Origin of the sequence: Variovorax endophyticus, assembly GCF_025376855.1 — a bacterium.
Classification (GTDB): domain Bacteria; phylum Pseudomonadota; class Gammaproteobacteria; order Burkholderiales; family Burkholderiaceae_C; genus Variovorax.
This window is the reverse complement of record NZ_JAHUTH010000036.1, coordinates 56,322-96,846: the sequence shown is the minus strand read 5'-3', so window position 1 is coordinate 96,846 and position 40,525 is coordinate 56,322. Positions and strand designations below refer to the sequence as shown.

General features: G+C 69.6%; 45 protein-coding genes (1 of these 45 running past the window's edge). 26 read left to right on the top strand and 19 right to left on the bottom strand.

Going from position 1 to position 40,525, the window contains the following annotated elements; genetic code table 11:
- Positions 1-95: 95 nt before the first annotated feature.
- Complete coding sequence (locus KV106_RS34330; protein ID WP_261216126.1) at positions 96-1,013, bottom strand: AEC family transporter; 918 nt, start codon at positions 1,011-1,013, stop codon at positions 96-98.
- Positions 1,014-1,114: 101 nt separating this feature from the next.
- Here KV106_RS34330 and KV106_RS34325 point away from each other — a divergent pair, with 101 nt between their 5' ends.
- Together KV106_RS34325 and xerD are read left to right on the top strand one after the other, a co-directional pair.
- On the top strand, positions 1,115-2,089 hold the full coding sequence (locus KV106_RS34325; RefSeq protein ID WP_057595916.1) for a tripartite tricarboxylate transporter substrate binding protein BugE: 975 nt from the start codon (positions 1,115-1,117) through the stop codon (positions 2,087-2,089).
- 73 nt (positions 2,090-2,162) lie between these two features.
- Positions 2,163-3,074, top strand: coding sequence for a site-specific tyrosine recombinase XerD (gene xerD, locus KV106_RS34320; RefSeq protein WP_057595917.1), 912 nt, complete (start codon positions 2,163-2,165; stop codon positions 3,072-3,074).
- 9 nt (positions 3,075-3,083) lie between these two features.
- Here xerD and KV106_RS34315 read toward each other — a convergent pair whose 3' ends face one another.
- The gene (locus tag KV106_RS34315; RefSeq protein ID WP_057595918.1) at positions 3,084-3,983 is read right to left on the bottom strand and encodes a LysR substrate-binding domain-containing protein; all 900 of its coding nucleotides are present in this window, start codon (positions 3,981-3,983) and stop codon (positions 3,084-3,086) included.
- Between the two features lie 225 nt (positions 3,984-4,208).
- Here KV106_RS34315 and phnD point away from each other — a divergent pair, with 225 nt between their 5' ends.
- From phnD to KV106_RS34275, 8 genes are all read left to right on the top strand, one after another.
- Positions 4,209-5,072: a phosphonate ABC transporter substrate-binding protein gene (gene phnD, locus KV106_RS34310; RefSeq protein WP_057595944.1), complete on the top strand. Its 864-nt coding sequence runs from the start codon at positions 4,209-4,211 to the stop codon at positions 5,070-5,072.
- Entirely contained in the window at positions 5,069-5,899 is an 831-nt protein-coding gene (gene phnC, locus KV106_RS34305; RefSeq protein ID WP_057595919.1) for a phosphonate ABC transporter ATP-binding protein, read from the top strand. The genes phnD and phnC overlap by 4 nt, the downstream gene beginning before the upstream one ends.
- Positions 5,896-6,717: a phosphonate ABC transporter, permease protein PhnE gene (gene phnE / locus KV106_RS34300; protein ID WP_261216115.1), complete on the top strand. Its 822-nt coding sequence runs from the start codon at positions 5,896-5,898 to the stop codon at positions 6,715-6,717. The genes phnC and phnE overlap by 4 nt, the downstream gene beginning before the upstream one ends.
- 95 nt (positions 6,718-6,812) lie before the next feature.
- The gene (locus KV106_RS34295) at positions 6,813-7,793 is read left to right on the top strand and encodes a Bug family tripartite tricarboxylate transporter substrate binding protein (protein WP_261216113.1); all 981 of its coding nucleotides are present in this window, start codon (positions 6,813-6,815) and stop codon (positions 7,791-7,793) included.
- A gap of 20 nt (positions 7,794-7,813) precedes the next feature.
- Positions 7,814-8,821 carry a Bug family tripartite tricarboxylate transporter substrate binding protein gene (locus KV106_RS34290; RefSeq protein WP_172705653.1) on the top strand — a complete coding sequence of 336 codons (1,008 nt, stop codon included), beginning with the start codon at positions 7,814-7,816 and terminating at the stop codon, positions 8,819-8,821.
- 75 nt (positions 8,822-8,896) lie between these two features.
- Positions 8,897-9,478, top strand: coding sequence for a TetR/AcrR family transcriptional regulator (locus tag KV106_RS34285; protein ID WP_261216109.1), 582 nt, complete (start codon positions 8,897-8,899; stop codon positions 9,476-9,478).
- A 90-nt stretch (positions 9,479-9,568) separates the two neighbouring features.
- Positions 9,569-10,702: a thiolase family protein gene (locus KV106_RS34280; RefSeq protein WP_261216107.1), complete on the top strand. Its 1,134-nt coding sequence runs from the start codon at positions 9,569-9,571 to the stop codon at positions 10,700-10,702.
- Between the two features lie 83 nt (positions 10,703-10,785).
- Positions 10,786-11,250: a MaoC family dehydratase gene (locus KV106_RS34275; RefSeq protein ID WP_261216105.1), complete on the top strand. Its 465-nt coding sequence runs from the start codon at positions 10,786-10,788 to the stop codon at positions 11,248-11,250.
- 3 nt (positions 11,251-11,253) lie between these two features.
- Here KV106_RS34275 and KV106_RS34270 read toward each other — a convergent pair whose 3' ends face one another.
- Entirely contained in the window at positions 11,254-12,066 is an 813-nt protein-coding gene (locus KV106_RS34270) for a ferritin-like domain-containing protein (protein WP_261216103.1), read from the bottom strand.
- A 50-nt stretch (positions 12,067-12,116) separates the two neighbouring features.
- On the opposite strand from KV106_RS34270, the gene KV106_RS34265 reads away from it, so the two are divergent.
- Both KV106_RS34265 and hslO read left to right on the top strand, forming a co-directional pair.
- A complete protein-coding gene (locus tag KV106_RS34265) occupies positions 12,117-12,641 on the top strand; it encodes a gamma carbonic anhydrase family protein (RefSeq protein WP_057595925.1) in 525 nt (174 codons plus the stop codon).
- A 37-nt stretch (positions 12,642-12,678) separates the two neighbouring features.
- On the top strand, positions 12,679-13,677 hold the full coding sequence (gene hslO, locus KV106_RS34260) for an Hsp33 family molecular chaperone HslO (protein ID WP_261216095.1): 999 nt from the start codon (positions 12,679-12,681) through the stop codon (positions 13,675-13,677).
- 15 nt (positions 13,678-13,692) lie between these two features.
- Here hslO and KV106_RS34255 read toward each other — a convergent pair whose 3' ends face one another.
- Positions 13,693-14,562, bottom strand: a complete 870-nt coding sequence (locus tag KV106_RS34255; protein ID WP_261216093.1) for an NAD(P)-dependent oxidoreductase — start codon at positions 14,560-14,562, stop codon at positions 13,693-13,695.
- A gap of 3 nt (positions 14,563-14,565) precedes the next feature.
- Positions 14,566-15,357: an SDR family oxidoreductase gene (locus KV106_RS34250; protein WP_261216092.1), complete on the bottom strand. Its 792-nt coding sequence runs from the start codon at positions 15,355-15,357 to the stop codon at positions 14,566-14,568.
- Positions 15,358-15,451: 94 nt separating this feature from the next.
- Here KV106_RS34250 and KV106_RS34245 point away from each other — a divergent pair, with 94 nt between their 5' ends.
- A complete protein-coding gene (locus KV106_RS34245) occupies positions 15,452-16,237 on the top strand; it encodes an AraC family transcriptional regulator (RefSeq protein ID WP_261216091.1) in 786 nt (261 codons plus the stop codon).
- A gap of 9 nt (positions 16,238-16,246) precedes the next feature.
- Here KV106_RS34245 and KV106_RS34240 read toward each other — a convergent pair whose 3' ends face one another.
- From KV106_RS34240 to KV106_RS34210, 7 genes are all read right to left on the bottom strand, one after another.
- On the bottom strand, positions 16,247-17,242 hold the full coding sequence (locus KV106_RS34240; protein WP_261216089.1) for a hypothetical protein: 996 nt from the start codon (positions 17,240-17,242) through the stop codon (positions 16,247-16,249).
- 121 nt (positions 17,243-17,363) lie between these two features.
- A complete protein-coding gene (locus tag KV106_RS34235) occupies positions 17,364-18,059 on the bottom strand; it encodes an AAA family ATPase (RefSeq protein ID WP_261216088.1) in 696 nt (231 codons plus the stop codon).
- The gene (gene pnuC / locus KV106_RS34230) at positions 18,056-18,676 is read right to left on the bottom strand and encodes a nicotinamide riboside transporter PnuC (RefSeq protein WP_057595948.1); all 621 of its coding nucleotides are present in this window, start codon (positions 18,674-18,676) and stop codon (positions 18,056-18,058) included. Before pnuC ends, KV106_RS34235 begins: the two co-directional genes overlap by 4 nt.
- Before the next feature lie 55 nt (positions 18,677-18,731).
- Positions 18,732-19,010, bottom strand: a complete 279-nt coding sequence (gene ftsB / locus KV106_RS34225; protein WP_057595933.1) for a cell division protein FtsB — start codon at positions 19,008-19,010, stop codon at positions 18,732-18,734.
- 116 nt (positions 19,011-19,126) lie between these two features.
- Positions 19,127-20,410, bottom strand: coding sequence for a phosphopyruvate hydratase (gene eno / locus KV106_RS34220; protein WP_057595934.1), 1,284 nt, complete (start codon positions 20,408-20,410; stop codon positions 19,127-19,129).
- 28 nt (positions 20,411-20,438) lie between these two features.
- Entirely contained in the window at positions 20,439-20,729 is a 291-nt protein-coding gene (locus KV106_RS34215; protein WP_261216087.1) for a DUF1330 domain-containing protein, read from the bottom strand.
- Positions 20,726-22,408, bottom strand: a complete 1,683-nt coding sequence (locus KV106_RS34210; RefSeq protein ID WP_057595936.1) for a CTP synthase — start codon at positions 22,406-22,408, stop codon at positions 20,726-20,728. Before KV106_RS34210 ends, KV106_RS34215 begins: the two co-directional genes overlap by 4 nt.
- A gap of 179 nt (positions 22,409-22,587) precedes the next feature.
- On the opposite strand from KV106_RS34210, the gene coaBC reads away from it, so the two are divergent.
- The 4 genes from coaBC (at position 22,588) to KV106_RS34190 (ending at position 25,424) form a co-directional block, all read left to right on the top strand.
- Complete coding sequence (coaBC, locus tag KV106_RS34205) at positions 22,588-23,811, top strand: bifunctional phosphopantothenoylcysteine decarboxylase/phosphopantothenate--cysteine ligase CoaBC (protein WP_261216085.1); 1,224 nt, start codon at positions 22,588-22,590, stop codon at positions 23,809-23,811.
- Complete coding sequence (locus tag KV106_RS34200; protein ID WP_057595938.1) at positions 23,811-24,275, top strand: hypothetical protein; 465 nt, start codon at positions 23,811-23,813, stop codon at positions 24,273-24,275. The genes coaBC and KV106_RS34200 overlap by 1 nt, the downstream gene beginning before the upstream one ends.
- On the top strand, positions 24,272-24,718 hold the full coding sequence (gene dut, locus KV106_RS34195) for a dUTP diphosphatase (RefSeq protein WP_057595939.1): 447 nt from the start codon (positions 24,272-24,274) through the stop codon (positions 24,716-24,718). Before KV106_RS34200 ends, dut begins: the two co-directional genes overlap by 4 nt.
- A gap of 205 nt (positions 24,719-24,923) precedes the next feature.
- Positions 24,924-25,424, top strand: a complete 501-nt coding sequence (locus KV106_RS34190) for an outer membrane lipoprotein (protein ID WP_057595940.1) — start codon at positions 24,924-24,926, stop codon at positions 25,422-25,424.
- 75 nt (positions 25,425-25,499) lie between these two features.
- Here the strand turns inward: KV106_RS34190 and KV106_RS34185 are convergent, their stop codons facing one another.
- Positions 25,500-26,024 (bottom strand): FKBP-type peptidyl-prolyl cis-trans isomerase, encoded by a 525-nt coding sequence (locus tag KV106_RS34185; RefSeq protein WP_261216082.1) that lies wholly within the window; start codon positions 26,022-26,024, stop codon positions 25,500-25,502.
- A gap of 14 nt (positions 26,025-26,038) precedes the next feature.
- On the opposite strand from KV106_RS34185, the gene KV106_RS34180 reads away from it, so the two are divergent.
- The 3 genes from KV106_RS34180 to KV106_RS34170 all read left to right on the top strand — a co-directional run bounded on the left by KV106_RS34180 (position 26,039) and on the right by KV106_RS34170 (position 28,053).
- Positions 26,039-27,181, top strand: coding sequence for a cupin domain-containing protein (locus KV106_RS34180; protein ID WP_261216080.1), 1,143 nt, complete (start codon positions 26,039-26,041; stop codon positions 27,179-27,181).
- Positions 27,171-27,686: a hypothetical protein gene (locus tag KV106_RS34175; RefSeq protein ID WP_261216078.1), complete on the top strand. Its 516-nt coding sequence runs from the start codon at positions 27,171-27,173 to the stop codon at positions 27,684-27,686. The genes KV106_RS34180 and KV106_RS34175 overlap by 11 nt, the downstream gene beginning before the upstream one ends.
- A gap of 100 nt (positions 27,687-27,786) precedes the next feature.
- A complete protein-coding gene (locus KV106_RS34170; RefSeq protein WP_208513330.1) occupies positions 27,787-28,053 on the top strand; it encodes a hypothetical protein in 267 nt (88 codons plus the stop codon).
- A 72-nt stretch (positions 28,054-28,125) separates the two neighbouring features.
- On the opposite strand, the gene KV106_RS34165 is transcribed toward KV106_RS34170, so the two are convergent.
- The 6 genes from KV106_RS34165 to KV106_RS34140 all read right to left on the bottom strand — a co-directional run bounded on the left by KV106_RS34165 (position 28,126) and on the right by KV106_RS34140 (position 33,147).
- A complete protein-coding gene (locus KV106_RS34165; RefSeq protein ID WP_057595396.1) occupies positions 28,126-28,902 on the bottom strand; it encodes an MBL fold metallo-hydrolase in 777 nt (258 codons plus the stop codon).
- A 5-nt stretch (positions 28,903-28,907) separates the two neighbouring features.
- On the bottom strand, positions 28,908-29,990 hold the full coding sequence (bamC, locus tag KV106_RS34160) for an outer membrane protein assembly factor BamC (RefSeq protein ID WP_057595395.1): 1,083 nt from the start codon (positions 29,988-29,990) through the stop codon (positions 28,908-28,910).
- A gap of 158 nt (positions 29,991-30,148) precedes the next feature.
- Positions 30,149-31,039, bottom strand: coding sequence for a 4-hydroxy-tetrahydrodipicolinate synthase (gene dapA / locus KV106_RS34155; protein WP_082322177.1), 891 nt, complete (start codon positions 31,037-31,039; stop codon positions 30,149-30,151).
- 91 nt (positions 31,040-31,130) lie between these two features.
- Positions 31,131-31,712, bottom strand: coding sequence for a class I SAM-dependent methyltransferase (locus KV106_RS34150; RefSeq protein WP_261216072.1), 582 nt, complete (start codon positions 31,710-31,712; stop codon positions 31,131-31,133).
- 31 nt (positions 31,713-31,743) lie between these two features.
- Positions 31,744-31,884 carry a hypothetical protein gene (locus KV106_RS34145; protein ID WP_261216071.1) on the bottom strand — a complete coding sequence of 47 codons (141 nt, stop codon included), beginning with the start codon at positions 31,882-31,884 and terminating at the stop codon, positions 31,744-31,746.
- Between the two features lie 33 nt (positions 31,885-31,917).
- Positions 31,918-33,147, bottom strand: coding sequence for an MFS transporter (locus tag KV106_RS34140; RefSeq protein WP_057595393.1), 1,230 nt, complete (start codon positions 33,145-33,147; stop codon positions 31,918-31,920).
- A gap of 190 nt (positions 33,148-33,337) precedes the next feature.
- Here KV106_RS34140 and KV106_RS34135 point away from each other — a divergent pair, with 190 nt between their 5' ends.
- From KV106_RS34135 to parC, 6 genes are all read left to right on the top strand, one after another.
- Positions 33,338-33,757, top strand: coding sequence for a hypothetical protein (locus tag KV106_RS34135; protein ID WP_057595392.1), 420 nt, complete (start codon positions 33,338-33,340; stop codon positions 33,755-33,757).
- The gene (locus KV106_RS34130) at positions 33,754-34,206 is read left to right on the top strand and encodes a DUF2846 domain-containing protein (RefSeq protein ID WP_057595391.1); all 453 of its coding nucleotides are present in this window, start codon (positions 33,754-33,756) and stop codon (positions 34,204-34,206) included. Before KV106_RS34135 ends, KV106_RS34130 begins: the two co-directional genes overlap by 4 nt.
- 146 nt (positions 34,207-34,352) lie before the next feature.
- On the top strand, positions 34,353-36,347 hold the full coding sequence (locus KV106_RS34125) for a DNA topoisomerase IV subunit B (RefSeq protein WP_057595390.1): 1,995 nt from the start codon (positions 34,353-34,355) through the stop codon (positions 36,345-36,347).
- A gap of 11 nt (positions 36,348-36,358) precedes the next feature.
- A complete protein-coding gene (locus KV106_RS34120) occupies positions 36,359-37,273 on the top strand; it encodes a lytic transglycosylase domain-containing protein (protein WP_057595389.1) in 915 nt (304 codons plus the stop codon).
- Between the two features lie 64 nt (positions 37,274-37,337).
- Positions 37,338-38,456, top strand: a complete 1,119-nt coding sequence (locus KV106_RS34115) for a Kelch repeat-containing protein (protein ID WP_057595388.1) — start codon at positions 37,338-37,340, stop codon at positions 38,454-38,456.
- Between the two features lie 47 nt (positions 38,457-38,503).
- Positions 38,504-40,525, top strand: the 5' portion of a protein-coding gene (gene parC, locus KV106_RS34110) for a DNA topoisomerase IV subunit A (protein WP_261216068.1). Its footprint extends 378 nt past the window's final position; only the first 2,022 of its 2,400 coding nucleotides appear in the window; it begins with the start codon at positions 38,504-38,506; the stop codon falls past the right edge of the window.

The following is a 40,525-nucleotide window of genomic DNA, read 5'->3' as shown; positions in this document are numbered from 1 at the left end:
GAGACAAGAGAAAGTGACTCGCCCGCCGGGGCGAGACCCGGCCAACGGCCTCAGCAGGACCAACAAAAAAATCAAGCAGACAGCGCTGGAAGGATTCAACGAGGCAGCGCCAAAGCAAACGGCAAACTAACCACCCCCAACACCGTAGACATAGTCACCAACCCCGCCACAAACGCCCCGTTGTACCCCATCCTCTGCGCCAGCACATACGCACTCGAAGCCGTAGGAACCGCAGAAAAAGCCATCAACACCGAAGCCTGCGCCGCATCCAGCCGCAACCACCGAGCCAGCCCCCAGGCCACCAGCGGCAAGATGAAGTGCCGAATGGAAAGCACCGAGACAGCCAGCACCTTCCCCCGCCCCAACGTAGCGAACTGCATCCCCGCCCCCGCAGCCAGCAGCCCGAGCGCCAACGAAGCCGCCCCGATGCGAGACAAGGTCGGCGTGAGCCAGCCAGGCACCGTGAACCCCAGCACGTTCGCCAGCAACCCCGCCACCGTCGCCACGATCAGCGGATTGCGCACCAGCTGCCGCGCGAACCCGGTCTGCGCATGCCGCGTCATCGGCCACACCGCCGCGATGTTCATCATCGGCACGCACACCCCGATCAGCACCGCGATCAGCAGCAGGCCTTCGGGCCCCGCGAGCCGCTCGGCCATCGCGAGGCAGATGAAGGAGTTGAAGCGGAACGCGACCTGCACGCTCGCCGCGTGATCGCGCCGGTCGAGGTGCGAGCCGAGGCCCGGCACCCAGGGCAGGGCATAGGCCAGCGCCACGCCGCACAGGCTCACGCCCACGCCCGCCATCAGCAGGCTCGAGGTCGCACCAAAATCGAGCGGGCTGCGCACGATCGAATGGAACAGCAGCGTGGGAAAAAGAAAGTAGTAGACGAGGCTCTCGACCTGGTCCCAGACCTTGCGGTCCAGCGCGGTGTAGCGGCACAGGAGCCAGCCGATGGCGATCAGGGAGAAGTCGGGGAAAAGCAGCTGCGCGTAGTTCACCGCGCCGAGCATAAACCGCCCAAACCATGGGTATTCCAGGGCTCGGGCCGAGGCGGCGAGCCGCTAGCATCGCTGCTTTCGCAATTTCGTCCCCATCGTTCAAGGAGTAATCGATGCAACGTCGCCAATGGAGTGCCTTCGTCGGTGCCGCCGCGCTGGTCGCGGTCGCGGGCCCGGCCTTCGCCCAGGGCTATCCCAACAAGCCGGTCGAACTGAGCGTTCCCTTCGCCCCGGGCGGCACGACGGACATCGTGGCGCGCGTGGTGGCCGATCCGCTGGGCAAGGTGCTGGGCCAGCCGGTGGTGGTGATCAACCGCGCCGGCGGCGGCGGCATCGTGGGCGCGGCCGAGACGGCGCGCTCGGCGCCCGACGGCTACAAGCTCGGCGTGGCCACGGTGTCGAGCACGGCGGCCAACCCGGCCATCAACCCGAAGACGCCGTACGACCCGATCAACGACTTCACGCCGATCATCAACATCGCGGCCACGCCGAACATCATCGCGGTCAACCCGAGCTTCCCGGCGAAGAACTACGCCGAGTTCGTGGCCGAGCTCAAGAAGAACCCCGGCAAGTACTCGTACGCCTCGTCGGGCACGGGCGGCATCGGCCACCTGCTGATGGAGCTCTACAAGAGCCTCACCAACACCTTCGTCACGCACATCCCGTACCGCGGCGCGGGCCCGGCGCTCAACGACGTGGTGGCCGGTCAGGTGCCGATCATGTTCGACAACATCCCCTCGGCCATGCCCTTCATCCAGAGCGGCCGCCTGGTCCCGATCGTGGTGTCGGCGCCGCAGCGTCTGGCCGCGCTGCCGAACGTGCCGACCTTCAAGGAAGTCGGCCTCGAGCCGGTGAACCGCATGGCCTACTACGGCATCCTCGGCCCGAAGGGCCTGCCGAAGGAAGTGGTCGACAAGATCAGCGCCGGCGTGAAGAAGGCGGTGGAAGACCCGGCCGTGAAGAAGCGCATCGAGGACACCGGCTCGCTGATCGTGGCCAACACGCCCGAGCAGTTCTCGGCCCAGATCAAGGCCGAGTACGAGGTCTACAAGGACGTGGTGGCCAAGCAGAAGCTCAAGCTCGACTGATTTCGCGCCAGCCGGAAGAAGGGCCGTCCCCCGTCGCGGGGAGCGGCCCTTTTTTTTGCTATCTTGCCCACCCATGACCGAGGCCGCCGCCGCACCCACCCCCGACATCGACGAGTTCATCGACGCCCTCTGGCTCGAGGACGGCCTGTCGAAGAACACGCTCGCCGCCTACCGGCGCGACCTCGCGCTGTTCGCGCACTGGCTCGACCAGCAGCGCGGCGGCATGAAGCTCGGCGCCGCGCAGGAGGCCGACCTGCAGGCCTACATGGGCGTGCGGCTGTCGGCCAAGGGCAAGGCCACCTCGGCCAACCGGCGGCTCACGGTGTTCAAGCGCTACTACCGCTGGGCGCTGCGCGAGCGCCGCATCGTGGCCGACCCGAGCCTGCGGCTGATGCCCGCGCGCCAGATGCCGCGCGCGATCAAGCTGCTGTCGGAGAAGCAGGTCGACGACCTGCTCGGCGCGCCCGACGTCGACACACCGCTGGGCCTGCGCGACCGCGCGATGCTCGAGCTGATGTATGCGAGCGGGCTGCGCGTGAGCGAGCTGGTCTCGCTCAAGGTGATCGACATCAGCCTCAACGACGGCGTGCTGCGCGTGCTCGGCAAGGGCAGCAAGGAGCGCCTGGTGCCCTTCGGCGGCGAGGCGCGGCGCTGGATCGAGCGCTACATCGAGGAGTCGCGCCCCGTGATCCTCGACGGCCAGCAGACGCCCGACCTGTTCGTGACCGCGCGCGGCGCGGGCATGACGCGCGTGATGTTCTGGGTCATCGTGAAGAAGCAGGCGGCCGCGGCCGGCATCCACGTGCCGCTGTCGCCGCACACGCTGCGCCATGCCTTCGCGACCCACCTGCTGAACCACGGCGCCGACCTGCGCGCGGTGCAGATGCTGCTGGGCCACGCCGACATCTCGACCACCACCATCTACACGCACGTGGCGCGCGAGCGGCTCAAGCAGCTGCACGCGCAGCACCATCCGCGCGGCTGAGGCCCGCGCTCAGTGGCTCCTGCGCCGCCGGCCCTCGGGCGCGGCCGAGAGCGCGGGGGAGAGGGTGTCGAAGAAGGCGCTGACCATGCGCATGTCGCGCCGCTCGGCCAGGCACAGCGCATGGGCCGAGGTGAAGATCTCGGTGTCGCTGATCGCCACGCGATGCAGGTCGGGCGCGGGCACGTACTCGACCTCCGACACCGCGGCGATGCCCAGGCCCTGCAGCACGGCTTCGCGGATTACCTCGCGGCTGCCGATCTCCATCACCACGTCGGCGCGGATGCGTGCCTTGTCGAGCGCGAGCTCGAGCGCCTTGCGCGTGGTCGAGCCCTGCTCGCGCATGATCAGCCGCTCGCCCTCGAGCTCGGCCAGCCGGATCGCGCGGCGGCGCGCGAAGCGGTGCGAGGAGGGCACGAAGATCACCACCGGCTGCTTCATGAAGGGCACCGCGAGGAAGCGCTCGTCGCGCACCATCTGCGCGAGCACGCCCACGTCGGCGCTGTAGTCGAGCAGCTGGTTCAGCACGTCCTGCGAGTTGCCGGTGCTCACCGTCACCTTGATGCCGGGATAGCGCTGGTTGAAGTCGACCAGCATCTTCGTCACGTGATAGGGCCCCACGGCCGCCACGCGCAGGTGGCCGGTGCGCAGCTCGCCCGCGTCGCCCAGCAGGTTCACCGCATCGGCCTCGAGGCTGAAGATCTGCTGCGCGAGCTGCATCAGCTGCTCGCCCATCACCGTGAGCTGCACGCGCCGGCCGCGGCGGTGGAACAGCTCGACCTTGTAGGCCTCCTCGAGAAAGCGCACCTGCGTCGTGATGGTGGGCTGGCTCACGTGCAGGCTCTCGGCGGCGCGCGTGAAACTGCCTTCGCGGGCCACCGCGAAGAAGGAACGAAGCTGGGTCAGGCGCATGCGGCGGCTCCGGAAAAAGCGGAAATTCTCGATGAACCCGACTATAGGTTCATTGAATACATCGACGAAAAAATTTGAATTGGATCGATGAATGGGCCGGTGATGTACTCGCCGCCAGGTGCTCCAGGTCGGCACGAAAAAAGACGACCGGAACGCCACGAATCCTCGGGCCGCCACGACGGCGGCGCGAGGGACCGGAACCGCAGAAGACTGGAGACACAGATGATGAAACGCAGAAGCTTGCTGTTCGGCACGGCCGCCGCCGTGGGCGCGGCCTTCCTTCCACCGGCGAGGGCGCAGCAGGCGCTCACGGTCGGGCTGATTCCTTCCGAGGATTCGCGCGCGATGATCGCCAACAGCCAGCGCATGATGGACATGCTGGCCCAGGGCCTCGGCATGCCGGTCAAGCCCTTCGTGGCGGCCGACTACAACGGCGTGATCGAGGCGCTGCGCTCGAAGCGGCTCGACGTGGCCTACCTCGGCCCGTTCTCGTACGTGCTGGGCACTACGGTGGCCGACATCGAGGCCTTCGCGGTCGCCGAGACCAAGAAGGCCGGCCGCACCTTCTATTACAGCCAGGTGGTGGCCCACAAGGACAGCGGCATCAAGAGCGTGAAGGACCTCAAGGGCCGCACCTTCGCCTTCGTCGATCCCAGTTCCACCTCGGGCCACCTGTTCCCCAAGGCGGGGCTGATGAAGGCCGGCTTCGATCCCGACAAGGACTTCGGCCGCGTGATCTTCTCGGGCTCGCACGACTCGAGCGCGATCGCGGTGCAGAACCGCAAGGTCGACGCGGCCGCCATCGCCGACCGCATCCTCGATGCCGCGGTGGCGAAGGGGCTGGTCAAGCGCGAGGATCTGGTCGAGGTCTGGCGCTCCGAGCCGATCCCCGAATCGCCCACGGTCTGGCGCAAGGACCTCGGCGCCGATCTCAAGCAGCGCGTGCAGGCGGCCTTCCTGCAGGTGAAGGACATCCCCTGGTCCGACCAGGGCCTGCTCAACGGCTTCCATCCGACCAACGACGCGGCCTACAACGTGATCCGCGACACGGCCAGGATCCTGAAGCTCGACCTGGGGAAGATGAAATGATCGAGATCCGCGGCCTTTGCAAGCGCTACGGCGACTTCACCGCGCTCCACCAGGTCGACCTCGCGGTCGGCAAGGGCGAGTTCGTCGTCATCCTCGGTGCCTCGGGCGCCGGCAAGTCGACGCTGCTTCGCTGCATCAACCAGCTCGCCGAGCCCACGCAGGGCGAGGTGCGGGTGGACGGCGAGCCGGTGCGGCGCGATCGCGCGGGGCTGCGCCGCGTGCGCCGCGACGTGGCGATGATCTTCCAGCACTACAACGTGGTGCCGCGCCTGTCGGTGCTGAAGAACGTGCTGACCGGGCGCCTGGGCTCGATGCCGGCGCTGGCCTCGTGGTTCCAGGTCTTTCCGGCGCGCGACATCGCGATCGCGCGCGAGTGCCTGCGCCGCGTCGAGCTCGACCACAAGGCCGAGCTGCGCACCGACACGCTCTCGGGCGGCCAGAAGCAGCGCGTGGGCATCGCGCGGGCGCTGGCGCAGCGGCCCAAGGTGATCCTGGCCGACGAGCCGGTGGCCAGCCTCGATCCGAAGACTTCGCGCAAGGTGCTGAACTATTTGCGGCAGGCCAGCCGCGAGGACGGCATCACCGTGATCTGCAACCTGCACCAGGTCGATTACGCGCGCGAGTTCGCGCAGCGCGTGATCGGCGTGGCGGGCGGACGCGTGGTGTTCGAGGGCCGGCCCGACGCGCTGACCGACGAGGTGCTGCAGCGCATCTATCCGGGCGGCCTCGAGCCCGACCCGGGGGAACCGAAGGAGGACGCGGCCCTGGCCGCGGCGCACGCGCCGGCGCTGCCGCCGGTCCAGCAACTCGCCCTGGAGCAGCCATGATCGCGATCGGACGCTACAACCTGCTGATCGCCCGCAGCGACGGCAACCCCGGCTGGTGGAAGTACCTGGTCGCCGCGGCGGCCGGGCTCGGCGTGCTCTGGTGGGCCGCGATCGGCGCGCAGGTGAGCTTCGGCGAGCTCGCCAAGGGCATGCCGTGGATCGCCGACTTCCTCGGCCGCATGCTGCCGCCCAACTGGGAGTTCATGGGCAAGCTGGTGAAGCCCGCCATCGAGACGGTGCAGATCGCGCTCTGGGGCACGCTGCTGGCGGTGGTGCTCGCGGTGCCGTTGTGCTTCTTCGCGGCGCGCAACATCTCGCCGAACCCGGCGGTGTTCCATGCGATGCGGCAGGTGCTCAACATCACGCGCGGCATCAACGAGATCATCCTCGCGCTGATCTTCGTGGCGGCGGTCGGCCTCGGGCCCTTTCCGGGCGTGCTGGCACTGGCGCTGCATGGCGCGGGCATGCTCGGCAAGTTCTTCGCCGAGTCGATCGAGGAGATCGACCACGGGCCGATCGAGGCGCTGCGCTCCACGGGCGCGGGCCCGATCCAGACCATCGTCTTCGGCGTGATCCCGCAGGTCGTGACGGCATGGATCGGCGTCATCGTCTACCGCTTCGAGACCAACCTGCGCCAGGCCACGGTGCTGGGCATGGTGGGCGCGGGCGGCATCGGCTTCGAACTGGTGGGCAGCATGAAGCTGTTCCAGTACCAGGACACGGCGACCTGCATCCTGGTCATCGTCGTCATGGTGATGACCGCCGACTACCTCTCGACCCGGCTGCGCGCCTGGATCCAGCAGGGCAGCCGTTCCTGAGGCCGCGGCCGGCCGCGCGCCCTGTCTCTCGTGCTTCGAGGCCGTGCCGCGGCTTGCCGCAGAATCGGCGGCTTTCGAACACGAGAGACATCGACATGAGGATCCACCGCGTCTTCCTGGCCGGCCTCGCGCTGGCCGCGACCGCCGCCACCATCGGCCCCGCCCTGGCCCAGGGCTACCCCTCCGCCAAGCCCATCCGCCTGATCGTCGGCTATCCGCCCGGCGGCGGCATCGACTTCGCGGCGCGCACGGTGCAGGTGCCGCTGCAGGAGGCGCTCAAGCAGCAGCTGGTGGTCGACTACAAGCCCGGCGCGAGCGGCATGATCGCGGCCACCGAACTCACGCGCCAGCCGGCCGACGGCTACACGCTGCTGCTGGCCAACACCGGGCCGTTCGCGATCGCGCCGTACCTGCAGAGCAAGCCGCCGTACGACCCCATCAAGCAGTTCACCTACATCGGCCAGATCAGCCAGGGCAGCTACATCGCGGTGACGCGGCCCGATCATCCGGCCAGGGACCTGAAGGAATTCGTGGCCTGGGCCAAGGGCCAGCCCGGCAAGGTCAACTTCGCCTCGGGCGGCAACGGCACCTCGACGCACCTCAACGGCGAGCTGATGAACCAGGTCACGGGCCTGGACATGACGCACGTGCCCTACAAGGGCAGCGCGCCCGCGGTGCAGGACCTGATCGGCGGGCAGACGCAGATCCTGATCGACGCGGGCAGCGTGCTGCTGCCGCAGGTGAAGGGCGGCAAGCTCAAGGCGCTGGCCGTGACCGGGCCGCAGCGCGATCCGCAGCTGCCCGACGTGCCGACCGTGAAGGAGCTGGGCCTCGCGGGCATGGAGTCGGTGGGCTTCCAGGGCCTGGTGGGACCGGCGGGCATGCCGAAGGAGGTGGTGGACCGTCTCGCGGGCGAACTCGCCAAGGCGCTCGCGCAGCCGGCGATCCGCGCCAAGTTCGCCGCGGCGGGCGCCGAGGTCCATTCGCTGGGCCCGACCGAGTTCGCGGCCTTCGTGAAGGCCGACAACGAGAAATGGTCGAAGCTGATCCGCGAGCGCAAGCTGCAGCTCGACTGATGGAGGCAGACTCGAGGGCCATGACGAATCCGATGCATTCCTTCTTCTTCCCGACGCGCCGCACCGCGGTGCTCGCCTCGCTGGCCGCGGCCGGCGCCTTCCTCTGCGGCACCGCGGCGGCCCAGACTCCGGCCGTGCCCAAGACCCTGCGGCTGATCGTGGCCTATCCGGCCGGCGGCGTCAGCGACGTGGTCGCGCGCGCGCTCGGCGACCGGCTCGCGGCGCAGCTCGGCACTACGGTGGTGGTCGAGAACCGCGCGGGCGCCAGCGGCGCGATCGGCATGGACGCGGTGGCCAAGGCCGCGCCCGACGGCGCGACCCTGGGCTTCTCGGCCATCAGCCCGCTGGTGCTGAGCCCGCACCTGGGCAAGCTGCCCTTCGATCCGCTGAAGGACGTGGCGCCGGTGGCCAGCGTGATGTATTCGCCGGTGCTGCTGATCGCCACGCCCGCGAGCAAGGCGAAGGACTTCCGCGCACTGCTCGACGACGCCAGGGCCCATCCGGGCGCGGTGCGCTGGGCCACCTCGGGGCCGGCCTCGCTGGGCCACATCGTGCTCGAGCAGCTGCGCTCGGCCGCCAACGTCGACATCACGCACGTGCCCTACAAGGGCGGCGGCCAGCAGCTCAACGATGCGCTGGGCGGGCAGTTCGAGATCCTCTCGACCAACGCCAGCCCCACGCTGGGCGCGCACATCCAGTCGGGCAAGCTGCGCCCGCTCGCGGTGGGCGCGCCGGCGCGGCTCGAGAGCCTGCCGCAGGTGCCCACGCTGGGCGAGCTGGGCTACAAGGCGGCCAACATCAACTCGCTGTTCGGCGTGTTCGCGCCGGCCGCCACGCCGCCGGCGCTGCTCGCGCGCTACAACGCCGAGATCAACAAGGCGCTGGCCAGCCCCGAGCTGCGCGCCAAGCTCACGGCCACCGACAACGTGCCCACGGGCGGGCCCGCGGCCGACTTCGCGAAGGAGATCGCCAGCGAGTTCGAGAGCAATGGCAGGATCGTGAAGGCAGCCGGGATCAAGGCGGATTGAGAACCCCGGCGGCGACGCGGGCTTGTCGCCCACGCGATAGGCCCACCTTTTCCCTACCTTATAGTAGGTAACGTAATGAGCAGCGTCTCCTCAGCGGCACTCGCCACCGGCAGCACGCGCGACCAGATCCTGGGCGCGGCGCGCGAGCTCATCACCACGCGCTCGTACCTGGGTTTCAGCTTCCAGGACGTGGCCGACGCGGTCGGCATCCGCAAGGCCAGCCTCTACCACCACTTCCCGTCCAAGGAAGCGCTGGGCGTGGCCGTGCTGCGCGACGCGATCCAGGGTTTCCGCCGCTGGGACGAGGCCAAGTCGCGCACGCCGCGCGAGTCGCTCGACGCCTATTTCCGCATGTACCGCAATGGCTTGAAGGCCGGTTCAGCCGTCTGTCCCGCGGGGGCGCTGGCGCCGGGCTGGGGCTGCACCAACGAGGAGCTGCGTCTCACGGTCCAGGAGCTGCGCGAGAAGCAGGTGCTGTGGCTGAGCGGCGTGCTCGGCGCGCTGGCGCCCGAGCGGCTCCAGGGCGGGGGCGCCGCGGCGCTCGCGGCCTATGTGTTCGCGGTCTGCCAGGGCGCGCTGATCGCGGCGCGCATGACCGGCCGCGTGGAGGATTTCGACGACGCGGTCGCGCAACTGAGGAGTTCGCTGCCCGCCTGACGCACCGGCATCCGCCCGAAGGCACGCCCCGCGTGCCTCTTTTTTGACCTGTCAGCCTACCGATTGGATGGTAGTTTTTAGGAGCACACCATGAAAGCCGTCATTTCCGCCTATGCCCGTTCGCCGTTCCATTTCGCGAAGAAGGGCGCGCTGGCCGAGGTGCGTCCCGACACGCTGGCCGCCGGCGTGGTCCGGGGCCTGCTGCAGCGCACCGACCTCGATCCCGCGCTGCTCGAGGACATCGTCCTGGGCTGCGCCTATCCCGAGGCCTCGCAGGGCAACAACCTCGCGCGCATCGTCGGCCTGCTGGCCGGCCTGCCGCACGAAGTGGGCGGCATGACGGTCAACCGCTTCTGCGGCTCGTCGATGCAGGCGGTGCACATCGCCGCCGCGCAGATCGAGGCCGGCATGGGCGAGGCTTTCCTCTGCGTGGGCGTGGAGTCGATGAGCATGGTGCCGCAGGGCGGCTTCAACTTCTCGCCGAGCCCGGAACTGCTGGCGAACACCGACGCCTACATCTCGATGGGCGAGACCGCCGAGAACGTGGCGCAGCGCTGGAACGTGAGCCGCGCCGACCAGGAGGCGCTGGCGGTCGAATCGCACCGCAAGGCCGCCGCCGCGCGCGAGCAGGGCCGCCTGGCCGGCGAGATCGTGCCGGTGCGCCTGGCCTCGGGCGAGCTGGTCGAGGCCGACGGCTGCATCCGTCCCACCACCTCGGCCGAGGCGCTGGCCAAGCTCAAGCCCGCCTTCCGTGCCGATGGCGTGGTGACGGCCGGCACCTCGTCGCCGCTGACCGACGGCGCGGCCGCGGTGCTGGTGACCAGCGATGCCTTCGCCGCGCGCCATGGGCTGAAGGCGCTGGCGCGCATCAAGTCCTTCGCCACCGTGGGCGTCGACCCGGCCATCATGGGCATCGGCCCGATCCCCGCCACGCGCAAGGCGCTGGCACGCGCGGGCCTGAGCGTGGCCGACCTCGACGTGGTCGAGATCAACGAGGCCTTCTCCTCGCAGGCGCTGGCCTGCATCCGCGACCTCGGGCTCGATCCGGCCACGGTCAATCTCGACGGCGGCGGCCTGTCGATCGGCCATCCGCTGGGCGCGACCGGCGCGCGCATCACGGGCAAGGCGGCCTCGCTGCTGGCGCGCGAGAACGGCCGCTATGCGCTGGCCACGCAGTGCATTGGCGGCGGGCAGGGCATCGCGACCATCCTCGAGCGCGTCTGAGCATCCGGGCGCCCGCGCGACACGACACGACCGGCACGGTGGCGACAATGCCGCCGTGCCATCTTGCGAAGGAGGAACGCACCATGAACGACACCACCCGCCCCAGGCTGTACCTCGACGACCTCGCCGTGGGCGACCGCTTCACCAGCGGCGAATACGCGCTCGACGCCGAGAAGATCAAGGCCTTCGCGCTGCAGTTCGATCCGCAGCCCTTCCACACCGACGAGGAGGCCGCCAAGCGCACCTTCTTCGGCGGCCTGGCCGCGAGCGGCTGGCACACGGCGGCCGTGACCATGCGCCTCCTGGTCGACAGCGGCATTCCGCTGGCCGACGGCATCATCGGTTCGGGCGGCGACGAGATCCGCTGGCCGCAGCCCACGCGGCCCGGCGACGTGCTGCACGTGGTCAGCGAGATCGTCGAGATCGTGCCCTCGCGTTCCAAGCCGGGCCGCGCCATGGTCCGCGTGCGCTGCGAGACGCGCAACCAGCGCGGCGAGGTGCTGCAGCACTTCTCGCCCAAGCTGGTGGTGATGAAGAAGCCGGATTGACTCCTAGGCGGCGCTGCTACCGCCCAGCGCCTTGAGCTCCTCGTCGCTGAAGCCCGCGCGCGTGCGCGCCTCGAGGTTGAACGGCGGCTTGAGCCGCGGCGCCTCGTAGCGCGCCACGAGCTCGGGGTAGGCGGCCTCGGCGTCGATGCCCGCGCGCTCGCAGAGCCAGCGGTACCAGTGGTTGCCGATCGCCACGTGGCCCACCTCGTCGCGCAGGATGATGTCGAGGATCTCGACCGCGCGCAGCGCATCGGGCGTGTTCACGCGCTTGAGCTTGGCCTGGATCAGCGGCGTGGCATCGAGCCCGCGCGCCTCGAGCGTGCGCGGCACCAGCGCCATGCGCGCGAGCACGTCGTCGCGCGTCTTCTCGCACATGCTCCACAGGCCGTCGTGGCCCGTGAAGTCGCCGTAGCGCCAGCCCATGGTCCGCAGGTGCGCATGCAGCAGCGTGAAGTGCTGCGCCTCCTCGTCGGCCACGCGCAGCCAGTCCTGGTAGTAGCGCGCGGGCATGCCGTCGTAGCGCCAGGCGGCGTCGAGCGCGAGGTTGATGGCGTTGAACTCGATGTGGCAGATCGAATGGACCAGCGCCGCGCGGCCCTCGGTGTTGAACGGCGAGCGCTTGCCCACCGCCATGGCCGACACGCGCAGCGGGCGCTCGGGACGGCCCGGCACGCCGAACTCGTCGCCGGGCACGCGCACGGGTTCGTCTGCTATGGTTTCGCTAGCGATGTGCGTTGCCAGCGCGCGGGTTGCCGCCACTTTTTCGTCGGGGTCGGTGAGGCGCAGCGCGGCCAGGGCGCTCAATCGGGGGTGCATCCCTACAATTCTAGGTTTCACCCCTCTTTCCCTTTCCGGAGACTCCCACGATGGCCCTCTATGAACTCGACGGCGTGGCGCCGCAACTCGGCGACGGCGCATGGGTCGCCGACAGCGCCGAGGTGATGGGGCGCGTGACGCTGGCCGAGAACGCGAACGTCTGGTTCGGCGCCGTGCTGCGCGGCGACACCGAAGCCATGACCATCGGGCGCAACAGCAACATCCAGGACCTGTCGGTGCTCCATTGCGACATCGGCTGCCCGCTGACGGTGGGCGAGAACGTCACGGTGGGCCACCAGGTCATGCTGCACGGCTGCACCATCGGCGACAACACGCTGATCGGCATGCAGGCGGTGGTCTTGAATAACGCGAAGATCGGCCGCAACTCGATCGTCGGCGCCGGTGCGCTCGTGACCGAGGGCTCGGAATTCCCCGACAACTCGATGATCCTGGGATCGCCCGCCAAGGTGGTGCGCACGCTCGACGAAGCGGCCGCCGCCAAGCTGCGCCAGGGCGCGGAGCACTACGTCAAGAACGCCCGCCGCTTCGCGGCCGGCCTCAAGAAGATCGCCTGAGCCTGTGCGCGAGGGCACCCGAAGAAAGAACCCCGTTGTGAGCGAGCTGCATAAATTCCTGTTCGATGGCCTGCCGGTGCGCGGCATGATCGTGCGCCTGACGGATGCCTGGCAGGAGATCCTCGCGCGGCGCGCCTCCAACACCGCCACCGGCGCCTACCCGCCGCCGGTGGTCGAGCTGCTCGGCGAGATGACGGCCGCGGCCACGCTGATGCAGGCCAACATCAAGTTCAACGGCGCGCTGATCCTGCAGATCTTCGGCGACGGCCCCGTGAAGGTGGCCGTGGCCGAGGTCAAGCCCGACCTGAGCCTGCGCGCCACCGCCAAGACCATCGGCGAGCTGCCGGCCGATGCGCGGCTGCCCGACATGGTCAACGTGAACAACAAGGGCCGCTGCGCGATCACGCTCGACCCCAAGGACAAGCTGCCGGGCCAGCAGCCCTACCAGGGCGTGGTGCCGCTGTTCGGCGACGAGGGCGAGAAGCTCGGCAAGCTCAGCGAGGTGCTGCAGCACTACATGCTGCAGAGCGAGCAGCTCGACACCACGCTGGTACTGGCGGCCGACGACAAGGTGGCCGCGGGCCTGCTGATCCAGCGCCTGCCGGTCAAGGGCGAGGGCAACCTCGAAGGCACGGCGCCGGCCGACCGCGACCAGGCGAACGAGGACCAGATCGGCCGCAACGAGGACTACAACCGGATCTCGATCCTGGCCTCGACGCTCACGCGCGAGGAGCTGCTCACGCTCGACGTCGAGACCATCCTGCGGCGCCTGTTCTGGGAAGAGAAGCTGCTGCGCTTCGAGCCGCAGCGCGGCATGCTGGGCCCGCACTTCGCCTGCACCTGCGGCCGCGAGCGCGTGGCGCAGATGATCCGCGGCCTCGGCGCCGAGGAGGCCGAGAGCATCCTCGCCGAGCGCGGCGACATCGAGGTGGGCTGCGACTTCTGCGGCAAGCAGTACCGCTTCGACGCGGTCGATGCGGCGCAGATCTTCCGTCCGCCGGGCGACCAGATCCCCGGCACGCCGGTGGTGCAGTAAGCCGGTGCCGGGCGTTCAGCCCGGCTGCCGCAGCACCTTGACCATCGCCGCGAGCCGCTCGTTCGCATAGCCGGCCGCGAGCGCGCGGTCGAACCAGCCCATCAGGAAATCGGGAAAGCCCGCGTCGAGCCGCGCCTCGCGCGCCTGCCGCACGAACAGCCGGCCCGAGCCCGCGCAGGTCGCCATCGAGCTCTCGGGTTCGCCGTAGCGCTCGGCGTGGATGTCCTCGCCCTCGGCGCGGATCATCTCGCCGATCACGGGCGAGATGGTGCCGGTCATTCGTGCGAAGTCCCGCACCGGCAGCCGCTCCGACTCGAAGATGCGCACGCCGTGGAAGAAGCCGGCCATCGCGCCGAACATGCACGACAGCGTGGCCAGGTCCCAGGCGGCGGCGTTGCCGATCGGCTCGCCCAGGTAGGCGATGTGGCCCGCGATGGCCTCGAGCACCGGCCGGCAGGCCGCGAGCGCGCGCTCCTCGCCGGAGACGAACAGCGGCGTGTCGGGCCGGCCAATCTGCGAGGGCGTGGCGAGCAGCGCGCCGTCGAGGTAGGCCACGCCGTCGAGTCGCGCCCAGTCGTCGCGCGCATCCTGCGGCGTGCCGGTGCTCAGCTGCACCAGCACCTTGCCGCGCAGCGCCTCGGCCACGCCCGGTTGCGCGAGGATCGCGCGCCAGGCCGCGTAGTCGGCCACGCAGACCAGCACCACGGGGCTCGCGGCGACGGCGGCGCGCGCATCGGCGGCGAGCACGGTGCCCTGGCCGAGCAGCGCTTCGGCGCGGCTCGGCGTGCGGTTCCACAGCGTGAGCGTGTGGCCGCGCTGCAGGGCGCGCGCGAGCGCGCTGCCCATCGGTCCGAGGCCGATCAGGGAGACGTTGGTGGTGCTCATTGTTCAGTCCTGCGCCGGGCTGAGGTTCTGGCCCAGGCCGCCGTCGACCGTGAGCCGCGCGCCGGTGGTGAAGGTGGCGTCGAAGGCCAGGAACAGCACCGCGCGCGCCACTTCCTCGGCGCTGCCGTGGCGCCGCATCGGCGTGATCTGGTCGCCCAGGCGCACGAACTCCGCGCGCTCGGCGGGCGTGGCATCGGCCACGCCGAGCGTGGGCGTGTCGATGAAGCCCGGGCTCACCACGTTGACGCGGATGCCGCGCCCGACCAGCTCGGCCGCGAAGCCCGAGGCGAAGGAGCGCAGCGCGGCCTTGGTCGCGCTGTAGACGCCCATGCCGTGCATGCCGCCCTCGTCGGCGATCGACGAGGTGAAGACGATGGACGCGCCGGGCTTCATCAGCGGCGCGAGCTTCTGCACCGTGAAGAAGGCGCCCTTGGTATTGATCGCGAAGGCACGGTCGTAGCCGGCCTCCGTGACCTGCTCGAAGGGCTCGAGCGTGGCGATGCCGGCGTTGATGTGCAGCAGGTCGACATGGCCCAGCGCTTCGCGCGCGGTGGCCGCGAGCGCATCGATGTCGGCCAGCGAGGCGGCGTCGCTCGCCAGCACCTGTGCCTGCGGGCCCAGCGCGTGGCGCGCGGCCTCGAGGTTCCTCGGATTGCGCCCGGTCAGGATCACGCGGGCGCCGCCCGCGAGCAGCGCCTGGGCCGTGGCCAGGCCCATGCCGATGGTGCCGCCCGTGATGACGGCGGTCTTGCCGCGGTAGCGGGTGTTGCTGTCTTGGTGGAGAGTGGTGTTCATGGCCGCGATGATTCCGCGCGCATGGCGCGCGGTCGCGCACGATCGGGCAGCCCCGAGCACGAACGGACGACGGCGCGCGGCCGATAATGGTCCGATGAGCGACACCGACCTGCGCATCGAACTGCGGCAGACGCCCGCCGGCATCGTCGGCTACGAGCCGCTGCCCGAGCACCGCATCAAGCTCCACACGGGCGCGCCGGTGGCCGGTGCCTGCCAGTTCCACCGCTTCCTCTACACGCGCGGCGACCTCGACATCGTGCCCGCGGGCGTGAGCGACGTGTGGCACGAGGAGGCCGCGAGCACCTCGCTGATGCTGCGCGTGTCGACCGCGCTGCTGCGCCGCACGGCCGACGAGATGGGGCTGCCCGCCGAATGCGCCACGCTCGCGCAGCGCCACCAGTTCCGCGATGCCCACATCGAGCACATCGCCTGGGCCCTCGACGCCGAACGCCGCGCGGGCTTTGCCAACGGCACCCTGTATGCCGACAGCCTCGGCACCGCGCTCGCCGTGCACCTGCTGAGCGGCCAGCGCCGCCCCGAGCCCGTGCCCGCGCGCGGCCTCACGCGGCCGCAGCTGCGCCGCGTGACCGAGCACATCGAGGCCCACCTCGACGGCGATCTTTCGCTGTCCTCGCTGGCCGACGTGGCGGGCCTCAGCGCCTCGCACCTCAAGACCCTGTTCAAGCGCTCGACCGGCCTGCCGGTGCACGAGTACGTGGTGCACCGCCGCGTCGACCGCGCGCGCGGCCTGCTGCTGCGCAGCGACCTGCCCGCGAGCCAGGTGGCGCTGGAGAGCGGCTTCTCGCACCAGAGCCACATGGCACGCTGCATGCGGCGCGTGCTCGGCGTGACGCCGGGCGAGGTGCGGCGCGCGGGTTGAACGAGGCGCTCAGCGCGCCTTGGCTTCGCGCGGGTTCGCGCTGTCGAAACCCCCGAAGAAGATGTCCGGTGCGCTCGTGTTGTGCTTCGACGGCAGGCTGCGTCCGAAGCGGAACTGCGTGCCCTCGAGCGTCTTCACTTCGGGCAGCGGTGTCGCGACCGGCGGTGCCTCGGGCGCGGCCTGCCAGCGCACCTCGCTGACGTCGGCGTTGTCGGGCGTCACGTACATCGAGCGCAGCACCGCGAAGGGCCTTGCCTCGCGCGTGGGGGCCGAGAAGCGCACGTCGAGCGCGGTGCGTTCGCGGCTGATCTCCTCGACGTTGGCGACCGCGCTGCCGCCGCGCGCGAAGCGCAGGTGGATCGACAGCGGCTTGGGCACGATGCGGATCGAGGCGATGTCGACCACGGGCCGGCCGGCCTGCTCGACCGGGCCAAGCAGGAACGAGGAGCCGTAGACGCCGTCGCCGAAGCGCGCCTCGGGCAGGGGCTTGATGCGCCAGTAGCCGTCGGAGGGATAGAGCACCAGCGCCTCGAGCGCCTTGCCGCCTTCCTTGCGGAAGACCTGCAGCAGGTGGAAGCCGCGGTCGCTGACGGTGCCCACGCGCACCGGCACGCGCTGCGGCCGCCAGAAGCTCGCCAGCGTCATGCCGACGATGCGCCACTGCGCGTTGTCGAGCAGCACCACGGTGCGCGGCTCGAAGCGATGCGCGGGATCGGTGGGATGCTCGCCGCCGTCGAAGTTGCAGCCCGAGAAGTCGGGCGCGGTGACGTCGTTGCCGATGCTGGCCAGGTAGGACGGCTGCAGCGCCTCGATGCGCAGCCGCCGTATGCCTTCGCCGCGCAGCACCAGCGAGACGTTGTCCTCCTCGGCGCAGGCGGTGGGCGTGGTGCCGTTCTCGACCGTGGCGCGCAACGGGGCCGCGCTGGCGGCGGCGCCGACCAGCACCGAGGCCGCGAGGGCGGTGGCGAGGAGGGCGGCGGTGCGGAAGCGGCGGCGAAGAGGCATCGGGTCTCCAGGCAAGAGGAAGAGGGGAAACAACGGCAACGGGCAACGAACGCCGAAGCTTAGAGGATGGCGCAGCGCCGGACGGCGCCATGTCGGAGGGCACCGCGCGGGCGCGGCGGCCTCACTCGCGGCGCGCGAGCAGGTCGGTGAACAGGCGGTGCTCGCACTCGGGATCGGAGCACTTGTCGCAGGACCAGGTCCAGCCTTCGCCCGCCGTGGCCACGCCGCGGTCGGGCACCACGGCATCGCGTCCGCCGTCGCGCAACAGGCCGCCGCGGTCGGCCACGCTCTGGATCGCGCGCCAGGCGCCGGCCAGCCGTTCGCTGCCGCTGCCATGCACCACGGTGTAGGCCACGCCCGCGCTGGCGAGCGCGCGGCGCACCATCGCGTCGACCGGCTCGCGCACATGCGGGCCGTCGCGCATCTCGTCGGCCACCCAGGGCAGGTCGAGCGCGGTCAGCAGGGTGATCGCGCAGCGCTGCTGGGCCGCGAGCGCATCGGGGTAGAGGGTGGTGTCGGCGAACAGCAGCTCACTGTAGACGGCGGTCATGACGGCCGTGGTGTCGGCCACCGCCACGCCGAGCGCGGCCGCGGCATCGATGCGGCGGGTCTGCTCCTCGGCGATGGCCTGCTGCTCGTCGGCGCGCGGCGTGCGGCCCTCGCGCTCGCACCATTCGCGCAGGTACTCGCCGACGAAGGTGGCGTGGATGCCGCGCTCGTGCATGCGCTGCACGAGGGCGCGCGCGAGCTCGGTCTTGCCGGTGCTCTCGGCGCCGAGCAGCGCGACGATGCAGCCGGTGGGCAGCACGGGCGTCATGCGGTGGCGGCCTTCGGCAGCCGCTGGCGCCAGGCCAGGTAGCCGGCCACGCTGAGCGCCGCGAACACGGCGTACAGCCCGACCGTGAGCCACAGGCCCTTGTGGACGAAGAGGCCGATGCTGACCAGGTTGACGGCCAGCCACACGACCCAGTTCTCGATGAACTTGCGCCCGAGCAGGAACTGGCCGACCAGGCTCAGGCCGGTGGCGAAGCCGTCCCACCAGGGCACGTCGGTGTCGGTGAAGCGGCGCAGGAAGAGGGCGACCGCGGGCCAGGCCAGCGCGCAGGCCAGCAGCGCGAGCGCGAGGCCGCGACGCGAGAGACGGCTCACGCGCAGCGCCGAGCCGTCGGCCCGGTGGCCGCGCAGCCATTGCAGCCAGCCCCAGAAGGCGACGACCGCGAAGAAGACCTGCAGCGAGGCGTCGCCATAGATCTTCGCCTGCGCGAACACGCCCACGTAGAGCAGCGAGCTGACGATCGCGAGCGGCCAGCCCCAGTGGATCTCGCGCATGTTGCAGCCGACCATGGCCAGTGCCAGCACGGCGGCCACGCATTCGAGCCAGGTGACGGGAGAGCCCCAGAGCGCGAAGGCGGGGGCGGAAAGGATTTCGGGCATCGGCTGGGCGGCGTGCACGGCGCGCCGAGGGCTCGGCGAGAGCGGCCCGCGTGGATCAGTGGGCGATCTGGACGAAGACTTCGTTCGGTTTGACCATGCCGAGCTCCTGGCGGGCACGCTCCTCGACCATCTCGAGGCCGTCCTTGAGGTCGTTGACCTCGGAGGCCAGCCGCTCGTTGGTGATGGCGGCCTTGGCGTTCGAATCCTTCTGCGAGGCCAGCTTGGCCTGCAGCTGCGCCACGTCGCGCACGCTGCCGCGCCCGTTCCACAGCTGCCACTGGAGGATGGCCAGCAGCACGAGCAGAACGATGGGAGGAATGAAGCGCGCGCGCATGGTCCGCGGACTTTACCCGCGCTCCCCACACGGCCCGCCGGGGGCGGCGCAGCGCCGATCCGCGAAATGCGGAAAAAGCGGCAATGCGCGCGGCTCTTCGGGCCGGGGAGGGGGCATCACTTGAGGTTGTAGAACGCGCCGCGGCCCGGGTAGACGGCGATGTCGCCGAGGTCTTCCTCGATGCGCAGCAGCTGGTTGTACTTGGCGATGCGGTCCGAGCGCGAGAGCGAGCCGGTCTTGATCTGGCCGGCGTTGGTGCCCACGGCGATGTCGGCGATGGTGCTGTCCTCGGTCTCGCCCGAGCGGTGCGAGATCACGGCCGTGTAGCCGGCGCGCTTGGCCATCTCGATCGCGGCGAAGGTCTCGGTCAGGGTGCCGATCTGGTTGATCTTGATCAGGATCGAGTTGGCGATGCCCTTCTCGATGCCTTCCTGCAGGATCTTGGTGTTGGTGACGAACAGATCGTCGCCCACCAGCTGCACGCGCTTGCCCAGGCGTTCGGTCAGGTGCTTCCAGCCGTCCCAGTCGCCTTCGTGCATGCCGTCTTCGATGCTGATGATCGGGTACTTGTCGACCCAGGTCGCGAGCATGTCGGTCCAGTTCTCGGCCGACAGCGAGAGGTTCTCGCCAGACAGCACGTACTTGCCGTCCTTGTAGAACTCGCTGGCGGCGCAGTCCAGGCCCAGCGCGATCTGCTCGCCGGCCACGTAGCCGGCCTTGTCGATGGCTTCGAGGATCAGCTGGATCGCCGCTTCGTGGCTCTCGACGCTCGGCGCGAAACCGCCTTCGTCGCCCACGGCGGTGCTGATGCCGCGGTCGCCCAGGATCTTCTTGAGCGCATGGAACACCTCGGCACCGTAGCGCACGGCTTCGCGGAAGCTCGGCGCGCCCACGGGGATGATCATGAACTCCTGCAGGTCCAGGCTGTTGTTGGCGTGCGCGCCGCCGTTGATGACGTTCATCATCGGCACCGGCATCTGCATGCCGCCCATGCCGCCGAAGTAGCGGTACAGCGGCAGGCCCGATTCCTCGGCGGCCGCGCGGGCCACGGCCATCGACACGGCCAGCGTGGCGTTGGCGCCCAGGCGGCCCTTGTTGTCGGTGCCGTCGAGGTCGATCATCGTGCGGTCGAGGAAGGCCTGTTCGCTGGCATCGAGGCCGAGCACGGCTTCGGAGATCTCGGTGTTGATGTTCTCCACCGCCTTGAGCACGCCCTTGCCGAGGTAGCGCTTCTTGTCGCCGTCGCGCAGCTCGATGGCTTCGCGCGAACCGGTGGATGCGCCCGAGGGCACGGCCGCGCGGCCCATGGTGCCCGACTCGAGCAGCACGTCGCACTCGACGGTGGGATTGCCGCGGCTGTCGAGGATCTCGCGGCCGACGATGTCAACGATTGCACTCATCTTCTTTTCTTTCTCCAGTAAAAACGGATCACAGACCTTCGACGACGATCATGCGCATGATCGCGGCACCCTGGCGCGCCTCGCGCGCCTTGCCGTATTCGGGCGAGCTGTCGAACTTCTTCGCGGCCTCGACGCTCGGGAACTTGAGGATCACGATGCGCTGCGGCGCCCAGTCGCCCTCGAGCACCTCGACCTTGCCGCCACGCACGCAGACCTCGGCGCCATGCGCCTGCATGGCGGCGGTCGACCACTTCTTGTACTCCTCGTACTGGGTCGGATTGGTCACCTCGACGTTGGCGATGATGTAGGCACTGGTCATGCCACTGCCTTCAGCGTCTTGCCCGCATTGCCGGCGCCCTGGCCCTTGTGGTCGAGCGCGGCCTTGATGAAAGCGTTGAACAGCGGATGGCCGCTCCACGGCGTGGACTTGAACTCGGGGTGGAACTGCACGCCCATGAACCAGGGATGCACGTCCTGCGGCAGCTCGACGATCTCGGTCAACTGCTCGCGCTGCGTGAGCGCGGAGATCACGAGGCCGGCCTTGCGCAGCTGGTCGAGGTAGTTGACGTTGGCTTCGTAGCGATGGCGGTGGCGTTCGGTGACCACGTCGCCGTAGATGCTGTGGGCCAGCGTGCCGTCGGTCACGTCGGAACTCTGCGCGCCCAGGCGCATGGTGCCGCCGAGGTCGGACTTCTCGTTGCGCACCTTGATCGTGCCGTCGGCGTCCTTCCACTCGGTGATCAGCGCGATCACGGGGCAGGAGGTCTCGGGGTCGAATTCGGTGCTGTTGGCATCGGGCAGGCCGGCCACGTGGCGCGCGTACTCGATGGTGGCGACCTGCATGCCCAGGCAGATGCCGAGGTAGGGCACCTTGCCTTCGCGCGCGAAGCGGGCCGCGAGGATCTTGCCCTCGACGCCGCGCTGGCCGAAGCCGCCGGGCACGAGGATGGCGTCGTACTTGGCCAGGCGCGAGACGTCCTGCGCGGTGATGGTCTCGGAGTCGACGTAGTCGATCTTCACGCGCGCATGGTTCTTCATGCCGGCGTGGCGCAGCGCCTCGTTGAGCGACTTGTAGCTGTCCGACAGGTCGACGTACTTGCCGACCATGGCGATCGCCACTTCCTGCTGCGGATGCTCGACCTCGTACACCAGTTCGTCCCAGCGCGTGAGCTTGGCCGGCGGCGTGTTGATGCGCAGCTTGTCGCAGATCAGGCCGTCGAGGCCCTGCTCGTGCAGCATGCGCGGCACCTTGTAGATGGTGTCCACGTCCCACATCGAGATCACGCCCCATTCGGGCACGTTCGAGAACAACGAGATCTTGGCGCGCTCGTCGTCGGGGATCGGGCGGTCGGCGCGGCACAGCAGGGCGTCGGCCTGGATGCCGATCTCGCGCAGCTTCTGCGCCGTGTGCTGCGTGGGCTTGGTCTTGAGCTCGCCGGCGGCGGCGATCCAGGGCACGTAGCTCAGGTGCACGAAGGCCGAATTGTTCGGGCCCATGCGCAGGCTCATCTGGCGCACGGCCTCGAGGAAGGGCAGCGACTCGATGTCGCCCACGGTGCCGCCGATCTCGACGATGGCCACGTCGACCTCGTGCGCGGTGCCGATGCCGGCGCCGCGCTTGACGTATTCCTGGATCTCGTTGGTGATGTGCGGGATCACCTGCACCGTCTTGCCGAGGTAGTCGCCGCGGCGTTCCTTCTCGAGCACGGTCTTGTAGATCTGGCCGGTCGTGAAGTTGTTGGCCTTGCGCATGCGCGTCGTGATGAAGCGCTCGTAGTGGCCGAGGTCGAGGTCGGTTTCCGCACCGTCGTCGGTGACGAACACCTCGCCGTGCTGGAACGGCGACATCGTGCCGGGGTCGACGTTGATGTAGGGATCGAGCTTGATGAGGGTGACTTTGAGGCCGCGGGATTCGAGGATCGCGGCCAGCGAGGCGGAGGCGATTCCCTTGCCGAGGGAAGACACCACACCACCGGTGACGAAGACAAATTTGGTCATGCCAGTTCCGGACGCAAGGACCGGGCAGTGGGAAATTGAGATTATAGGTGTGCCCCCGGCGACACCCGGCGCGGGTGGACACTGTTACCTCGCCCGGCGCGGGACATCGGGGCCGCGGCGAACGACCGTTCGCCCCAGGGCGCGGCGGGGATGCGCGGGTCATTACACTCCGCCCCACCATGCAAGACCTCGCCGGCAAACACATCGTTCTGGGACTCACGGGCGGCATCGCCTGCTACAAATCGGCCGAGCTGTGCCGGCTGTTCGTGAAGGCGGGGGCCACGGTCCAGGTCGTCATGACCGAGTCGGCCGAGCAGTTCATGACGCCGGTGACGATGCAGGCGCTCTCGGGCCGCCCCGTCTACACCTCGCAGTGGGACGCGCGCGAGCCCAACAACATGCCGCACATCAACCTGAGCCGCGAGGCCGACGCGATCGTGCTCGCGCCCTGCAGCGCCGACTTCATCGCGCGCCTGGTGCAGGGCCGCTCCGACGAGTTGCTGAGCCTGCTGTGCCTGGCGCGCCCGCGCGACCGCGTGCCGCTTCTTCTCGCGCCCGCCATGAACCGCGAGATGTGGATGCATCCCGCGACCCAGCGCAACCTGGCGCAGGTGGCGGCCGACGGCGCCACCGTGCTCGGCGTGGGCAACGGCTGGCAGGCCTGCGGCGAGACCGGCGACGGCCGCATGCTCGAGCCGGCCCAATTGCTGGAGGACATCACCGCCTTCTTCCATCCCAAGCTGCTCGCGGGCCAGCACCTGCTGGTGACGGCCGGGCCGACCTTCGAGGCGCTCGACCCGATCCGCGGCATCACCAACCATTCGTCGGGCAAGATGGGCTTCGCCATCGCCCGCGCCGCGCGCGAAGCCGGCGCCGAGGTCACGCTGGTGGCCGGGCCGGTGCACCTGCCGACGCCGCGCGGCGTCACCCGCATCGACGTGCGCTCGGCGCAGGAGATGCTCGCGGCGACCGTCGGTTCATCCTCGCGTGCTAGCGTTTTCGTAGCAACGGCGGCGGTCGCCGACTGGCGCCCCGCGACCCAGAGCGACCAGAAGATCAAGAAGGACGGCAGCGGCAAGACCCCGGTGCTCGAGTTCGTCGAGAACCCCGACATCCTGCTGACCGTGGCGCGCAGCGAGCGCGCGCAGGCGAAGAAGCTGTTCTGCGTGGGCTTCGCGGCCGAGAGCGAGAACCTCGTCGCGCATGCCAAGGCCAAGCGCGAGCGCAAGGGCATCCCTCTGCTGGTGGGCAATATCGGCCCGCTGACCTTCGGCCAGGACGACAATGCGCTGCTGCTCGTGGACGCCGATGGCGTGCGCGAACTGCCTCGCGCGCCCAAGCTCACGCTGGCGCGCGAGCTCATGACGGAGATCGCGGCGCGGCTGCCCGACTGGAGGGTCTGATGAAGGCTGAATGGAACACCCCGCCCAATGGCGACTTCGTGCGCTATGTCGAGGGGCTGACGGCCCAGGCCGCGAGGAACCTCGGGCGCGGCCAGACGGACGTGACCGGCGAGCACGGGCTCGACGTCGGCATGACGCCGAGCGCGGGGCCGGGCGCGGTGGTGCCGCCGGCGCAGGCCCGCGCGCGCGCCGCGGCCGCCAAGGCCGCCAAGTCCGAATCCGCGCAGGGCGGACCCTTCGGCGCGCTCACCAAGCCCCTGCTCGGCGCGGCCGGCGTGGCCTTCGTGATCCTGTGGTCGATCGGCGTGCCGATCTACGTGCTGGTGGTGCTGGCCGGCCTGGCCTTCTGGTTCGCCGGCAAGCTCAAGTCGCTGGCCTTCCCCGGCGCCGCCAAGTGGCAGCAGGTGCTCGAGGAGGCGAACCGCCGCGGGACCGAATCTCAACAAGGAAAAGCAAGCAAGTGAAAGTCGACGTCCGCATCCTCGATCCCCGCATGGTGGAGCAGCTGCCCACCTACGCCACGCCCGGCAGCGCGGGGCTCGATCTCAGGGCCTGCATCGATGCGCCCGTCACGCTGGAGCCCAATGCCTGGCAACTGGTGGGCACCGGCATCGCGATCCACCTCGGCGACCCGGCCTATGCGGCCATGATCCTGCCGCGCTCGGGACTGGGCCACAAGCACGGCATCGTGTTGGGCAACCTGGTCGGGCTCATCGACAGCGATTACCAGGGCGAGCTCAAGATCAGCGCCTGGAACCGCAGCGACACGCCCTTCGTGCTGCAGCCGATGGAGCGGCTCGCGCAACTGGTCATCGTGCCGGTGGTGCAGGCGAAGTTCCATGTCGTCACCGAATTCGCGCCCACCCAGCGCGGCGAGGGCGGCTACGGCTCCACCGGCAAGCACTGACCGGGAGCTGACCGCGACGACCCGCAACCGCGCGCAACGGCGCGTATCGCGGCGGTAAAGAAAGGAACCTCGGAAGCGGGGCGGGGCTCACAGGTTTCAGCTTGTGTCCTTGCGTCATCGCCGTGGCAACTGCGGCGTTGAACACCCAGGCGGGTGCGCCGCTCATCACGGATGGCGCACCGTTCTTTCCGAGGAGCCTTTCAACATGAAGATCTCAATGCGCTTCGTTTCCGTCACCGCATCCGTGCTGGCCCTGGCCACGCTCACCGCCTGCGTGGCACCCGCACCGGTCTACCAGACCTCCCGCTATCCCTACCAGCCGCCGCCGCAGGCCGTGCCCTACCGCGAGGCCGCCTACGTCGAGTACGGCCACGTGGCGAACATCGAGGTGCTGCGCAGCGAGACCGCCGGCACCGGCACCACCGGTGGCGGTGCCGTGGCCGGTGGCGTCATCGGCGGCGTGGTGGGCAACCAGTTCGGCCGCGGCAATGGCCGCGCGGCCGCCACCGCGCTGGGCGTGATCGGCGGCGCGCTGCTGGGCAACACCATCGAGGCGCAGCAGAACGGTCCGCGTGCCTACGAGAGCTATCGCATCTCGGTGCAGACCGACCGCGGCGGCTACCGTGCCTTCGACGTGCAGCACCCGGGCGACCTGCGCATCGGCGACCGCGTGCGCATCGACAACGGCCAGCTCTCGCGCATGTAAATCGGCATCGGCGCGTCGCGCCAGCCAAGGAAAAGCCGGGCAATGCCCGGCTTTGTCGTTGATGCGTCGAGGGACTCAGTGCAGCGTGTCGTTGCCCGGCGAGACCGGCTGCACCTTGAAGAAGGCCGTGCCCGCGGAGCCGCGGCCGATTTCTTCCTCGGTGGCTTCGCGCACCGAGCGCACGAGGATGTCGAGCCGGATCGCGATGCCCGCCAGCGGGTGATTGCCGTCGAGCACGAGGTGCTCGGGGTAGATCTCGGACACCGTGTACATCGCATCCTTCGGGATGTTCTCGCTCACGCCCGCGGGCAGCGCGCTGCCCTCGAAGGTCATGCCTTCTTCTGTGCCCTCGGGGAAGAGGGCGCGCGGCTCGAGGAAGAGCAACTGGTCGTCGAAGTCGCCGAAGCCCTGTTCGGGCTCGACCTGCAGCTGGATGCGATCACCGGGCTCATGGCCCTGCAGGGCCGCCTCGATCACGTCGAACAGATCGTCGCCACCGATCAGGAATTCGACCGGTTCGTCGAGCACGTCCAGCACATCGCCGAGCGTGTCTTTCAGGGTCCAGGTCAGGCCGACCACGCATTGTTCAGAGATTTCCATTGCAGAATTCTCCCATGGAGATCACAACACCGCTGCCCCTGCTGGGCGGCCTGAGCGCCGCGCAGTTCATGCGGCGGCACTGGCAGAAGAAACCGCTGCTGGTGCGACAGGCGGTACCCGACATGGTGCCACCCATCGACCGTTCCGCGCTGTTCGCGCTGGCCGAACGCGAGGAGGTCGAATCCCGGCTGATCCGCCACGGCAAGACCGGCTGGAGCCTGAAGCACGGTCCGCTGCCACGCCGCTCGCTGCCCTCGCTGAAGCAGGCCGCCTGGACCCTGCTGGTGCAGGGCGTCGACCTGCACCACGAGGGCATCCATGCGCTGCTGCGGCAGTTCAGCTTCCTGCCCGACGCGCGGCTCGACGACCTGATGATCAGCTACGCGAGCGACGGCGGCGGCGTGGGCGCGCATTTCGACAGCTACGACGTGTTCCTGCTGCAGGCGCAGGGCCGGCGCCGCTGGTCCATCGGCAAGCAGGGCGACCTGCGGCTGCAGCCCGACGTGCCGCTCAAGATCCTCGAGCGCTTCGAGCCCGAGCAGAGCTTCGTGCTCGAGCCCGGCGACATGCTCTACCTGCCGCCGCGCTACGCGCACGACGGCGTGGCGGTCGGCGGCGACTGCATGACCTTCTCGATCGGGCTGCGCTCGCCCTCCGCGGGCGAGCTCGGCGCCGACCTGCTGGCGCGCATCGCGCAGGCCCATGCCGACGCGCTCGAGGACGCGGGCCCGTCGGCCGCCGTGCGCTATCGCGATCCCGCGCAGCCCGCGGTCGAGGCGCCCGGTGCCATGCCCGCCGCGCTGCAGGCCTTCGCGCGCAAGGCGGTCGAGATGGCGCTGCGCGATCCCGACGCGATCGACCGCGCGCTCGGCGAATCGCTGACCGAGCCCAAGGCCAGCACCTGGTTCGACGAAGGCGGCGAGGCGCCCGACGCGCTGCATGCGGTGCGGCTGGACCGCCGCACGCGCATGCTCTACGACGCGCGCCATCTCTACATCAACGGCGAGAGCTTCCGCGCGGGCGGTGCCGATGCCACGCTGATGCGGCGCCTCGCCGACGGGCGCGCGCTCGGGCCGCGCGAGCTCGCGAAGGCCAGCGACGATGCGCTGTCGCTGCTGGCCGAATGGTGCGAGGCGGGCTGGCTGCATGCCGAGTGACACCGCGTTGCCGTCGCCGCTGCCCGAGGGCCGCTTCGATGGCCGCGAAGCGTTCGACGGGCTGCTGCGCGCCGCGCTCGCATCGGCCGCGCGGGAGGGCTGGAAGGAACTGATCTTCAGCGACCCCGACTTCGCCGACTGGCCGCTCGGCGAACGCGCGAGCATCGAGGCGCTGCAGGCCTGGTCGGCCAGCGGGCGCAGGCTGGTGCTGCTGGCCGAGCGCTTCGATGGCGTGGAGCGCCGGCATGCGCGCTTCGTCGGCTGGCGCCGCACCTGGGACCACATCGTCGAATGCCGTGCGCTGCGCGTGCCGCATGCGCAAGCCGGCAGCGGCGTGCCGAGCGCGTGGTGGACGCCCTCGTGGTTCCTGCATCGCATCGACATCGAGCATGGCCGCGGTCTCAGCGGTACCGATGCGCGCACGCGCAGCGCGCTGCGCGAGTCGATCGAGGAATGCTGGCGCCAGGCCCGGCCCGCCTTTCCCGCGAGCACGCTGGGCTTGTAAGCCAATGCCGCGAATCCCGCGGCCAGACACAAGAGGGACAGCATGCGGGTCTAGAATTTTTTTCGTCCCTCAAGACCTTCATTGCCAAAGGAGCCTTTTCATGAAGAAGACAACGTCCGTCCTGCTCGCCTCGCTGCTCGCCGCTTCCGCCCTGGTGGCTTGCGGCAAGAAGGAGGATGCGGCGCCCGCCGTGACCACGCCGCCGCCCGCGCCCGTGACCGAGCCGGCACCGGCCCCCGCGCCCGCCCCTGCCGCATCGGCGCCGTCGGCGGGTGCATCGGCACCCTCGGCGGCCGCATCGTCGGCACTCGATGCGGCCAATGCCGCGACCGAAGCCGCGAAGAAGGGCGAAGCGCCGAGCAAGTAAGCCGTCGCCGCACACGAAGCAAAGCCGCCTCCAGGGCGGCTTTCTTCATGCGGCTTTCAATCGCCTTTCAACTCAGACGTCGAGCCAGGGCGATCCCTCGGCCGCGTTCGCGGTCAGCATCTCGGCCTCGTCGCCGCCCAGGGCCTGCGCCATCAGCCGGCGCACGATCTCGGGCCGGTTGTTCTGCTCGCTCAGGTGCGCCGCGACCACGTGGCGCAGCCCGTCGTGCAGCAGCGCACGCGCGATGTCCGCGGCGGCCTGGTTCGAGAGGTGGCCGTAGTTGCCGCCCACGCGCATCTTCAGAAAGGGCGGATAGGCCGAGTTGGCCAGCAGCTCGCTGTCGTGGTTGAACTCCAGCAGCAGCGAATGCGCGCCGGCCAGGCGTGCGAGCACGTGGGTGGTGGCATGGCCGAGGTCGGTCAGCACGCCGAGCGTGCGATGGCCGTCGGTGCAGCGCAGCTGCAGCGGCTCGCGCGCGTCGTGCGGCACGGTGAAGGGATGCACCGAGAGTTCGCCGACCGCGAAGTCCTCGTCGTCGCGCGCGAGGCGCAGTTGCCCTTCGAAGTCGCGCGCGCCCGTGGCCAGCCAGGTGCCTTCGCTCATCCAGACGGGAATGCGGTTGCGCCGCGAGAGGGTGTGAGCGCAGCCGATGTGGTCGCCGTGTTCGTGCGTGACGAAGACGGCATCGATGTCGCTCGCGGCGAGCCCGGCGCGGGCCAGCCGCTGATCGAGCTGGCGGATGCCGAAGCCGCAGTCGATCAGGAGCCGGGAGGTGCGGCCGCCGCTGGTCGCCTCGACCAGCGCGGCATTGCCCGTGCTGCCGCTGCCGAGGCTTCGGAAGCGGAGCATGGAACTTACTTCAGGTCGTCGGCGATGACCTTGACGATGCGCTCGGCATTGGCCGAGGTCTCGGGCGCGCCGGCCTCGTTCTGCACCGACACCGTGCTGCTCTCGCCCTGGCTCTTGACCAGGATGCGGAACTTGAGCGGTGCCTCGGTCTTGCTCGAGCTGAACAGCTTGCCGAAGAAGCCGGGCTCCTTCTTGTCGGGGTTTGGCGGCACGTAGCGCACGAAGTAGACGCCGGCGCTGCGGTCGCGGTCTTCGACGGTGAAGCCGGTGCGGTCGAGCGCGAGGCCGACGCGGCGCCATGCGCGGTCGAAGCCGTCGCTGAGCTGCACGATCGGCTGGCCGCCGACGTTGGACACGCGGGCAGTCTGCACCGGTGCCGCGGCGGCGGTGGCCGCGACCTGCTTGGCCTGTTCCTGCGAGACGCCGAGCTTGACCATCAGGCGGCGCAGGAATTCGGCCTCGAGTTCGGGGTCGGACGGACGCGGCTGCCAGACGGTCTGGTCCTGGCGCGTGTTGGTGTAGACCTCCTGCATGCCGCGATGGCTGATGTAGATCTCGGTGCCGGTGGGCGTGCGCTCCATGCGGGTGCGGAAGCGGTCGAGTTCGCCGGTGGAGTAGATCGAGTCGACCAGCTTGCCCAGCGTGCCGCGGATGATGTCCTGCGGCAGCTTGGCGCGGTTCTCGGCCCAGTCGGTTTCCATGATGCCGAGGTTGCGCTGCTCGGTGGTCAGCAGGAAGCCGCTTTCCTGCCAGAAGTCCTTGACCGGATCCCAGAGCTGGTCGGGCGAACGATTGACGACCAGCCAGCGTTGCGAGCCGGTGCGCTCCAGGCGCACGTCACCGAGGTTGGAGACGGCGGTGGGCACGCCCGGCGCGTTGGCGACGCCGGTCTGGTAGGCATTGGCGGTCACGGCGCCGCCGGGGATCGCGTAGCGGTTGTCGCGCGAGAGCTGCGACAGGTCGGGCGGCACTTCGAGCGTCGGGGCCTTGCCGGCGCTCTTGTAGTCGATCTTGTCGCTCTCGAGAACGGAGCAGGCGGCGAGACTGGCGACGAGGGCCAGGAGTGCGAATCGCGAGAGGTACTTCAACGTCGTCTTCCTTGTTGGAATGGTTCGGTCAATCGATGGGCCGCTGTGCCCGCCCGTTCTGAGCTCGGTTCAGGCAAAAGGTTGCTTAACCTCGAACGCGGCAGGGTAAAAGAAGATCGTGGAGGGAATGTGGAGGGGCGAGGGCGCGCAGGCGCGCATCAGTCCTTGAGCAGCCCGGTCGCGCGCAGCGCGGCCTCGACCGCCGGACGGCTGGCCTCGGAAAGCTCGGTCAGCGGCAGCCGCAGCGCACCGCCGCAGAGGCCGAGGCGGGACATGGCCCACTTGAGCGGAATCGGATTGGGTTCGACGAACAGGTTGCGGTGCAGCGGCATCAGCTCGAACTGGATCTGCATCGCGCGCTTCACGTCGCCCGCGAGCGCGGCCACGCACAGCTCGTGCATCTTGCGCGGCGCCACGTTGGCCGTGACGCTGATGTTGCCCTTGCCGCCGCACAGCATGAGCGCCACGGCGGTCGGGTCGTCGCCCGAATAGACGGCGAAGCGCTCGGGCAGGTCGCGGATCAGCCACTGGGCGCGTTCGATGTTGCCGGTGGCTTCCTTGATGCCGATGATGCCGGGCACCTGGGCCAGGCGCAGCACGGTGTCGTGCGCCATATCGGCGACGGTGCGGCCGGGCACGTTGTACAGCACGGTGGGCAGGTCGCCCACGGCTTCGGCGATGGCCTTGAAGTGCTGGTACTGGCCCTCTTGCGTGGGCTTGTTGTAGTAGGGGACGACCTGGAGCTGGGAATTGGCGCCCACGCCCTTGGCGAACTTGGCGAGCTCGATCGCCTCCTTGGTCGAGTTGGCGCCGCAGCCGGCCATGACGGGCACGCGGCCCCGGGCCTGCTCGACCGACACGCGGATGATTTCGCAGTGCTCTTCCACGTCGACCGTCGGCGATTCGCCGGTGGTGCCGACGACGCCGAGGCAGTCGGTGCCTTCGTCGATGTGCCAGTCGATCAGCCGGCGCAGCGCGGGATAGTCAACGCTGCCGTCGTCGTGCATCGGCGTGGCCAGCGCGACGATGCTGCCTGTGAGTTGCTCCAAGGGGGAATCTCTTTGTCGTGGACGAAAGCACGCATTCTAATAGCGCACCCCCTGCCCGCCACCCGGGCGGCCCCGGGTCCCGAGGGGGTGGTCAGGCGGCCTTCAGCGGATGGCGCGGCGGCAGGTCCGCCGCGGCGGCGGGCACCCGCACCGCCGCGATGCGCTGCACAAAGCGCGCCGGCTCGCTCAAGAAGCCGTCCTCGTAGGCCACCACGCGCAGCCCGTCGCAGGCAGCCAGCAGTTCGCCCGGGCGCAGCAGGAAGTCGGGCCGCGAGGGCTTGCCCACGCTCTCGTTGCCCGCCGCGAAGGTCTCGTAGAGCAGCACGCCGCCGGGCGCCACGGCCGCGACGATGTCGGGCAGCCGCGCCCGCCACAGGTAGTTGGTGACGACCACCGCGCCGAAGCCCTGGCCGGCGAAGGGCCAGGGGCCGTCCTCGATGTCGGCGGTGACGGCCGTGCCGAAGGCGGCCGAGGCCGCCGTGGCTTCGGCCGAGCGGTCGACGCCCGTGGCCGGGTGCCCCCGCTGCGCGAACCAGTGCATGTGGCGGCCGGCGCCGCAGGCCACGTCGAGCACGGTGGCGCCCGGCGCGAGCAGGTGGCTCCAGCGCACGATCCATTCCGAGGGCGCCGACAGGCCGTGGACCGGCGAAGGGGGATTGGTTACATCTTTCATGGCGCCTTGCGCCCGCCGGGCGCGCGATCGGTCAGAAGCACGACCAGATCTGGTCGACCAGCATCACCGCGAATTTGGGGTGGGTGTAGAGGCTGAACACGCCCGCCAGCGCCAGCGCCGCGGCGGCGAACCAGCCGGTGCGTGCGAGCCGTTGGCGCGAGAGGGGTGTCATGGCCGCTATTGTGATCCCGGCTCAGCCCGCGTATCAGCCCGCATGCGCGGCGGGCCGGCCCACCGGGCGCGCGATCGCGCTCTCGCGCACCGGCAGGTTGACCAGCGCCGCGAACACGCCGAGCGCGATCGCCAGATACCAGACCACGTCGTAGCTGCCCGTGGTGTCGTAGAGGTAGCCGCCGAGCCAGACGCCGAGGAAGGAGCCGACCTGGTGGCTCAGGAACACGAAGCCGCTGAGCATCGAGAGATGGGCCACGCCGAAGATGCCCGCCACGATCGCGTTGGTGGCCGGCACGGTCGAGAGCCAGAGGAAGCCCATCGCGGCCGAGAACAGGTAGACGCTCAGCGGCGAGGTCGGCACCACGAGGAACAGCGCGATGGACACCGCCCGCGCGAAGTAGATCGCGGCCAGGATCTTGCGCTTGGCCAGCTTCTGGCCCAGCAGTCCCACGGTGTAGGTGCCGAACACGTTGAACAGGCCGATCAGCGCCAGCGCGTAGCCGGCCACGTCGGCCGGCAGGCTCTTGTCGCGCAGGTAGGTCGGCATGTGGATGCCGATGAAGGCGAGCTGGAAGCCGCAGACGAAATAGCCGGCCATCAGCAGGCCGAAGCTCGGGTAGCGGAAGGCCTCGCCCACGGCCTGCAGCACCGACTGCTCGCGGTGCGCGGTCGCGGCCTCGCTCCGGGGCTCGCGCAGGCCGAAGGCCAGCGGCACGATCACCAGCACCAGCACGGCGACCACGGCCAGCGCGGTCTGCCAGCCGAACTGGCCGATCAGCCGGCCCTCGACCGGCGCCATCAGGAACTGGCCGAAGGAGCCGGCTGCGGCCGCCACCCCCATTGCCCACGAGCGCCGCTCGGCCGGGATCTGCCGCCCGATCACGCCGTAGATCACCGCGTAGGTGGTGCCGGCCTGGGCCGCGCCGATCAGCAGGCCGGCGCTCAAGGTGAACAGCAGCGGCGTCGGCGAATGCGCCATGCCCAGCAGGCCCAGTGCGTAGAACACCGCGCCGCCGATCAGCACCCGGAACGCGCCGAAGCGGTCGGCCAGCATGCCCGCGAACACCCCGAAGATGCCCCACGAGAGGTTCTGTATCGCCAGCGCGAACGAGAAGGTCTGCCGGCTCCAGTCCTGCGCCTGCGTGATCGGCTGCAGCCAGAGCCCGAAGCCATGGCGGATGCCCATCGAGAGCGTGACGATCATGGCGCCGCAGAACAGCACCTGCCTGATCGAGAGGGTGGGAGTGGAAGGCGATTGCATGCGGCGACTGTAGCCAAGAGCCGGCTTTGGCATGCGCGCCGGCGGCGACAGCCATTGATGATTTATCGGCGGCGTTTCAATGCCCGAACGGCATCAAAGCGCCAAATACTTCACGCTTCTCCGTAGTTACCCGAAGTCGCAATTGTTTACATTTGCAGCCGACACAAAAAGACGAGGGGGAGGGATTCCCATGGAAAGAACGAACCGGCGTGCCCTGCGCGCGCTGCTGGCCCTTGCCGCGACCGCCGTGGCGGCGAGCCTGCTTCCCGCCTGCGCGCCCGCGGTGCGCAGCGTGCCGACGCAACTCTCGGCGGTGGATCCGTCGAGCCGGCCGGCCGACCTGCGCTTCACCGCGCCGCTGGAGATCCGTCTGCCGACCGGCTACGGGCGCCAGATCCCCGCCAGCAGCCGCTGGGTGCCGGCCGGGCGCCTGAGCGAAGGCCAGGTGTATCGCCCCGTCGATCTCGTGTTCAGCATCGAAGGCCAGCAGGTCCACGAGGCCTGGCTGGTCGTTCGCAATGGCGTGCTGCAAGGCTTCTACCTGCCTGCCGAGGCGCGCTTCTCCCTGCTCGATCCCCCAGTACAACTTCCAAAAGGAACTCAACCGTGAGAAGAACCGTTCTGAAATTCGCCGCGCTCGCGGCCGTCGTCGTGCTTGCCGCGGGCTGCGCCAGCGGCGTCAAGTACCAGGACATGGCCGCCTCGATGCCCAGCGTCAAGGCCGGCGAGGGCCGCATCTATTTCTTCCGTTCGTCGTCGATGTTCGGCGCCGCGATCCAGCCCGACATCCGTCTCAACGACACGGTGGTCGGCACCTCCAAGCCGGGCGGCTTCTTCTACGTCGACCGGCCGGCCGGCAACTACGTCGCGGCGGCCGCGACCGAGACCGAGAAGACCGCCAGCTTCACGCTCGCGCCCAACGAGATCAAGTACCTGCGTACCTCGCCGAGCATGGGCCTGATGGTGGGCCGCATCGTCGTCGAGCTCGAGTCGCCCGACAAGGCCAAGGCCGAGCTGCAATCGCTGAGCTACACCGGCACCGTCGCAGCGGCCAAGTAGCTTCCCATCCCCCGGGTCCGGCGGGCATCGCGCCCCGTGCCGGACCCGCCTCGCGCGCCGGCGCTCCCCGAGCCTGCCGTCACGCGCGAGGGTTGCCCTGTACGGGCATCCAGTTGTTTGGCGGCGACTGACTACAATCCGCCCCCATGGCGACTCCCCCCAAGACTCCAACCAGTTCCTCCGACGCCTCCGGCTACTCCGAAGGCTCGATCCGCGTGCTCAAGGGCCTCGAGCCCGTCAAGCAGCGCCCGGGCATGTACACCCGCACCGACAACCCGCTGCACATCATCCAGGAAGTGCTCGACAACGCGGCCGACGAAGCGCTCGCGGGCCACGGCAAGAAGATCAAGGTCACGCTGCACGCCGACGGCTCGGTCAGCATCGAGGACGACGGCCGCGGCATCCCGTTCGGCCTGCATCCCGAAGAGAAGGCGCCCGTGATCGAGCTGGTCTACACCCGGCTGCACGCGGGCGGCAAGTTCGACAAGGGCTCGGGCGGCGCCTACAGCTTCTCGGGCGGCCTGCATGGCGTGGGCGTGTCGGTGACCAATGCGCTGTCGAAGCGGCTCGAGGTGGCGACGCACCGCGAAGGCTCGGTGGCCAAATTGACTTTCAGCGGCGGCGACGTGATCGAGCCGCTCGAGGTGCGCAGGCTCGAGGCCGGCGAGCGCAAGCAGGGCACCACGGTGCGCGCCTGGCCCGACGCCAGGTATTTCGAGTCCTCCGCGCTGCCCATGGCCGAGCTCACCCACCTGCTGCGCAGCAAGGCGGTGCTGATGCCCGGCGTGGGCGTCACGCTGGTCAACGAGAAGACCAAGGAAACGCAGCAGTGGCTCTACAAGGGCGGCCTGAGCGACTACCTGATGCAGACGCTCAACGGCGATCCGGTGATCCCGCTGTTCGAGGGCAGCGGCCATGCCGACAAGAACGCCGACAACTTCGCCGAGGGCGAGGGTGCCGACTGGGCCGTGGCCTTCACCGAGGACGGCCAGCCTGTGCGCGAGAGCTACGTCAACCTGATTCCCACCAGCGCCGGCGGCACGCACGAGAGCGGCCTGCGCGACGGCCTGTTCACGGCGGTCAAGGGCTTCATCGAGCTGCACTCGCTGCTGCCCAAGGGTGTGAAGCTCTTGCCCGAGGACGTGTTCGCGCGCGCCTCCTACGTGCTCAGCGCCAAGGTGCTCGATCCGCAGTTCCAGGGCCAGATCAAGGAGCGCCTGAATTCGCGCGACGCGGTGCGGCTGGTGTCGAGCTTCGTGCGCCCGGCGCTCGAGCTGTGGCTCAACCAGCACGTCGACTACGGCCGCAAGCTCGCCGAACTGGCGATCAAGGCAGCCCAGACGCGCCAGCGCGCGGGCCAGAAGGTCGAGAAGCGCAAGGGCTCGGGCGTGGCCGTGCTGCCCGGCAAGCTGACCGACTGCGAGAGCAAGGACATCGGCCACAACGAAGTCTTCCTGGTCGAGGGCGACTCGGCCGGCGGCAGCGCCAAGATGGGCCGCGACAAGGAAAGCCAGGCCATCCTGCCGCTGCGCGGCAAGGTGCTCAACACCTGGGAGGTGGAGCGCGACCGGCTGTTCGCCAACACCGAAATCCACGACATCTCGGTGGCCGTGGGCGTCGATCCGCATGGCCCCGACGACACGCCCGACCTCAGCGGCCTGCGCTACGGCAAGATCTGCATCCTTTCCGATGCCGACGTGGACGGCTCGCACATCCAGGTGCTGCTGCTCACGCTGTTCTTCCGCCACTTCCCCAAATTGATCGAAACCGGCCACGTGTATGTCGCGAAGCCGCCATTGTTCCGGGTCGACGCGCCCGCGCGCGGCAAGAAGCCGGCCTCCAAGGTCTATGCGCTCGACGAGGGCGAACTGACCGCCACGCTCGACAAACTGCGCAAGGACGGCGTGCGCGAAGGCGCCTGGAGCATCAGCCGCTTCAAGGGCCTGGGCGAAATGAGCGCGGAACAATTGTGGGAAACCACGCTCAATCCGGACACCCGGCGCCTGATGCAGGTCCAATTGGGCCGCTTCGACTTCAGCGCCACCCAGGGCGAGATCACCAAGCTCATGGGCAAGGGCGAAGCGGCGGCGCGGCGCGAACTGATGGAACTGCGCGCCGACGACGTCGACATCGATGTTTGATTCCACCCCGCATGTCCCTCCTCAAGCCTTCGCTGCTCCTGGCCTTCCTGCTGCTCGCGCTGCAGGGGCCGGCGCGCGCCGCTGACGTCTACGGCTACATCGACGCCAACGGCGTGGCGCACTTCGCGGCCGAGAAGGTCGACGAGCGCTACCAGGTGTTCTTCCGCGACGGCCAGAGCTTCGACACCACGCAGGGCATCTCGCCGCTCGGTCGCCTGGGCCGCGGCGACCGCAAGCTCGACGGCAAGGTGTCGCCGGCCTCGCAGACGCTGCTGGCCATGTTCGAGGCCTCGCCCAGCTACAAGATCGCCAAGAGCGCGCTGCGCGATGCCGCGAACAAGCACGCGATCGACTACGAGCTGCTGCAGGCGCTGATCGCCACCGAGTCGGGCTTCGACGCCCAGGCCGTCTCGCCCAAGGGCGCGCGCGGGCTGATGCAGCTGATGCCCGGCACCGCGCAGCGCTACGGCGTGGCGGGCGACAAGCGCGCGAGCCTCGAGAAGAAGCTGTTCGACCCGCGCATCAACATCGCCGCCGGCTCGCACTACCTGCGCGACCTGATCGCGATGTTCCCGGGCCAGATCGAGCTGGCGCTGGCGGCCTACAACGCGGGCGAGGGCGCGGTGCAGCGCGCGGGCAACAAGATCCCGAACTACAAGGAAACGCAGAACTACGTGCAGACGGTGCTGCAGCTCTATGCCTACCTCAAGCCTTCGGTGGCCCGGGGCGGCGGCCTGCGCGGCGGCAAGACGCCGGGGCGCATCCGCATGGAGATGACGGTGCCCGCCGGCGGCGCGATCGGCCGCGGCAACATGCCCCCGGATGCGCCGCGCGGCCTGCCGTCGATGCCGGCCGTGCCCGAGTCGGCCGCGCCGCCCGCCGCCGATGCCGGCACCGGCGATCTCCCCGCTTCGCCGCTGTCGTGAGCACGGCGTCCCGCGAGCGAGCGCCTTCGCCCGCCCCGACCACCCCAAGAACGAGGAGACCGCGATGCAACGTCGAGATTTCGTCCTGGCCGGCGCCGCCGCGCTGAGCGGTGCCGCGCGCGCCCAGCATCCCGCCTCGCACGCGGCGCCGCAGCCCGTGCCGTCCTCGGCCGAGCCCTACGCGCGGCTGCAGGGCGGCGTGCCGCACCACATGACGCCCGAGCAGGAGTCGCAGCGCGTCACCGACAGCCCCGCGCCGCGCGGCCCGCAGGGGCGCTGGGCGGCACGCGCGGCGTTGCCGCTCCCGCGCAGCGAGATGGCCTGGGCCACGGCCGCGCAGGGCCGCATGCACGTGGTCGGCGGCTACGGCGAGGGCGCGGTCAACCGCGACTACCACCACATCTACGACCCGCAGGCCGACCGCTGGCTCGACGGCGCGCCGCTGCCGCGCGGCGCCAACCACGTCGCCGTGGCGGCCGACGGCGGCCGGGTCTACGCGCTCGGCGGCTTCGTCGAGCAGAACCGGCGCTCCGACACGAACGCCTACGTCTACGAGATCGCGGCCAACCGCTGGACCCCCATCGCGCCGCTGCCGCGTCCGCGCGGCGCGGCCGCCGCGGTGGTGCTCGACGGGCAGCTGCACCTGATCGGCGGCGCCTCCGAGCCCGCGGCCGAGCGCGCCAGCGTGGGCTGGCACGAGGTCTACGACCCGAAGGCCGACCGCTGGAGCGCGCGCAAGCCGCTGCCCGGCGCGCGCGATCACGTGGGCTGCGTGGCGCACGGCGGCCTGATCCACGTGGTCGGCGGGCGCTTCAACACCTTCGAGTACAACACCGACCTGCACCACGTCTACCTTCCCGCGCGCGACACCTGGGAGCCGCGTGCGCCGCTGCCCACCGCGCGCTCGGGCCATGGCCTGGTGGTCTATCGCGACCGCTTCTTCGCCATGGGCGGCGAGGGCGGTTTCCTCGTCGGCGGCGTGCCGCGCCAGGCCAAGGTCTTCGGCCAGATGGAAAGCTACGATCCGGTGGCCGACAGCTGGCAGCGCCATGCGCCCATGACCACACCGCGCCACGCCGTCGGTGCCGCCGTCATCGGCGACTGGATCTACGTGGCCGGCGGCGGCGCCGTGCTCGGCGGCTCGGTGCAGTCGGCGGTGCACGAGGCCTTCACGCTGGGCTGAGCGCCCCTGCAAGCCACCCCTTTTTTCGTTTTCTCACCCGCTCTTCCATGGACTCCCAACCCCCGCTCGATCTCCTGCCTCCCGGCGACGACAACAACGACGGCGGCGACGGCACCTCGCTCACGCTCGCCGACTATGCCCAGACCGCCTACCTCGAATACGCGCTGAGCGTGGTCAAGGGCCGCGCGCTGCCCGACGTGTCGGACGGCCAGAAGCCGGTGCAGCGGCGCATCCTCTATTCGATGTCGCGCATGGGCCTGGGCTTCGGCGGCACCAATGGCACCGTGGGCGCCAAGCCCGTCAAGAGCGCGCGCGTGGTCGGCGACGTGCTCGGCCGCTTCCATCCGCACAGCGACCAGGCCGCCTACGACGCGCTGGTGCGCATGGCGCAGGACTTCTCGCAGCGCTATCCGCTGGTCGACGGCCAGGGCAACTTCGGCAGCCGCGACGGCGACGGCGCCGCGGCCATGCGCTACACCGAGGCACGCCTCGCGCGCATCACCAGCCTCTTGCTCGACGAGATCGACGAGGGCACGGTCGACTTCATCCCCAACTACGACGGCAGCACCGAGGAGCCGCGCCTCCTGCCCGCGCGGCTGCCGTTCACGCTGCTCAACGGCGCGAGCGGCATCGCGGTCGGCCTGGCCACCGAGATCCCGAGCCACAACCTGCGCGAGATCGCCGATGCCTGCATGGCGCTGATCAAGTCGAACGGCAAGCTCAGCGAGGAAGAGCTGTTCGCCATCGTGCCCGGCCCCGACTATCCGGGCGGTGCGCAGATCATCAGCAGCGCGGGCGACATCGCCGATGCCTACCGCAGCGGCCGCGGCTCGCTCAAGGTGCGCGCGCGCTGGAAGATCGAGGATCTCGCGCGCGGCCAGTGGCAGCTGGTGGTCAACGAGCTGCCGCCGGGCGTGAGCACGCAGAAGGTGCTCGAGGAGATCGAGGAGATCACCAACCCCAAGGTCAAGGCCGGCAAGAAGGCGTTGAGCACCGAGCAGACCCAGGTCAAGGCCGCGATGCTCTCGGTGCTCGACGTGGTGCGAGACGAGTCGAGCAAGGACGCCGCCGTGCGCCTGGTGTTCGAGCCCAAGACCTCGCGCATCAGCCAGGAGGAGTTCATCACCACGCTGCTGGCGCAGACCTCGCTCGAAACCTCGTCGTCGATCAACCTCACGATGGTGGGCATCGACGGCAAGCCGACGCAGAAGTCGCTGCGCCAGATGCTCGAGGAATGGATCGAGTTCCGCGCCGCCACGGTCGAGAAGCGCTCGAAGCACCGCCTGGGCAAGGTACAGGACCGCATCCACATCCTCGAGGGCCGGCAGCTGGTGCTGCTGAACATCGACGAGGTGATCGCCATCATCCGCGCGGCCGAGGATCCGAAGGCCGCGCTGATCGCGCGCTTCAACCTCAGCGAGGTGCAGGCCGAGGACATCCTCGAGATCCGGCTGCGCCAGCTCGCGCGGCTCGAAGCCATCAAGATCGAGCAGCAGCTCAAGGAACTGCGCGAGGAGCAGAAGAAGCTCGAGGAGATCCTCGGCAGCCCGGCCGCGCTGCGCCGCCTGCTGGTCAAGGAGATCGAGGCCGACGCCAAGACCTTCGAGGACCCGCGCCGCACGCTGATCCAGGCCGAGAAGCGCGCCGTGGCCGAGGTCAAGGTGGTCGACGAACCGGTCACGGTGATCGTCTCGCAGAAGGGCTGGGTGCGCGCGCAGAAGGGCTGGCCCACGGCTAACGGCGGTGCCGCGCCCGAGTACAGCTTCAAGTCGGGCGACTCGCTCTACGGCGCCTTCGAATGCCGCAGCGTCGACACGCTGCTGGTGTTCGGCAGCGCCAAGGACAAGAGCGTGCGCGTCTACACCGTGCCCGTGGCCTCGCTGCCGGGCGCGCGCGGCGACGGCCAGCCGGTCACCACGCTGATCGACCTCGATGCGGGCACGCATGTCACGCACTACTTCGCGGGCCCGGTCGCGGCCAGCCTGCTGCTGGCCAATTCGGGCGGCTACGGCTTCATCGCCACGGTCGAGAACATGATGTCGCGCCAGCGCGGCGGCAAGGCCTTCATC

Bases quoted from the DNA above. Each gene is read 5' to 3' on its own strand.
- KV106_RS34330 (WP_261216126.1), bottom strand. From the start codon at position 1,013: ATGCTCGGCGCGGTGAACTACGCGCAGCTGCTTTTCCCCGACTTCTCC.
- KV106_RS34325 (WP_057595916.1), top strand. From the start codon at position 1,115: ATGCAACGTCGCCAATGGAGTGCCTTCGTCGGTGCCGCCGCGCTGGTC.
- xerD (WP_057595917.1), top strand. From the start codon at position 2,163: ATGACCGAGGCCGCCGCCGCACCCACCCCCGACATCGACGAGTTCATC.
- KV106_RS34315 (WP_057595918.1), bottom strand. From the start codon at position 3,983: ATGCGCCTGACCCAGCTTCGTTCCTTCTTCGCGGTGGCCCGCGAAGGC.
- phnD (WP_057595944.1), top strand. From the start codon at position 4,209: ATGAAACGCAGAAGCTTGCTGTTCGGCACGGCCGCCGCCGTGGGCGCG.
- phnC (WP_057595919.1), top strand. From the start codon at position 5,069: ATGATCGAGATCCGCGGCCTTTGCAAGCGCTACGGCGACTTCACCGCG.
- phnE (WP_261216115.1), top strand. From the start codon at position 5,896: ATGATCGCGATCGGACGCTACAACCTGCTGATCGCCCGCAGCGACGGC.
- KV106_RS34295 (WP_261216113.1), top strand. From the start codon at position 6,813: ATGAGGATCCACCGCGTCTTCCTGGCCGGCCTCGCGCTGGCCGCGACC.
- KV106_RS34290 (WP_172705653.1), top strand. From the start codon at position 7,814: ATGACGAATCCGATGCATTCCTTCTTCTTCCCGACGCGCCGCACCGCG.
- KV106_RS34285 (WP_261216109.1), top strand. From the start codon at position 8,897: ATGAGCAGCGTCTCCTCAGCGGCACTCGCCACCGGCAGCACGCGCGAC.
- KV106_RS34280 (WP_261216107.1), top strand. From the start codon at position 9,569: ATGAAAGCCGTCATTTCCGCCTATGCCCGTTCGCCGTTCCATTTCGCG.
- KV106_RS34275 (WP_261216105.1), top strand. From the start codon at position 10,786: ATGAACGACACCACCCGCCCCAGGCTGTACCTCGACGACCTCGCCGTG.
- KV106_RS34270 (WP_261216103.1), bottom strand. From the start codon at position 12,066: ATGCACCCCCGATTGAGCGCCCTGGCCGCGCTGCGCCTCACCGACCCC.
- KV106_RS34265 (WP_057595925.1), top strand. From the start codon at position 12,117: ATGGCCCTCTATGAACTCGACGGCGTGGCGCCGCAACTCGGCGACGGC.
- KV106_RS34255 (WP_261216093.1), bottom strand. From the start codon at position 14,562: ATGAGCACCACCAACGTCTCCCTGATCGGCCTCGGACCGATGGGCAGC.
- KV106_RS34250 (WP_261216092.1), bottom strand. From the start codon at position 15,357: ATGAACACCACTCTCCACCAAGACAGCAACACCCGCTACCGCGGCAAG.
- KV106_RS34245 (WP_261216091.1), top strand. From the start codon at position 15,452: ATGAGCGACACCGACCTGCGCATCGAACTGCGGCAGACGCCCGCCGGC.
- KV106_RS34240 (WP_261216089.1), bottom strand. From the start codon at position 17,242: ATGCCTCTTCGCCGCCGCTTCCGCACCGCCGCCCTCCTCGCCACCGCC.
- KV106_RS34235 (WP_261216088.1), bottom strand. From the start codon at position 18,059: ATGACGCCCGTGCTGCCCACCGGCTGCATCGTCGCGCTGCTCGGCGCC.
- pnuC (WP_057595948.1), bottom strand. From the start codon at position 18,676: ATGCCCGAAATCCTTTCCGCCCCCGCCTTCGCGCTCTGGGGCTCTCCC.
- ftsB (WP_057595933.1), bottom strand. From the start codon at position 19,010: ATGCGCGCGCGCTTCATTCCTCCCATCGTTCTGCTCGTGCTGCTGGCC.
- eno (WP_057595934.1), bottom strand. From the start codon at position 20,410: ATGAGTGCAATCGTTGACATCGTCGGCCGCGAGATCCTCGACAGCCGC.
- KV106_RS34215 (WP_261216087.1), bottom strand. From the start codon at position 20,729: ATGACCAGTGCCTACATCATCGCCAACGTCGAGGTGACCAATCCGACC.
- KV106_RS34210 (WP_057595936.1), bottom strand. From the start codon at position 22,408: ATGACCAAATTTGTCTTCGTCACCGGTGGTGTGGTGTCTTCCCTCGGC.
- coaBC (WP_261216085.1), top strand. From the start codon at position 22,588: ATGCAAGACCTCGCCGGCAAACACATCGTTCTGGGACTCACGGGCGGC.
- KV106_RS34200 (WP_057595938.1), top strand. From the start codon at position 23,811: ATGAAGGCTGAATGGAACACCCCGCCCAATGGCGACTTCGTGCGCTAT.
- KV106_RS34190 (WP_057595940.1), top strand. From the start codon at position 24,924: ATGAAGATCTCAATGCGCTTCGTTTCCGTCACCGCATCCGTGCTGGCC.
- KV106_RS34185 (WP_261216082.1), bottom strand. From the start codon at position 26,024: ATGGAAATCTCTGAACAATGCGTGGTCGGCCTGACCTGGACCCTGAAA.
- KV106_RS34180 (WP_261216080.1), top strand. From the start codon at position 26,039: ATGGAGATCACAACACCGCTGCCCCTGCTGGGCGGCCTGAGCGCCGCG.
- KV106_RS34175 (WP_261216078.1), top strand. From the start codon at position 27,171: ATGCCGAGTGACACCGCGTTGCCGTCGCCGCTGCCCGAGGGCCGCTTC.
- KV106_RS34170 (WP_208513330.1), top strand. From the start codon at position 27,787: ATGAAGAAGACAACGTCCGTCCTGCTCGCCTCGCTGCTCGCCGCTTCC.
- KV106_RS34165 (WP_057595396.1), bottom strand. From the start codon at position 28,902: ATGCTCCGCTTCCGAAGCCTCGGCAGCGGCAGCACGGGCAATGCCGCG.
- KV106_RS34150 (WP_261216072.1), bottom strand. From the start codon at position 31,712: ATGAAAGATGTAACCAATCCCCCTTCGCCGGTCCACGGCCTGTCGGCG.
- KV106_RS34145 (WP_261216071.1), bottom strand. From the start codon at position 31,884: ATGACACCCCTCTCGCGCCAACGGCTCGCACGCACCGGCTGGTTCGCC.
- KV106_RS34140 (WP_057595393.1), bottom strand. From the start codon at position 33,147: ATGCAATCGCCTTCCACTCCCACCCTCTCGATCAGGCAGGTGCTGTTC.
- KV106_RS34135 (WP_057595392.1), top strand. From the start codon at position 33,338: ATGGAAAGAACGAACCGGCGTGCCCTGCGCGCGCTGCTGGCCCTTGCC.
- KV106_RS34125 (WP_057595390.1), top strand. From the start codon at position 34,353: ATGGCGACTCCCCCCAAGACTCCAACCAGTTCCTCCGACGCCTCCGGC.
- KV106_RS34120 (WP_057595389.1), top strand. From the start codon at position 36,359: ATGTCCCTCCTCAAGCCTTCGCTGCTCCTGGCCTTCCTGCTGCTCGCG.
- KV106_RS34115 (WP_057595388.1), top strand. From the start codon at position 37,338: ATGCAACGTCGAGATTTCGTCCTGGCCGGCGCCGCCGCGCTGAGCGGT.